56 protein-coding genes and 2 tRNA genes (2 of these 58 cut by a window edge) are annotated in these 57671 nt (G+C 41.7%); 14 read left to right on the top strand and 44 right to left on the bottom strand.

Annotated features, from left to right (window positions below; all coding sequences use genetic code 11):
* Positions 1 to 1133: the 3' portion of a dGTP triphosphohydrolase gene (dgt, locus tag AC13CS_RS14315; RefSeq protein ID WP_293166640.1), read on the top strand. Its footprint begins 226 nt before the window's first position; only the last 1133 of its 1359 coding nucleotides appear in the window; its start codon lies beyond the left edge, outside the window; it ends in the stop codon at positions 1131 to 1133.
* 8 nt (positions 1134 to 1141) lie between these two features.
* On the opposite strand, the gene AC13CS_RS14310 is transcribed toward dgt, so the two are convergent.
* Together AC13CS_RS14310 and AC13CS_RS14305 are read right to left on the bottom strand one after the other, a co-directional pair.
* Complete coding sequence (locus AC13CS_RS14310) at positions 1142 to 2200, bottom strand: DUF3078 domain-containing protein (protein ID WP_293166642.1); 1059 nt, start codon at positions 2198 to 2200, stop codon at positions 1142 to 1144.
* On the bottom strand, positions 2191 to 3969 hold the full coding sequence (locus AC13CS_RS14305) for a 1-deoxy-D-xylulose-5-phosphate synthase (protein WP_293166644.1): 1779 nt from the start codon (positions 3967 to 3969) through the stop codon (positions 2191 to 2193). The genes AC13CS_RS14310 and AC13CS_RS14305 overlap by 10 nt, the downstream gene beginning before the upstream one ends.
* 83 nt (positions 3970 to 4052) lie before the next feature.
* Between AC13CS_RS14305 and AC13CS_RS14300 the strand changes: the two genes are divergently transcribed.
* Complete coding sequence (locus AC13CS_RS14300) at positions 4053 to 4502, top strand: nucleoside deaminase (protein WP_293167264.1); 450 nt, start codon at positions 4053 to 4055, stop codon at positions 4500 to 4502.
* Positions 4503 to 4557: 55 nt separating this feature from the next.
* On the opposite strand, the gene AC13CS_RS14295 is transcribed toward AC13CS_RS14300, so the two are convergent.
* The 4 genes from AC13CS_RS14295 to aspS all read right to left on the bottom strand — a co-directional run bounded on the left by AC13CS_RS14295 (position 4558) and on the right by aspS (position 8689).
* Positions 4558 to 4752 carry a cold-shock protein gene (locus AC13CS_RS14295; RefSeq protein ID WP_163624136.1) on the bottom strand — a complete coding sequence of 65 codons (195 nt, stop codon included), beginning with the start codon at positions 4750 to 4752 and terminating at the stop codon, positions 4558 to 4560.
* 82 nt (positions 4753 to 4834) lie between these two features.
* On the bottom strand, positions 4835 to 5095 hold the full coding sequence (locus AC13CS_RS14290; protein ID WP_163624135.1) for a hypothetical protein: 261 nt from the start codon (positions 5093 to 5095) through the stop codon (positions 4835 to 4837).
* Positions 5092 to 6876 carry a chloride channel protein gene (locus AC13CS_RS14285; RefSeq protein ID WP_293166647.1) on the bottom strand — a complete coding sequence of 595 codons (1785 nt, stop codon included), beginning with the start codon at positions 6874 to 6876 and terminating at the stop codon, positions 5092 to 5094. Before AC13CS_RS14285 ends, AC13CS_RS14290 begins: the two co-directional genes overlap by 4 nt.
* A 64-nt stretch (positions 6877 to 6940) precedes the next feature.
* Positions 6941 to 8689: an aspartate--tRNA ligase gene (gene aspS / locus AC13CS_RS14280; RefSeq protein ID WP_293166649.1), complete on the bottom strand. Its 1749-nt coding sequence runs from the start codon at positions 8687 to 8689 to the stop codon at positions 6941 to 6943.
* A gap of 363 nt (positions 8690 to 9052) precedes the next feature.
* Here aspS and AC13CS_RS14275 point away from each other — a divergent pair, with 363 nt between their 5' ends.
* Positions 9053 to 9403: a toxin-antitoxin system YwqK family antitoxin gene (locus tag AC13CS_RS14275; RefSeq protein ID WP_293166651.1), complete on the top strand. Its 351-nt coding sequence runs from the start codon at positions 9053 to 9055 to the stop codon at positions 9401 to 9403.
* Between the two features lie 71 nt (positions 9404 to 9474).
* Here AC13CS_RS14275 and AC13CS_RS14270 read toward each other — a convergent pair whose 3' ends face one another.
* The 6 genes from AC13CS_RS14270 to AC13CS_RS14245 all read right to left on the bottom strand — a co-directional run bounded on the left by AC13CS_RS14270 (position 9475) and on the right by AC13CS_RS14245 (position 17313).
* Positions 9475 to 12969 carry an efflux RND transporter permease subunit gene (locus AC13CS_RS14270; RefSeq protein WP_293166653.1) on the bottom strand — a complete coding sequence of 1165 codons (3495 nt, stop codon included), beginning with the start codon at positions 12967 to 12969 and terminating at the stop codon, positions 9475 to 9477.
* A gap of 9 nt (positions 12970 to 12978) precedes the next feature.
* Complete coding sequence (locus AC13CS_RS14265) at positions 12979 to 14163, bottom strand: efflux RND transporter periplasmic adaptor subunit (RefSeq protein WP_293166655.1); 1185 nt, start codon at positions 14161 to 14163, stop codon at positions 12979 to 12981.
* A 24-nt stretch (positions 14164 to 14187) separates the two neighbouring features.
* Positions 14188 to 15519, bottom strand: a complete 1332-nt coding sequence (locus tag AC13CS_RS14260; RefSeq protein ID WP_293166657.1) for a TolC family protein — start codon at positions 15517 to 15519, stop codon at positions 14188 to 14190.
* Complete coding sequence (locus AC13CS_RS14255) at positions 15520 to 16125, bottom strand: TetR/AcrR family transcriptional regulator (RefSeq protein WP_293166659.1); 606 nt, start codon at positions 16123 to 16125, stop codon at positions 15520 to 15522.
* A gap of 218 nt (positions 16126 to 16343) precedes the next feature.
* Positions 16344 to 16775, bottom strand: coding sequence for a hypothetical protein (locus AC13CS_RS14250; protein WP_293166661.1), 432 nt, complete (start codon positions 16773 to 16775; stop codon positions 16344 to 16346).
* On the bottom strand, positions 16765 to 17313 hold the full coding sequence (locus AC13CS_RS14245) for an RNA polymerase sigma factor (RefSeq protein WP_293166663.1): 549 nt from the start codon (positions 17311 to 17313) through the stop codon (positions 16765 to 16767). The genes AC13CS_RS14250 and AC13CS_RS14245 overlap by 11 nt, the downstream gene beginning before the upstream one ends.
* A 173-nt stretch (positions 17314 to 17486) precedes the next feature.
* On the opposite strand from AC13CS_RS14245, the gene AC13CS_RS14240 reads away from it, so the two are divergent.
* Complete coding sequence (locus AC13CS_RS14240; protein WP_293166665.1) at positions 17487 to 18470, top strand: FPP/GGPP synthase family protein; 984 nt, start codon at positions 17487 to 17489, stop codon at positions 18468 to 18470.
* Here AC13CS_RS14240 and AC13CS_RS14235 read toward each other — a convergent pair.
* From AC13CS_RS14235 to AC13CS_RS14220, 4 genes are all read right to left on the bottom strand, one after another.
* Complete coding sequence (locus AC13CS_RS14235; protein ID WP_293166667.1) at positions 18467 to 19609, bottom strand: lycopene cyclase family protein; 1143 nt, start codon at positions 19607 to 19609, stop codon at positions 18467 to 18469. The genes AC13CS_RS14240 and AC13CS_RS14235 overlap by 4 nt on opposite strands.
* Before the next feature lie 49 nt (positions 19610 to 19658).
* Entirely contained in the window at positions 19659 to 20561 is a 903-nt protein-coding gene (locus AC13CS_RS14230) for a hypothetical protein (RefSeq protein WP_293166669.1), read from the bottom strand.
* A gap of 9 nt (positions 20562 to 20570) precedes the next feature.
* Entirely contained in the window at positions 20571 to 20861 is a 291-nt protein-coding gene (locus AC13CS_RS14225) for a nucleotidyltransferase family protein (RefSeq protein ID WP_293166671.1), read from the bottom strand.
* Positions 20862 to 20934: 73 nt separating this feature from the next.
* Positions 20935 to 23205 (bottom strand): TonB-dependent receptor, encoded by a 2271-nt coding sequence (locus tag AC13CS_RS14220; RefSeq protein WP_293166673.1) that lies wholly within the window; start codon positions 23203 to 23205, stop codon positions 20935 to 20937.
* 79 nt (positions 23206 to 23284) lie between these two features.
* On the opposite strand from AC13CS_RS14220, the gene AC13CS_RS14215 reads away from it, so the two are divergent.
* On the top strand, positions 23285 to 23941 hold the full coding sequence (locus AC13CS_RS14215) for a metal-dependent transcriptional regulator (protein ID WP_293166675.1): 657 nt from the start codon (positions 23285 to 23287) through the stop codon (positions 23939 to 23941).
* Positions 23941 to 24762: a ZIP family metal transporter gene (locus tag AC13CS_RS14210; protein WP_293166677.1), complete on the top strand. Its 822-nt coding sequence runs from the start codon at positions 23941 to 23943 to the stop codon at positions 24760 to 24762. The genes AC13CS_RS14215 and AC13CS_RS14210 overlap by 1 nt, the downstream gene beginning before the upstream one ends.
* Before the next feature lie 6 nt (positions 24763 to 24768).
* Here the strand turns inward: AC13CS_RS14210 and AC13CS_RS14205 are convergent, their stop codons facing one another.
* From AC13CS_RS14205 to AC13CS_RS14175, 7 genes are all read right to left on the bottom strand, one after another.
* Entirely contained in the window at positions 24769 to 25896 is a 1128-nt protein-coding gene (locus tag AC13CS_RS14205; RefSeq protein ID WP_293166679.1) for an efflux RND transporter periplasmic adaptor subunit, read from the bottom strand.
* Positions 25897 to 25898: 2 nt separating this feature from the next.
* Complete coding sequence (locus AC13CS_RS14200) at positions 25899 to 30245, bottom strand: CusA/CzcA family heavy metal efflux RND transporter (RefSeq protein WP_293166681.1); 4347 nt, start codon at positions 30243 to 30245, stop codon at positions 25899 to 25901.
* 77 nt (positions 30246 to 30322) lie between these two features.
* Positions 30323 to 30721 (bottom strand): hypothetical protein, encoded by a 399-nt coding sequence (locus tag AC13CS_RS14195; protein WP_293166683.1) that lies wholly within the window; start codon positions 30719 to 30721, stop codon positions 30323 to 30325.
* Between the two features lie 92 nt (positions 30722 to 30813).
* The gene (locus AC13CS_RS14190) at positions 30814 to 33930 is read right to left on the bottom strand and encodes a VPS10 domain-containing protein (RefSeq protein ID WP_293166685.1); all 3117 of its coding nucleotides are present in this window, start codon (positions 33928 to 33930) and stop codon (positions 30814 to 30816) included.
* 77 nt (positions 33931 to 34007) lie between these two features.
* Positions 34008 to 34499 (bottom strand): hypothetical protein, encoded by a 492-nt coding sequence (locus AC13CS_RS14185; RefSeq protein ID WP_293166687.1) that lies wholly within the window; start codon positions 34497 to 34499, stop codon positions 34008 to 34010.
* Between the two features lie 5 nt (positions 34500 to 34504).
* Positions 34505 to 34981 (bottom strand): hypothetical protein, encoded by a 477-nt coding sequence (locus AC13CS_RS14180; RefSeq protein ID WP_293166689.1) that lies wholly within the window; start codon positions 34979 to 34981, stop codon positions 34505 to 34507.
* Between the two features lie 6 nt (positions 34982 to 34987).
* Complete coding sequence (locus tag AC13CS_RS14175) at positions 34988 to 35743, bottom strand: SDR family oxidoreductase (RefSeq protein WP_293166691.1); 756 nt, start codon at positions 35741 to 35743, stop codon at positions 34988 to 34990.
* A gap of 106 nt (positions 35744 to 35849) precedes the next feature.
* On the opposite strand from AC13CS_RS14175, the gene AC13CS_RS14170 reads away from it, so the two are divergent.
* From AC13CS_RS14170 to AC13CS_RS14160, 3 genes are read left to right on the top strand one after another with little or no spacing between them, the layout of a single operon-like run.
* Positions 35850 to 36284, top strand: a complete 435-nt coding sequence (locus tag AC13CS_RS14170; protein ID WP_293166693.1) for a hypothetical protein — start codon at positions 35850 to 35852, stop codon at positions 36282 to 36284.
* Between the two features lie 24 nt (positions 36285 to 36308).
* On the top strand, positions 36309 to 36716 hold the full coding sequence (locus tag AC13CS_RS14165) for a DUF2141 domain-containing protein (RefSeq protein WP_293166695.1): 408 nt from the start codon (positions 36309 to 36311) through the stop codon (positions 36714 to 36716).
* A 10-nt stretch (positions 36717 to 36726) separates the two neighbouring features.
* Positions 36727 to 37119 (top strand): DUF423 domain-containing protein, encoded by a 393-nt coding sequence (locus AC13CS_RS14160; RefSeq protein WP_293166697.1) that lies wholly within the window; start codon positions 36727 to 36729, stop codon positions 37117 to 37119.
* A gap of 153 nt (positions 37120 to 37272) precedes the next feature.
* On the opposite strand, the gene feoB is transcribed toward AC13CS_RS14160, so the two are convergent.
* The 3 genes from feoB to AC13CS_RS14145 all read right to left on the bottom strand — a co-directional run bounded on the left by feoB (position 37273) and on the right by AC13CS_RS14145 (position 40492).
* Complete coding sequence (gene feoB / locus AC13CS_RS14155; RefSeq protein WP_293166699.1) at positions 37273 to 39489, bottom strand: ferrous iron transport protein B; 2217 nt, start codon at positions 39487 to 39489, stop codon at positions 37273 to 37275.
* Positions 39486 to 39728 carry a FeoA family protein gene (locus AC13CS_RS14150; protein WP_163624109.1) on the bottom strand — a complete coding sequence of 81 codons (243 nt, stop codon included), beginning with the start codon at positions 39726 to 39728 and terminating at the stop codon, positions 39486 to 39488. The genes feoB and AC13CS_RS14150 overlap by 4 nt, the downstream gene beginning before the upstream one ends.
* Positions 39729 to 39817: 89 nt before the next feature.
* Positions 39818 to 40492 (bottom strand): SCO family protein, encoded by a 675-nt coding sequence (locus tag AC13CS_RS14145; RefSeq protein WP_293166702.1) that lies wholly within the window; start codon positions 40490 to 40492, stop codon positions 39818 to 39820.
* 151 nt (positions 40493 to 40643) lie between these two features.
* Here AC13CS_RS14145 and rseP point away from each other — a divergent pair, with 151 nt between their 5' ends.
* Positions 40644 to 41999 (top strand): RIP metalloprotease RseP, encoded by a 1356-nt coding sequence (gene rseP, locus AC13CS_RS14140; protein WP_293166705.1) that lies wholly within the window; start codon positions 40644 to 40646, stop codon positions 41997 to 41999.
* 182 nt (positions 42000 to 42181) lie between these two features.
* Positions 42182 to 42255 (top strand) — tRNA-Asn (locus AC13CS_RS14135).
* Positions 42256 to 42428: 173 nt separating this feature from the next.
* On the opposite strand, the gene AC13CS_RS14130 is transcribed toward AC13CS_RS14135, so the two are convergent.
* The 5 genes from AC13CS_RS14130 to AC13CS_RS14110 all read right to left on the bottom strand — a co-directional run bounded on the left by AC13CS_RS14130 (position 42429) and on the right by AC13CS_RS14110 (position 45556).
* Positions 42429 to 42707 carry a hypothetical protein gene (locus AC13CS_RS14130; RefSeq protein ID WP_293166707.1) on the bottom strand — a complete coding sequence of 93 codons (279 nt, stop codon included), beginning with the start codon at positions 42705 to 42707 and terminating at the stop codon, positions 42429 to 42431.
* A 27-nt stretch (positions 42708 to 42734) separates the two neighbouring features.
* Positions 42735 to 43409 (bottom strand): hypothetical protein, encoded by a 675-nt coding sequence (locus AC13CS_RS14125; RefSeq protein WP_293166709.1) that lies wholly within the window; start codon positions 43407 to 43409, stop codon positions 42735 to 42737.
* Between the two features lie 76 nt (positions 43410 to 43485).
* Complete coding sequence (locus tag AC13CS_RS14120; protein ID WP_293166711.1) at positions 43486 to 44064, bottom strand: hypothetical protein; 579 nt, start codon at positions 44062 to 44064, stop codon at positions 43486 to 43488.
* Between the two features lie 11 nt (positions 44065 to 44075).
* Complete coding sequence (locus AC13CS_RS14115; RefSeq protein ID WP_293166713.1) at positions 44076 to 45341, bottom strand: D-Ala-D-Ala carboxypeptidase family metallohydrolase; 1266 nt, start codon at positions 45339 to 45341, stop codon at positions 44076 to 44078.
* A gap of 2 nt (positions 45342 to 45343) precedes the next feature.
* Positions 45344 to 45556, bottom strand: a complete 213-nt coding sequence (locus AC13CS_RS14110) for a hypothetical protein (protein WP_293166715.1) — start codon at positions 45554 to 45556, stop codon at positions 45344 to 45346.
* 139 nt (positions 45557 to 45695) lie between these two features.
* Between AC13CS_RS14110 and AC13CS_RS14105 the strand changes: the two genes are divergently transcribed.
* Both AC13CS_RS14105 and AC13CS_RS14100 read left to right on the top strand, forming a co-directional pair.
* On the top strand, positions 45696 to 46130 hold the full coding sequence (locus tag AC13CS_RS14105) for a hypothetical protein (RefSeq protein WP_293166717.1): 435 nt from the start codon (positions 45696 to 45698) through the stop codon (positions 46128 to 46130).
* Between the two features lie 39 nt (positions 46131 to 46169).
* Positions 46170 to 46319: a hypothetical protein gene (locus tag AC13CS_RS14100; protein WP_293166719.1), complete on the top strand. Its 150-nt coding sequence runs from the start codon at positions 46170 to 46172 to the stop codon at positions 46317 to 46319.
* Between the two features lie 261 nt (positions 46320 to 46580).
* Here AC13CS_RS14100 and AC13CS_RS14095 read toward each other — a convergent pair.
* From AC13CS_RS14095 to AC13CS_RS14035, 13 genes are all read right to left on the bottom strand, one after another.
* Positions 46581 to 46652, bottom strand: a tRNA-Arg gene (locus AC13CS_RS14095).
* A 102-nt stretch (positions 46653 to 46754) separates the two neighbouring features.
* Positions 46755 to 47159: a response regulator gene (locus AC13CS_RS14090; protein ID WP_293166721.1), complete on the bottom strand. Its 405-nt coding sequence runs from the start codon at positions 47157 to 47159 to the stop codon at positions 46755 to 46757.
* Positions 47160 to 47262: 103 nt separating this feature from the next.
* Complete coding sequence (locus tag AC13CS_RS14085) at positions 47263 to 47676, bottom strand: DUF6691 family protein (protein ID WP_293166723.1); 414 nt, start codon at positions 47674 to 47676, stop codon at positions 47263 to 47265.
* A complete protein-coding gene (locus tag AC13CS_RS14080; protein ID WP_293166725.1) occupies positions 47673 to 48230 on the bottom strand; it encodes a YeeE/YedE thiosulfate transporter family protein in 558 nt (185 codons plus the stop codon). The genes AC13CS_RS14085 and AC13CS_RS14080 overlap by 4 nt, the downstream gene beginning before the upstream one ends.
* Before the next feature lie 58 nt (positions 48231 to 48288).
* On the bottom strand, positions 48289 to 48492 hold the full coding sequence (locus AC13CS_RS14075; protein ID WP_293166727.1) for a YgaP family membrane protein: 204 nt from the start codon (positions 48490 to 48492) through the stop codon (positions 48289 to 48291).
* Positions 48493 to 48502: 10 nt separating this feature from the next.
* On the bottom strand, positions 48503 to 48808 hold the full coding sequence (locus AC13CS_RS14070; protein ID WP_014032911.1) for a hypothetical protein: 306 nt from the start codon (positions 48806 to 48808) through the stop codon (positions 48503 to 48505).
* 106 nt (positions 48809 to 48914) lie between these two features.
* A complete protein-coding gene (locus AC13CS_RS14065) occupies positions 48915 to 52109 on the bottom strand; it encodes an efflux RND transporter permease subunit (RefSeq protein WP_482888848.1) in 3195 nt (1064 codons plus the stop codon).
* 16 nt (positions 52110 to 52125) lie between these two features.
* Positions 52126 to 53217 (bottom strand): efflux RND transporter periplasmic adaptor subunit, encoded by a 1092-nt coding sequence (locus tag AC13CS_RS14060; protein ID WP_293166732.1) that lies wholly within the window; start codon positions 53215 to 53217, stop codon positions 52126 to 52128.
* Between the two features lie 7 nt (positions 53218 to 53224).
* The gene (locus AC13CS_RS14055) at positions 53225 to 54529 is read right to left on the bottom strand and encodes a TolC family protein (RefSeq protein ID WP_293166734.1); all 1305 of its coding nucleotides are present in this window, start codon (positions 54527 to 54529) and stop codon (positions 53225 to 53227) included.
* A gap of 164 nt (positions 54530 to 54693) precedes the next feature.
* On the bottom strand, positions 54694 to 54828 hold the full coding sequence (locus tag AC13CS_RS14050) for a hypothetical protein (RefSeq protein WP_293166736.1): 135 nt from the start codon (positions 54826 to 54828) through the stop codon (positions 54694 to 54696).
* 6 nt (positions 54829 to 54834) lie between these two features.
* Positions 54835 to 56292 carry an FAD-dependent oxidoreductase gene (locus AC13CS_RS14045; protein WP_293166738.1) on the bottom strand — a complete coding sequence of 486 codons (1458 nt, stop codon included), beginning with the start codon at positions 56290 to 56292 and terminating at the stop codon, positions 54835 to 54837.
* Between the two features lie 151 nt (positions 56293 to 56443).
* Positions 56444 to 56572: a hypothetical protein gene (locus tag AC13CS_RS14040; protein WP_293166740.1), complete on the bottom strand. Its 129-nt coding sequence runs from the start codon at positions 56570 to 56572 to the stop codon at positions 56444 to 56446.
* Between the two features lie 307 nt (positions 56573 to 56879).
* Entirely contained in the window at positions 56880 to 57086 is a 207-nt protein-coding gene (locus AC13CS_RS14035; protein ID WP_293166742.1) for a YgaP family membrane protein, read from the bottom strand.
* Between the two features lie 205 nt (positions 57087 to 57291).
* Between AC13CS_RS14035 and AC13CS_RS14030 the strand changes: the two genes are divergently transcribed.
* Positions 57292 to 57671, top strand: the 5' portion of a protein-coding gene (locus tag AC13CS_RS14030; protein ID WP_293166744.1) for a sterol desaturase family protein. The gene runs 499 nt beyond the window's last position; the window shows 380 of its 879 coding nt (coding positions 1–380); it begins with the start codon at positions 57292 to 57294; the stop codon falls past the right edge of the window.

The raw sequence follows: 57671 nt of genomic DNA, 5'->3' as shown, positions 1-57671 counted from the left end.
TATCGGTGGTAGGAAGAAGCCTGGGACGTATTGCAGGACAGCAAATTTTGACCAAATACCCGTTTTTGTCCGAAGTGCACGGTCACCATTTTAATGATTTTGGTGCTATAGTTGCCGCTGCTGCATTGGCCCACGATATTGGCAATCCTCCATTTGGGCATAGTGGGGAAAAGGCCATTGGAAATTATTTTAAACAAGGCAAAGGAAAGCAATACGAGGATATGCTTACCGCAGAGGAATACCAAGACCTTATCGATTTTGAAGGCAATGCCAATGGTTTTAAACTTTTGACCGAGTCTCGCGAAGGCGTTCCGGGAGGCCTCCGATTGAGTTATGCCACTTTGGGCGCATTTATAAAATATCCGAAAGCCTCCTTGCCCAAAAGGCCATCTAGAAGCATCGTGGATAAAAAGTTCGGGTTTTTTCAATCGGAGAGATCATTTTTTAATGGGCTAGTGGAAGAAATTGGCCTGTTGCCCAACCCCGACCATCCCGAAACAGGTTTTTTGAGACACCCGCTTACCTATTTGGTCGAGGCTGCCGACGATATCTGTTACACCATCATCGATTTTGAGGACGGAATCAACCTGGGGCTCATTCCAGAAGAATATGCGTTGGAGTATTTGATCAACTTGGTGAAGGATAACATCAACACCAAAAAATATAATGCCATGACCACCTCAAGCGACCGGTTGAGTTATTTGAGGGCACTTGCCATTAGCACCTTGATCGGGGATGCTGTGGATGTTTTTGTGAAGAACGAGGATAAAATCCTTAATGGAGCGTTTGATGTTTCTCTGTTGGACAAGGGGAAATACAGGGCTCAGGTAGAGGACATCATTAAGTTGAGCGTAGAAAAAATCTATCAATCTACCGAAGTGGTCGATAAAGAACTGGCAGGTTACCGTATAATTTCGGACCTGTTGGACATGTACACTACGGCACTGATCAATGTAAAAAAGGGGGAGGGCACCAATTATGACCGATTGCTAATCAAAAGTTTACCCAAAAACTATCAGAATACAAATACTTCGATGTATAAAATATTGTTGGATACCAGTTGTTTTGTGGCTAGCTTATCCGATAGTGCAGCGGTACACATTCATGATAAATTAACGGGGCGAAAAATCTAAAACAGGTTCTAAAACGAATAGAGCAATCCCACGCCCAGTAACTGTTTAAACTGTATACGGGCTATACCAGGGTTTATAACCGTGCCATCCTCGGCAATCTCCTCATCAAATTTTGTGTCATCATCAAAGATGAGATGGGTACCTATATTGGCATTGAGATACTCGTTCACCTTAAGGTTAAAATTCAATTCCCAGTCTACATCAATGTTTCCAAAACTACTTATATAATCGGTATACAGATTGATCCGGTGGTTCATCAATACATTTCTTGCGATTTCGGTTTCCCACGAATTGGTGATCAAAAAACCAAGTTCCAAAAAAACATTTTTGCCCTCTTCAACACCAAATGCACCTTGATTGGAAAGCACTTCGTCCAGAACAAAAGTGGATTTCATGGTAGCAGGTGAAATATATAGGTTGAAGTTGTCTTTAGTGGGGATATAGGATGTACCGACACCGACAAACAGATATCCAGGGGCCATAAACCTGGAAATCGGGTTTTCTCTATCGGGATATTTATAACCGTTGGAAAACTGGGTCCGTAAATTTGCCTTAACGGAATAGTACCAGTTTGTGATGGTATCTTTTCTAAAACTTAGGGTGGTGGACAATCGAATCTGGTCGTCCGTTTTTCTTAGTTTCCTCCCTTCTTGTGCATTGAGGCCGTATCTAAGTTGAACCTCGTTGTCCCAGTTTAAATATCGGAACTTATAATTTCTGGCAAAATCTGCACTTGCAAGTGCCGAAACAGAGTTGTCGCCCCCTGCATTCCAGTTCACAAAAGCTACTTCGCTAATATTAAGTCCAAATTTGTTCACTTTTTTCCAGAATGATGTGGGCTTAAAACGGTTGTACCAAATACTCAAAGGTTTTACACGGTTAAGAACAGTACGTGGGTCGGTGAGCTTGGCACTTCTTGTAAGATATTTTAGTTTAACATCTTTGATGCGAACAATTTTAAAACCGGCATCGGTACTGTCGGGTTCAAAAACCTTTAAACGGGTTATCTGTGCATTGGCAGACAGGAAAACAGTAAGGAATAGAATCAAAAAACAATTTATTCGCATTGGTCTAAGGTTGATTGTATGTATGAATGTATCGTATCAAAATCTATACCAGCCAATTGATGGGTCTCGGGTATGGTGCCATGCTCAACAAATTGATCGGGAACTCCAAATATTTTAACAGGTTTTGACAATCCCTCCTCATTGGCGAATTCCAAAACAGCAGAACCAAAACCACCTATTTTGGTACCATCCTCTACAGTAATAATGTACTTGTATTTGGTAAAAATAGTGCGTAGTGCATTCTTGTCCAAGGGTTTTACGAAACGCATATCGTAATGGCCAACTTTTTCGGAACCATCTAAATTTTTAATGAGGCCGGCGATAGTGTTACCTATATGACCTATGGTAAGTACCGCAATTTCGGAACCTTCTTTCAAACACCGGGACTTACCAATTTCAATAGGCTCAAAATCATTCCTCCAATCAATGTTCGTTCCCCGACCTCTAGGGTATCGTATGGCAATGGGATTATTTAGCCCCAATTGTGCGGTGTACATTATATTTCGGAGTTCCATTTCGTTCATTGGAGCAAAAACGATGAAGTTTGGGATGCAACGCAAATAGGCCATATCAAAAACACCGTGATGGGTCGGGCCGTCCTGTCCTACAAGTCCTGCACGGTCCAAACAAAAAATAACCGGAAGCTTTTGTAGGGCCACATCATGTATCACCTGGTCATAGGCCCGTTGTAAAAAAGTGGAATAAATATTACAAAAAGGCACTAAACCTTGTGTGGCCATTCCTGCAGCCAAGGTAACGGCATGTTGCTCGGCTATCCCTACGTCAAAGGCACGGTCGGGCATTTGGTTCATCATAAATTTTAGCGAGCTGCCACTGGGCATGGCAGGGGTGATTCCAACAATATTTTTATTTTTTTTGGCCAATTCCACTATGCTGTGTCCAAAAACATCTTGATATTTTGGAGGTTCATTCTGCCCAGATTTTTTCAGACGTTCCCCGGTAAGCTTGTCAAACTTTCCAGGAGCATGGTACACCACTTGATCTTCCTCAGCCTGTTTCAGCCCTTTCCCCTTTGTAGTGATGATATGAAGCAACTTTGGTCCCTCCACATGTTTTAGGCGTTCCAGTTCCTTGACCAAGGCTTTTATATCATGTCCATCAATAGGACCCGAATAGTTGAGGTTAAGACATTCAAAAATATTTTCGTCTTTGGCGGTACCTGCCTTTACGTTGGTGAGATATTTTTTTAGGGCCCCAACGCTGGGATCGATTCCAATGGCATTGTCATTGAGCACGATTAATGCGTTTACATGGGTCACTCCGAGATGGTTCAATCCTTCAAAGGCCATTCCGCTGGCAATAGAGGCGTCGCCCACCACGGCAATATGCTGTTTGGTATAATCGCCTTTTAATTTGGATGCCATTGCCATTCCCAATATGGCCGATATGGCGGTGGAACTATGTCCCGTTCCAAAATCGTCGTATTCGCTTTCGGTTCTTTTTGGAAAACCACTAATTCCGCCCAACTGTCGATTGGTTTCAAAGATTTCCTTTCGTCCGGTCAAAATTTTATGCCCGTAGGCTTGGTGGCCCACATCCCAGATAAGTTTGTCGTTGGGAGTATTGAACACATAATGCAGGGCAATGGTAAGTTCCACCGCCCCTAAACTTGCGCCTAAATGTCCTTCTTTGGTGGAAACAATATCAATAATAAACTCCCTTAATTCTTGGGCGAGTTTGGGCAGCTCATATAAAGGTATTTTTTTGAGGTCTTCGGGGGATTCGATATGTGGTAACAGCCTTTTCAATGGATAAAAAACAAAAGTATTGATTCTCCCCAAGATTATTTTATGTGTAGCTTAGCAATCTCTTGAAAAATGACATAAAAATCGTGGAGAACCCGTTTGATGACAACTATTTTATGAAGAAAGCCATGCAAGAGGCAGAAATTGCCTTTGAAAATGGCGAAGTTCCCGTTGGAGCGGTTATCGTAACAAACAATCGAATCATTGGGAGGGCCCATAACCTTACGGAACGATTAAAGGATGTTACGGCCCATGCCGAGATGCAGGCGATTACCGCTGCTTCCAATTTTTTGGGCGGAAAATACCTTCAGGGCTGTACGTTGTACGTTACTTTGGAACCCTGTCAAATGTGTGCGGGCGGCTTGTATTGGAGCCAAATTTCGAGAGTGGTCTATGGAGCTTCGGACCTAGAGCGCGGGTTTAGCGTTATGGGAGGGCATTTGCATCCGAAGACAGAAGTTGTTGGTGGAGTAATGGAAAAGGAAGCTTCCGAGCTGTTAAAGCGATTCTTCATTCAAAGAAGAAACCTGAATTAAACAAAAAACCCCGGCATCGCCAGGGTTTTTAAATCAAAATCAAAATAAAATATTGTTATCCGATTACTTGCACTTGTGCAGCAACCACTCCTTTTCTTCCTTCTTCTTCAATGTATTCTACTTTGTCGCCTTCGTTCAATTCCACACCGTTCAATGCCGTAACATGAACAAAAATGTCTTTTCCTGTGTCGTCGTTTGTAATAAATCCATAACCTTTGGATTCATTGAAAAATTTTACTGTACCAGTCATTAAAAAATAAATAAATGTTAAATTACGAATGTAACTTTTTTTGTGGCTGATTGGATGAAAAGAAGTTTAAATCTTAAGAAAATTATTGATTTTTTGACTTTTTATGCTCTTTTTCTTGCATTTTCTTAATATTTTCCTTAGTCAGCATATAATCTTTCATGTTTTTGCCCTGGCTCTCTTTCCATAGAAAAAGAGGCATGGCTACCAAAAAGAGGCCTACGGTACCTCCTCCAATATATTTTTGGGCCTCCGGATGGTCTTCATCCAGGGAAAGACCATAGAAGATTGAAGCAAAAGAAGCTATCATGATAAGGAAAATGATATGTTTTAGTTTGATTTTCATTGGGAATAATTAATCAGTTTTCTCCGATAGGCCGTCAACATTTTGGATTTGGATATAAAGCCTTCGTATTTGCCATTTTTGATAACGGGCAAATTCCAAGCCCCGCTATCTTGAAATTTTTTCATCACCTGTTTCATATTGTCCGTCTCGTAAAAGATAACCTCTGGGGGGGCATGCATCAAATTTTTAACAAAAACGGTGTCGTACATTTCGGTATCGAACATCATGGGTCTAATATCGTCCAGAACAATTATTCCAATCAGTTTTTTTTCATCATCCAAAACCGGAAAAAGGTTTCTTTTGGATTTGGAAACGGATTGGTGCAGCATTTCACCCAAGGACATTTGGGGGTGTACAGGCCGAAAATTCTTTTCAATAACATCGTCCATTTCCATAAGCCCAAGTACCATTTGGTCCTTGTTGTGGGACAAAAGTGCCCCTATTTTGGCCAGCTCTTTGGTATAAATGGTGTAATCGAGCGCGTTTTTGGTGATTAAGTAGGAGATGGCGGCAGTAATCATTAAAGGTACAAAGAGTTGATAGCCTCCCGTTATTTCTGCAATCAAGAATATGGCGGTCAAGGGTGCGTGGATCACCCCGGCAATCAAACCGGACATACCGATCAAGGTGAAATTGCTTTCGGAAACAGAGAACCCGAATCCTAGGTTGTTGATTACCTTGGCCACCACATTGCCCAATGCACTTCCCATAACCATGGTGGGGATAAATACTCCACCAGCACCCCCGGCACCAATGGTGGTCGTCATGGCAATAGCTTTAAAAATGGTGATTCCGAACAAGAGGGCGATGACCACCCAAATATTATGTGTATAATCATCAAAAGGAGTGGTGCCGAGCGCTTTTAGATGATTACCATCCAATAGATTGTTTATGAATCCAAAACCTTCACCATAAAGAGGTGGAATGGCATATAACATTACCCCAATGGCAATACCGCCGACCAAAAGTTTATACTTTGGACTTTTAAGCTTTTTAAAAAGGGACAATATGGCGAAATACATTTTGGTAAAATAGATGGAGGCAAACCCTGTACCGACACCTAATAAAATGTAAAAGGGGGTGTCTTCCAATTTAAATCCTTCGGATAGGGAAAAGCTGAACAATACTTCGTTTCCCAAAAAGAAATAGGATGTCAGCACCCCGGAAATGGATGCTAAAAGCAGGGGCAGCATGGACATCATGGTCAGATCTAGGGTAAAAATCTCAACGGCAAAAATAATGGCCGCAATGGGGGACTGAAAAATGGAGGCAATTGCCCCGGCCGATGCGCATGCCACCAAAAGTGTCCTGGTCTTGGCATCTATATGGAACAATCGGCTCAAATTTGAACTTACTGCGGATCCCGATTTTACGGCTGGCCCCAACAATCCTACCGAACCACCAAAACCTACGGTAAGAGGAGCGGTGATCAAAGGGGTGTAAATATCTTTTAGTTTGAGTAGTCCTCTTTTTTTGGAAAGCGAGAAGATGATGGATGAAATCGCATGCTGCAAAGGTTCTTTATGCACAAATTTTACATAAAGATATACCAACGTTAGCCCAATGGTCGGGAGTATAAAGTACAGTTGATTCTCTGAAAAAACAATGCCTTTTTTTAAAAGTGACTCGATAAAATAGGTGGAGTTTTTTACGGTAACGGCAACCAATCCTGCCAAAAAACCCACAATAAGGCTCATTATTTGAATAAAGGTCCTGTTGGAGATATTTCTATATCGCCATTTTAGAAATCGGGTGAGCAGTTTTTTGTTGCTGTAAGGCATCGAGGTGTATAATACTATTAAAAGTATTAAAAAATCCCGCTAACAAAGCGGGATTTACTTTATATCACAAGTCCAATTTTAAATGGAGCTCTTTCAACTGTTCTTCGTCAATGTTTGCTGGGGCATCGATCATAACATCGCGTCCGCTATTGTTTTTGGGGAACGCAATGTAATCCCGAATGGTTTCCTGTCCGCCCAAAATGGCCACCAATCTATCCAAGCCAAAAGCAATCCCACCGTGAGGAGGGGCGCCATATTGGAAAGCATCCATTAAAAAGCCAAACTGGGCCTTCGCTTCTTCGTGAGTGAAGCCCAAATGTTTGAACATGGTTGCTTGAGTCTCCTTGTCATAGATTCTTATGGAACCGCCACCGATCTCGTTTCCATTGAGCACCAAATCGTAGGCATTGGCCTTTACCTCCCCCGGTTTTGTGTCCAGCAATTCCAATTGACCTGGTTTTGGGGAAGTGAAGGGGTGGTGCATGGCATGGTATTTCCCCGTTTCCTCATCCAATTCCAATAAAGGGAAGTCCACTACCCACAATGGAGCAAACTCATCTGGATTTCTAAGTCCCAAACGGGTTGCCAATTCCATGCGTAATGCGCTCAATTGTGCACGGGTTTCGTTGGTGTTTCCGGATAGTACACAGATGAGGTCGCCTGGTTTGGCCCCGGTTACCTCAGCCCATTTGGCCAAGTCTTCTTGGTCGTAAAATTTGTCCACGGAAGATTTATAGGAGCCATCTTCGTTGCACTTAACATAGACCATTCCTTTTGCGCCAACTTGTGGGCGTTTTACCCAGTCTACCAGTTTGTCTATTTCTTTTCTGGTATACGAAGCTGCTCCCGGAACAGCGATTCCCACCACCAATTCGGCGGAGTTGAAGACGTTAAAATCTTTGTGCTGGGCCACATGGTTGAGCTCGCCGAACTGCATGCCAAATCGAATGTCGGGTTTGTCGTTCCCGTACAGGCGCATGGCATCATCATAAGTCATTCTCGGGAACTCATCTATTTCCACACCTTTGATTTCTTTCAAAAGATGCTTGGTCAAACCTTCAAAAGTGTTCAAAATGTCCTCTTGTTCCACAAAGGCCATTTCGCAGTCAATTTGAGTAAACTCCGGTTGGCGGTCGGCACGGAGGTCTTCATCCCTAAAACATTTCACTATTTGAAAATATTTGTCCATTCCTCCGACCATCAACAATTGTTTAAAGGTTTGTGGGGACTGGGGCAGGGCGTAGAACTGACCTTCGTTCATTCGGCTGGGCACCAAAAAGTCCCTAGCTCCTTCAGGAGTGGATTTTATCAAATATGGAGTTTCAATATCGATAAAGCCTTGGTCGGATAGATATTTCCTAACCTCCATGGTTACTTTATGCCTAAAGATGAGTTTGTTCTTTACTGGATTTCTACGGATATCCAAATAGCGGTACTTCATTCGGATGTCTTCCCCGCCATCGGTCTCATCCTCTATGGTAAATGGAGGAAGCAGGGACTTGTTCAAGATGGTGAGTTCGGTTACGAGCACCTCAATTTCTCCTGTGGGAATATTTGGATTTTTGGAAGTACGTTCAATAACCTCGCCTTTGGCTTGGATAACGGTTTCGCGACCAAGTTCCCTAGCCTGTTCAAGCAATTCTTGGGAAGTGCGTTCCTGGTCAAAAACCAATTGGGTAATACCGTAGCGGTCACGGAGGTCTACCCAAACTACAAAACCTTTGTCGCGGAGTTTGTGCACCCATCCACTTAAAATAACTTCTGAACCTATATCCGATGCCCTTAATGCACCACAAGTATTGCTTCTGTACATGATGTTTGTTATGAGAGCGCAAATTTAATAGGAATGTGGCTATTTTTTAGGAGATATGTCCATTTTCTGTTTGTTGTTCTTTTTTTAAGGGAGAAGTGATTGCATATTCGAGACCTGCTTAACGTTAAATTAACATTGAAAGTGATTTATCAACCAGTATTGAACGATTATGAGTAAAAATATTCGCTAAAAGCACAGATTAGTAATATTTGTACAAAGTTTAACTATTTGAATAACAATAAATTAAAATTTTAAAGTTAATTTAATGTAAACTAAAAGTTATGTAAATGTGTGATTAACGTAAAATTTAAGTAAATTTGATACGTTATCATTAGGAATAAACAATATTAAATCCCATAAAGAATGAAAAAAGCAATATTATTTTTGGCGGTGATATTTGCGGTTAGTGTATCTGCTCAAGATATGAAGCCGACCTTTGAAAAAATGGGAAAAATGGTGAAAGCCACCTATTTTCATGACAATGGTGAAATTGCCCAAACAGGTTATATTTTGAACGGAAAATTACATGGTGATTGGGTAATGTTCAATGTTGAAGGTAAAAAAATTGCCACTGGCCAATACGAAAATGGAGAAAGAACCGGTAAATGGTTTTTTTGGAAGAATGATGGATTACGCGAAGTGGACTTTACGGACAACCGCATAGTGCAAGTAAAAAATTGGAACGAAGGCGATGCCGTTACGATAAACCAATAAGATAAATCAGTGTTTAAGAAAAAGCCCCGGCCAATTTGGCCGGGCTTTTCTATTTTTTGGGGAAGTAACTTTTATTCCTCTATCGCCTTTGGCTCCACTTTTTTGGCCTTCAATGTTTGAATCCATATTTTAAGCCTGTAACTGATATTGAACAGTACCGGCACAATGATCAATGTTAAGAATGTGGCGACAATCAAACCAAAAATAACCGTCCAGGCCAACGGCCCCCAAAATATAACATTGTCACCCCCCATGTAAACCTGTGCATCAAAATCGGAAAACAGGCTAACAAAGTTAATGTTTAATCCTATGGCCAATGGAATCAATCCTAAAACGGTTGTAATGGCTGTTAGTATAACTGGACGTAAACGAGCTTTACCTCCTTTGATTATGGCATCCGTAACATCTTCACGATTCAGCAGTTCATCATCGGAAATTCCTAGCTCCACTTTTTTTCGATCAATAAGGATTTGGGTATAATCAAGTAATACCACACCATTATTTACCACAATCCCTGCCAAGGAAATAATTCCCATCATGGTCATCATAATAACAAATGGCCACCCTGTTATGATCAATCCTCCAAACACTCCTATAAAACTTAGGAATATGGCCATCATGATTATAGCGGGCTTGGAGATGCCACCAAATTGGAAAATTAAAAGAAGCATGATCAATCCCAGTCCCAAAAAGAATGCGCTTACCAAAAAGGACATTTGCTTTTCTTGTTCCTCAATTTGACCGGTAAAATCAATTTTAACCCCCTCAGGGAGTGCTTTGAACTCCTGCATTTCTTCCTGGATCTCCGCAACAATGGCACCGGCATCCGTAAATCCGGGTTTTAAAGCGGAGTATACCGTAACCACCCGTTTGGTATCGACGTGCTTAATGGCACTGAACGATGAAGTGTTTTCTTGGTTTGCCACGGCAGAAATGGGAATTTCCTTTATTTGACCGTTGGAGGGATCCCTGAAAATGATTTTTTGGTCGAATAAGGCACTGGTATTGTAACGAAGATCTTGGTTAAAACGAACATTGATATCGTAGTCTTCACCGTCTTTTTTGTAAATCCCAGCTTTATCACCAAAAATAGATCTACGTAATTGTTGCCCAACTTGAGCTACAGAAACACCAAGTTCTCCTGCTTTGGCTCTGTTCACTGTAACCTGTATGCCGGGCTTACCTTTATTTACATCTATTTTAAGCTCTTCGATACCTGCAATGTTCTTACTGTTGATAAAGTTGCGCATGCGTTCGGCGGTGCTTATCAAGGTATCATAATTTTGGCCTTCGATCTCTATATTGATGGGATAACCGGCAGGAGGGCCAACAGCATCTTTTTCTACGGAAATGGTTACACCTGGGTACACACCGGACAACGTATCTTGAATTTGTTGGCGAAGCTCTTCGGTATCCAGCCCGTTCCTGTATTTAAACTCGCGCATGGAGAGCGTAATTTTACCGCGATGGGGCATTTCTGCAGCAGAACCACCCTCGGTAAATGGGTTTTCGGCTCCCTTACCTACTTGGGATACGCTGGATTGAACCAGATAATTGAAGTCCCCTTTGTTGTATTTGTTCCTACCGGTTACACCATAGACCCTTTCCTCAATTTTTTTTGTGATGGCATTGGTCTTTTCTATATCGGTTCCCTGTGGATACTCGATGTACACATAAATTTCGTTGGGCGTATTGTCTGGAAAAAACTCCACTTTTGTACGTTGTGTTTGCAACGACATCCCGAAGAAAACAAATGATAAAATCAAGAGAAGGGAGGTAAGTCCAAAGTACCAATACACATTTTTGCCCTTAAGTGCTTTTTTTAATTGGCGTTCGTAAAAGTTCTCCAATTTCACCAAACTCTTGGTCTGGAAATTTCGGGCCCACGGCTTCAGGAAGTATTTGTATATCCAGAACATGATGCCGACGACTATCATTAATGTGCCAAGGCCGCGTACGGGACCTCCCACAATAAAGATAAATAGTCCAAAGCCTCCTAAAATCAAACTAAGTCGTATCAATTGCTTTTTTGTGAGCTCTTTTTCACCGATCTGCATAAACTGCGAGACCAACATGGAGTTCATGAATATGGCCACGAACAATGAAGAACCTAGTACTACGGACAATGTAATGGGGAAGAAAATCATGAATTCGCCCATAATGCCCGGCCACATTCCCAAGGGAACAAAAGCTGCAACAGTGGTTGCTGTGGATATGATGATAGGTATGGCAATTTCACCAATACCTTTTTTGGCAGCTTCTTTGCGGGACATGCCTTCTTGCTCCATGAGTCGATATACGTTCTCGACCACAACAACCCCATTGTCAACCAACATACCAAGTCCCATGATCAATCCAAAGAGGATCATGGTATTCAGCGTATAACCCAAGGCCGTAAGAATCATGAAAGACATGAACATGGACATGGGTATGGCAAAACCAACAAAAAGGGCGTTTCTAAAGCCTAAGAAAAACATTAATACGGTTACAACGAGTATAATCCCGAATATGATGTTGTTTACCAAATCATCCACTTGGTTCAGGGTCCTGCTGGAGGAATCGTTGGCAATGGTAACGGTTAGGTCTTTTGGAAAGTAATTTTCCTTGGCCTCATCCACCAAATCTCGTATAAGTTCAGATGCTTCAATAGTATTTTTTCCGGACCTTTTTTTAATGTCCAACATGACCACTGGCTTACCATGTTCCCTGGCGTAAGTGGTCTTGTCTTCCTCGGTAAACGATACAGTGGCAATATCACGCAGATAAATGGCCCCGTTTTCGGATTTGACCACAAAGTTTTCCAGTTCTGAAGGTTTTTCGACTTCGCCCAAAATGCGTATGGTCCTACGTTGGCCACTGGTGATCATGTTACCGGCGGACATGGTCATGTTTCCGTTGGATATGGCCTGGATCACATCATCAAAACTAACCCTGGAAGCCATCATTTTATAAACATCTACCGCTATTTCAACCTCTTTTTCCTGCGCACCTCTTATATCTACCTCTTTTATTAGGGGGAGGTCTTCAATTTCATCTTCCAAATACTCGGCAAACTCTTTTAGCTTTTCCACAGGATAATCTCCCGTGAGGTTCACGTTCATTATCGGAAAGGATTCCGCCAAGTTCAGGTCAAAAACATTGGGCTCTACCTTTGCCCCGTTGAAAATGGGCCAGTCTTCACCGGCTTTTTCGGTATCAACTTCGTCTTTTACTTCTTGTTTTGCGTTTTCGACCGAAATTTCTTCATCAAACTCAACAATGATCATGGAGTAGTCTTCTTGTGAAGTTGATGTGATCTCCACCACGTTGCTCACATTTTTGAGCACATCTTCGAGAGGGTCGGTGATCAAACGCTCCATATCCTCAGCCGTATTGCCGGGATACACGGTACTTACATATATTTTGGTTTCTTCCACTTCAGGGAAATCTTCCCTGGGCATGGAAAAATAGGAGGATAAACCTATGATAAAGAACAACCCGATCATTACATAGATCACAGACGGATTGCCTATGGCCCACGATGAAAGGCGGAATTCCTTGTTTGCGTTCTTTTTAGCTTTTTCCATTTTGGTGAATTAGTTTTTTGCAGTTGTGGTTGTGTCCAGTACTTTAACAGTTTGCCCATCCCTTATGCTGCGGGCGCCTTCAACTATTACTTGGTTTCCAGCCGAAATACCTTCAAGAACTTCTAGATAATCGCCTTGTTTTTTACCTGGTTTGATAATTAATTTTTTGGCGGTAAACTCACCATTATCTTCGGTGATAGCATATACATATTGTTCACCCTCTGCATTTTCCGAAACTATACTTTGTGGTATAAGGATGGCATTTTCATTGGTATAATCGTTGATCCTTACCTGTGCCGTTAGATTCGGTTTTATATGGCCATTCTTGTTGGGTACGGGTATTTCTGCAATAAAGGAGCGGTTGCTGGGATTGATGAAATTTCCAGTTTGGCGTACTTTGGTAGTAATGGTTTCTCCCAAAACGGGGAAAGAGGCGTCTACGAGTTTACCAGGGGTTACATTGGGCAAATGGGCTTCTGGCACCTCCACATCAATGTACATGTCCGACAGGTTCACTATTCTAAAAACCTCGGAACCTGGCCCTGGGCTTACCACCGTTCCTTGATCTTTGATCACATCGTCCACAATGCCCGAAAATGGTGCCCGGATGGAAGATTTTTCAACTTGGCTTTCCAATTGTTTTACCGCATTTTGTTGGGCCTCGTAATTGGTTTTGGCCTGTAGGTATTGGATCTCGGAACCGATATTTTGCTCCCAAAGCCTTTTTTGGCGTTCAAAAGTGGTTTTGCTCAATTCCGCTTGGGTTTTTAATTGAGCCAACTGGCTTGAGAGTCCGCCGTCATCAATCGAAGCCAATAACTGGCCTTTGGACACCCGTTGTCCCTCTTTAACGTACACACGATAAAGTGTGCCCGCCATTTCTGGATAAACCAGTACATTTTGGTCTGTTTTAACATCGCCCTGTAATTCTAAAAAGTGCTGGAATTTTTCAGGATTTACGGTAATTGTAGATACCAATGGCAGTTTTGAATTGTCGTCCAGTTCTGCAATGGCTTCGTCCAACTTCTTAACTTGATCCTCCAGTGTTTTAAGTTCTTCGGTAACGGAATTTCGTTTTGCTCGAATGGCTTCCACATCCTTACTGGCAATTACTTCGTCCAAAGAATTGCTGCCGCTGCCTCCGCATGAAGCAAGAACTGCTGCTATTAGTGATATATATATTGCTTTTTTCATGATGGAATGGTTTTCTCCTTTAGATTATTGATTTAAAATGTTTTCCAGTGCTATTTTCTTGTTGATCACATCGACCATGGATTGTAAATATTCTTGTTGACTGGTATATAATTGGGTCTGGGCCTGTCTCAATTCAAAACTGGTCGCCAAACCTTCGGAATATTTGATTTGATTCTTTTTTTCGATGCGCTCCGCCAGTTCCAAATTGTCCTTGGACGTGCCGTATTGTTCTATGGCAAGGATGTAATCGCTCTTGGCGCTTTCCAACTGAAGGCGGATTTGTTCCTGTGCCTCGGTGAACTGGGTTTTTGCCTTTTCCAGGGCAATCTTGGCACGTTGCGTACTGGCACTTCTTTTTAAAGAGCTGAAAATTGGAATGTTGAGGTCGACCCCCAAAATGGAGGAACCGAACCATTGTTGCCCACTGTCCAAAAAGTTGAAATTGTTACTGAAGGAATTTCCCCCGTAATTGATAAAGGCATTAAGTGTTGGCAAAGCGCGGCTTTTGGCCAGTTTTAATTCAAAGTAACGCTGCTCGTTGAGGTTGGCTGCCAACTTGTAATCCACATTGTTCTCTATATTGAACTCGGTATCGATCAATCCCAAATCAATTTGGCTTTGGGAAAGGTCGTCCAAATTCTCGGTCAAAACGGTAGGTGTTTCAATGGGGAGCCCTAACATCAAGTTCAACATTTGCAGGGTTATCTTCTCCATACGACGTGCATTTTTAAGTTGGTTGTCCACCGTGGAGAGCGTAATCTGCAACTGGTCCACACTTTCCTCATCACCGAGGCCGTTTTCGTAAATACGCTTGGTCTCGTAAAGGTTTTCTTCCAGGGTCGCTTTGTTTTTTTCGGAAATCTTTACACTTTCCTGTGCCAAAAGCACATTGCCGTAGGCTTCCACCACCGATTTTCGCACATCCAATTCGGTTTTTTCCTTATTGTTCTGGCTATAGTCCAAAAAGGTTTTGGTGGCCTGTACGCCCACAATGTAAGATCCGTCAAATATTTGCTGGGTCAAAGTAGCCGTGGCCGACATGGACTGTGCCTGTCCGAATACCACTTCTTGGTATGTTCCGGGTTCCCCGCCAAAAAATTCGGCAGGAATTTGTGAAACAGGTTGCTTTAACTGGTTTTGGTAACTTATGGCCCCATTGATCTGGGGAAGTCCCGATGCAATGGTTTCCCATTTTTGTTTTTGGGCGTCCACAATATCCCTCTCTGCATTTTGAGCATTGTAATTGTGTTCCAAAGCATACATTATGGCCTGATCCAAGCTAAAACTGGGTATGGTGTCTTGTGCCGATGCCAACCAAGGCAGTATGAGTAGTAGACTGATTAACGTTTTTCGCATTTATTCTTGATTTGAATTGATGATTGAGTTGAGTACATTTCGTCCCTTGGGCGTTACAATCCCCCTAAGGTGATATTCCAAATAATAGTCCAATAATTCAGGTTTGCTGAATATTTCTGTTGGGAACAAATTATTGTCCTTGATGCTGGTAACACCGGTAAAGTATATTCTGGATACAAATTCAACATTTAGGTTGTCTCTGTAAATGCCCAGTTCCATGCCTCTTTTCACGTTTTCGGCAATACAACGATGGGTGCATTCAAATTGTATTTCTTTAAGTGAGGTATAGATTTTTGGATAATACTTTTGCAATTGGTACAATGGGGATGATTTTTCGTCCTTTAAGTGTACCATTATAAATTTTTTGATTTCGTATAGTTCTTCAATTGGGTTTTTCTTGAACGCAACAATATCGTCTATGCCGCAGGTGATAGTATCCGACATTGTTATAGCGGTCTGTTCCACCAATTCCGTTTTATTCTTAAAATGGGAGTAAATCGTTTTTTTGGATATTCCCATCTCCTGTGCCAAATCGTCCATGGTAACGCTCTTAAACCCTAGGTTTAAGAACATTTCAGTTGCCTTTTGTATAATATTTTCCCTCATAATCAGGGAGCAAATGTAGGTATGGAAACTTTAAAAACAAAAAAAGTTTCCATGGTTTTACAATTTTTTAACGAAGGTTCAATGTCTATTTTTAATTGGACTCTGTACTATCGCTGAACAATGGGGAAATTTGGTGGTCGTTGTTGCCATGTTCGGTACGAATGTTTCCCAACCGCCAAAAAAAGGGACTGAACTGAAGTAAATACTTCTTCTTTGGATTATTCTTCTTTTGATTTATCATGATTTTCGTTTTTGATTTTTTCTATATATGCTTTAAATGCTTCTTCGCCTTCTTCTTTCCAAAATTGATCATAGTGTTTCCACTCATCAAAATCCCTTCTCCAAGAACCACACTTGTTGGACGATTTAATCTTCTTTTTGTGACTTGAACCTCCTTTGCCCTTACCGCCGCCGCCAAAGCCAAATAGAAGCTTTGCCAATACAAAAATGCCCAGGGCCTGCCAGTAGGTAACCGTTCCCACGCCGAAAAGGTCGGGCATGAGCCAGTTCCATAAGCGCATCAATAAATAATTGGCCAATAGGAAAATCAGGATTCCCAAAATGACCATGGCAACAATTTTAACCACTTTTTTTACGGTGCTTTTCACCTTTTTTTCCACGGCTTTTTCGAATTCTTTTTTATGTTCCATAACTCAGTTCTTTAATATTCTCTAACTTTTTTGATAGTTCCGACATGGCACGGTGCCTTCTCGACATTAACGTACCTGCCGGTATTCCGGTTCTTTCTGCTATTTGTTTATAATTGTATCCTTCAAAATCTATGGCGATTACAATATCGCGATATGCGGGCTTCAAATCTTCGACCGCTTTTTTTAGGGCTTGTTCCATCTCTGGTGAATAGCTGTTATCTGCATCACCATAAAAGAAATCCGCAAACTCCCGCCATTGTTGGTCAATATCCTCGCTGGGCAATTTTCTCTCTTTTTTACCACGCATAATATCAATGATTCTATTGCGAATGGCATTGTACACAAATCCACCAACATTGGTTATGGGCATGGCATCATCCGATCTGGAAAACATCCGCAGGGCCACATCCTGCACAATATCCTCGGCATCCCGTTCCGATGTATCCTGAATCCTCGACTGCACATAAGAGCGCAACGAGCCATACTCCTCATTAAAGAAGTCGGTCAGGTTATTTCGATTATCGGTTTTGGCTGCCATTCAGATGGTACGGGTTGCTTTTCATCTATAGAGACGAAGAAATTATTTTCTATTGCAATTTCTCCACAATTTTTTTTGAAAGGATGTCTTTTTGTGGATTTGGATGCTTTGTAATCCTCTTTTAAAACAATACGCCAACCTTAAATTAAATATTTGCACGTATTTTTGACTCCATGTCAGATATCGATATCATTGGTCAGTATAGGGAGCAGTTTGTTACGCACTTACAAACAAGGACTAAGTTGGGGGAACCCAAGAATTTGTACGAACCTGTTCACTATATTTTAGGATTGGGAGGCAAACGGATGCGTCCCATACTTACTTTGATGACGGCCAAGGCCTTTGGCGTAAAAGCGGAGGATGCCCTGGATGCAGCATTGGCAGTGGAAATGTTCCACAATTTTTCGTTGGTGCATGATGATATTATGGATGATGCCCCGCTTCGACGCGGAAAAACAACGGTGCATGAAAGATGGGATGTTAATACAGGAATCCTTTCTGGTGACGCCATGTTGATTCTGTCCTATCAATTTTTTGAAAGCTACCCAGCGGAAACATACAAAGAACTCACAAAGTTGTTCAGTAAAACCGCATTGGAAGTATGCGAAGGCCAACAATACGATGTGGATTTTGAGACCCGGGACGATGTTACCATTCCGGAATATCTTAAAATGATAGAGTACAAGACTTCTGTGTTGGTCGCCGCTGCAATGAAGATGGGAGCCATTGTGGCCCAAGCCTCCAAAAAAGATGCTAACGCCATTTACGAGTTTGGTCGAAACCTCGGCATTGCCTTTCAGTTGCAAGATGATTATTTGGATGCCTTTGGCGACCCCAAAACCTTTGGCAAACAGGTTGGTGGGGATATTATGGAGAACAAAAAAACCTATTTGTTCCTAAAATCCTTGGAAAAAGCCTCGAAAGATGATCAAGATGGCTTGTTGCACCTGTATTCCATAAAACCTGAAGACTCCACAGCCAAAGTGGAGGCGGTGAAAACCATCTTTAAGGAAAGCGGGGCAGTGGAGGAAACCAAAAAAGCCATCCAAGAGTTTACCCAAAAAGCATTTGATGCTTTGGCTGAAACAAATCTTCCCGATAAAAACAAAGCCTTGCTAAAGCAATTTGGCGAAAGTTTGATGGAGCGAACCGTTTAAAACAGTCGTTTGAAAAATGCTCTTATAAAAGGCATCGGTCTTGGTGCGGTCACAATTTTTAGCTCTTCCCACAGATTGGTTTCGTTCTCAAGGAATTTCAAAATCAAGGAAGCCTTTCTTCTTTTGAACATTGACTCGAAGATTTCGTGTCCTAGATGATTACTCTCATATAAAATGTCCAGCAAAAGCATATCGTAGAACAAAAACCTGCTTTTTTGATGGAACTCGGACAACGGTTTCCCGGCTTTCAGATGACTTACCAATTTGGGCACTTGCTGGCTCGTGTTGTAAAACGTATATCCCGTGCTTGGTTTCGCCCAACCCCCTGCAATCCCGATGTGGAAAACAGCATCCGTATTGTGTTGATGAAACGGATAGCAGGTCATGGGAATGCTGCCAAACTCGGTTTCCTGAATGGTGTATTGGGTGTCGTTGTATTTTTCTTTGATGTAATTTTTGATGGCCTCTTCGTACTCCGTCTTCTCCAATAGATGTTCCGAAAACAAGGTGTATTCCACCAAAGCTTCTGTTTCTGAAATTGGAAGCACATACATAAAACGTGTGTTGCCCTTTTGCGGTACGGAGAAGTCCATAAAAGTAGCTTCGCCCGGATTAAAAATAGACTGGTCGGTTTTTATTTGCCACCCCAAGAAATGTTGTTGCAATACGGGAAATTCCTTTTGTTTTTCTGGGATTGATGCATCGTACAAGCTGGAAAACACCTTTTTGCCCGTGTGGGTCTGTGATGGAGTGGTCACCAAAACCTCGTTTGCTTGCTCTTCAATATGGGTTACCTCTTCCTGAACCCAAGTAATGTTTGGATAGTCTTTTACCTTTGGTAAAAAGTGATTGTAGAAGTCAATACCGCGAAGCATTTTATAAGTGTAGGGCGCAATGGGAGTGGATTTTTGAAGCTGCTGTCCGCCCACATAAATGTTGTCCCAAGTTTTGTGGATCAAATCATCAAATGGACCATTTCCCCGTTCCCAAAAACACCAAGTTCGGTCGTTTTTGGACTTGTCGTCCTTGTCCAGCACCAAAATGGATTTGGAGGCAAAAAATTTGTCCTTGCCCAAGGCATCGGCCAACAAAAGGCCAGCAGCTCCCGCTCCTATAATGATGTAATCGTAGTTGGGCATAAATAGTTTTAAAAATAGGTAATTGAAGCTTGGAACGCCCTTTTTCTTTTTATTTCAGTGTTTTTTCTACAATCCTTTGCGGATAAATTTGGGCTATTTGAGTTTTTTGTTCTTTGTTCAGAGCCTTGTATTCTGAATTGAATTTTTCCAAGGAGAGCTCATTTCTTAATGCTGTTATTTCCTGAATAATGACATCTCCAATGCCCTGGTAAAACCCATAAGTTAAATCTGGATGGGATTTGAGGAGGATTGTCGATTCTGATTTGTTATTGGACAAATAGGTTTTAACAAGTTTTTTCAGTTCTTCTACGGAAACAATTTGGTTGTTTACTAAGATTTCCTTGTTTTCGGTCAAACTAATATTCAAGGTATTTGTTGGGTCATAATCTTTTACTACCTGAGCGTTTTCAGCAATGCCGGCTTCAGTATCAATGTAACTGAACATCATAAAAGTGTATAATTTATATAGGTCAAGTTCAAAATCTTTGTCGGATAAAACACTTAAGACTTCTTTCGCTATAATTGATGCACGTGGATTATTTGAATAGCTGGTTTTTAGAATGGTAGAATCAAAAGCTTTCAATTTTGAAGAGGAATACATTGCAGAATCACTTAAGATTTGTTCTCTACAATTTTCAAGTTTTTTTTCGTTGCGTTTTTCAAGCTTTTGAAACTCTACATAAAAGTATTTTGAGGGAATTTTGTCAAATCCGTTGCTATCGGCAAACTTTTTAAAAATATCACGATAACTTTTAGCTGAGCCATCTGCCAATATTTTTTCATCTATAAGAAGCGTTTGATAATTTGAAATCAGCTGTTTAAGAGCTAAACCATGATCGGAATAAGATTGATAGGCACACTCCATTAACTTTTCTTCAATCCTTTCTGATTGTCCTGAGCATGATATTTGGAGAAATAGGATTACAAGAATTGATTGGATGTGAACTTTCATAGACCGCTTTTAAACATAGATCAAGTCGGATAGAATGGTGTTAAGGTATTGCTCTTTGATGCCTTTTTTAGATACCAAATCTACTTTAAGCCCCAATGCTTTTTCAAGGTCATTGGCCAAATCAATGAATTTGATGCCTATTTTCCCATCAAATTCTACCATAATATCAACGTCACTGGTATCTGTTTGCTCATTACGAGCGTAGGAACCAAACAAAGCCATAGAGGATATGGGGTAGCGCTCTTTTAAACGTACCTTAAGCTTTGAAAGTTTGTTTGCTATATTTTGGGTTGTTTCCACACTCAAAGTTAACAATTCCCTCTAAAAATATTCTTTTTTGGAGTATTCCAGAGCAGATTAAATCATTTTGGTATTAAAAAACCGTATACCGCAATCCAAAAAACCCACGAATGCCTTGGTTGGGGCCGTACACATAAGCGGGGTCAAAGGTAAGGGCGTAGGGATTGTTCGGTGTAGCGAAGGCATTGCCATTGCTGTCAAAAGTCACTTCTTTGTCAAAAGGGTCGTTCGCGCGGGCAATGATAAAGGGATTACCCTGGTTCGGAGTCCAGTCCAGCAGGTTTTTGATACCTCCGTACACTTCAAAATTATTTAACCCTTTGTAGGTAAACTGGATATTCTGAATGCTCCACGTAGGCGAATATTCCTGTCTCGGGTCCAGGTCACCCAAAAGCGGCAATCGCATCGGACCGTATAAATTTCCCGTGTAGTCCGCTGTCAATTTTAACGAGTGAAAGGTGTACGACAAATTCCACGTGGCGGTAATACTTTCGGTTAGAATCTGTTGTTGGGTAACTCCATTTTCAGTGCTGCTCACATCTTGCCAAGTGGCACCCACCATAATCTTAAAACTGCTCGGGAATGCAACATCCAAATTGGCACTTACCCCTTGCGAAACCGATTTCCCATCCAGATTATCATAAATGATTTGATTGGGATTGGTCTCGTAATCAGGCAAGATTACGTTGGAAAAACGGGTGTAAAACACAGAAGCGTCTAGACCGATGAAGGTGCCGTTGTCGCTGTAAATTTTCTTCAAATAGTTGAGATTGACGTTCACGGAGCGTTCGGGTTTTAACTCTTCAGCGATAATCACTTCCCGCGAACCTGTGAGGGCCGCATGTTCCTCAGTAAACAAGTTGACTACGCGAAACCCCGTTCCTGCATTCGCCCGAAAAATATCGTTATCGGAAATTTTCCATTTGTAAGCAGCTCGGGGTGTGAAAATATTGCCGTGTCTTTGGTCATAATCATATCGAAGCCCGCCCAAAAAGGAATGTTTGGGCGCAAAACTGTATTCATCCTGCGCAAAAAGACTCGGAATCCAAATGTTATCGGCCTCAGTGGTCGCGGGTGTATTGTCGTCATAATAATTGTACCGAATCGCACTTCCGAAAAGTAAATCGTGATTCCCGGCAGTCTTGTCCCAGGTCAATTGGGCAAAACCAATACGCTGATCCGCCAAATACTCCGTGTCGCCGTAAACCGAATTCTGGTTATGGTCATTGTAGGAAAAAGAGAGGAGAAACTTTTCCTTAACCGGCAACTGATACTTTCCGAGCACTTCCCATCTTCGGGTGTAGATGCTTTCGCCATAAATTTCATCGCCACCACGAAACTCCGGCGTCCATTGCATTTCGCCACCCCAACGGTCCTCATAAAAAAAGCGTCCCGCCAAAGAGAACAAACGGTTGTCGTTTCGCTCAAAATCCCACTTTTGAAAAATAGATATACGATCTTGTAGCGTCAAATCGGTAAAATTATCGCCGTTGTTGTCCACTGGGACGTCATAATTAAAATAGTTGACGCCCAAAAGAAGGTCTGTTTTGTCTCCAACCGAGATTTTGCTTCCCACATCCAAATTGTATTCGCCCCAACCCGTGGCAAAGCCATCGGCAAAAAATTCTGGTGCGCTCAAAGCATTTTTTGTGATGATGTTGATTAAACCGCCCACAGCTTCACTACCATAAAGTGAGGATGCAGGACCTTTTACAATTTCAATCTGTTCGATCAGAGAGTTAGGAATCCCTGTGAGGCCATAGACTGTACCCAAACCACTAACAATCGGCATCCCGTCGATAAGCACCAAAGTGTATGGTCCCTCTAATCCGTTGATGTGAATATCTCCCGTGTTGCACACATTGCAATTGATTTGCGGACGCACCCCGTTCACATTCTGGAGCGCATCAAAAACACTCGCCGTAGGATTCTTTTTTAGAAAAGTGGGGGAGTAGACTTCCACGGGAACCGGACTTTCCAATCGGCTCACGGGTTTTAGGGTGCCCGTGACCACGGTTTCATCCAAACTTTGTGCAGAGGGTTCCAGTTGTATGTTGATGGTTTTGGATTCATTGGCGCTTAAGCTGATTTTGGTTTGATACGATTGATATCCCAAAGAGGTTACCAATACTACATAGTCGCCTGGCTCAACGTTTGCCAACTCAAATAGACCATCAATATCCGTAGCAGCTCCTATTTTGGTTCCTTTCAAGACCACATTTGTCAAGGGTATTGGTTCTCCGTTGTCCGTCACCTTGCCGCTTACCGAAGCTGTTTGCCCAAAAGAACAGATGCTTATAAAACCAAGCAACAAAAAGACGATATGCCTACAAATTATTTTCAATGGATATAAAATTAAATTTAGACAAAGCTAAAAATAGGTTTTGATAAATAAAAATGTATTTTTGAAAAAATATTTTTTAATGACCCGATCAGAAGAAAACTATTTGAAGACAATCTTCCATTTGGGTGGTGGCGATACCAAGTCCATAACCACCAATGCCATTGCGGAGCAAATGGAGACAAAACCTTCTTCCGTAACCGATATGGCCAAGAAATTATCGGAAAAAGGATTGGTGGATTATGTCCGGTACCAAGGAGTCTCGTTAACCGATTTTGGAACAAAAACAGCATTGTCCATCATCAGAAAACACCGTTTATGGGAAGTTTTTTTGGTGGAGAAATTGGATTTTACTTGGGACGAGGTGCACGAGGTGGCCGAGCAACTGGAGCACATCAAAAGTGAAAAGTTGATTGACAAAATTGACGAACTCTTGGAATTTCCCAAATATGACCCACACGGCGATCCCATTCCCACCAAGGACGGAAAGTTCCAAGAGCGTGATGAAAAATTACTCAGTGAAATGCCCATCAATTCCAAAGGCATATGTGTGGGGGTAAAGGATTCCTCCGTACCCTTTCTTAAGTTTTTGGACAAGAACAAAATAGCCTTGGGAAACACCATCAAAATTATGGACAAGGAAGATTTTGACAATTCCCTTCGCATTCAAATGGAGGGCAAGGAAATGCGCATATCACACCAAATAGCATCTAATTTGTATGTAAAAAAGAACGATTGATGAAAGAAGTAATACACTATTTTCAGGAAATAGACCCGGTATTGGCAGCGTTGTACGCGACGCTTTTTACATGGGGACTGACTGCTGCCGGGGCAGGCCTTGTATTTTTGTTCAAAAGTCCAAAGAGAGCTTTGATGGATGGAATGTTGGGCTTTACTGGAGGTGTTATGGTCGCTGCCAGTTTTTGGAGTCTTTTGGCACCAGGTATTGAGATGAGCGAGGGGGAAGGCTTTGTAAAAGTGATTCCCGCAGCCGTTGGTTTTTTGCTTGGAGCGGGTTTTATTTTTGGTTTGGATAAAATTTTACCCCATTTGCACATCAATTTTAAAATGGACGAAGCAGAAGGGGTAAAGACGCCCTGGCACCGCACCACGCTACTGGTCTTGGCCATTACCTTGCACAATATTCCCGAAGGATTGGCGGTAGGTGTCCTATTTGGAGGTGTTGCTTCTGGCTTTGAGGGTGCAACCATTGGGGGTGCTGTGGCTTTGGCCTTGGGTATCGGTTTGCAAAATTTCCCAGAAGGTTTTGCCGTTGCCGTACCAATGCGCAGGCATGGTCTCAGTCGAAGAAAAAGTTGGATGTACGGTCAGGCCTCGGCCTTGGTAGAACCCATTGCAGGTGTATTGGGGGCTTGGGCCGTCCTCACTTTTGAGCCCATTCTTCCCTACGCACTTTCGTTTGCCGCGGGTGCCATGATTTTTGTGGTGGTGGAGGAGGTAATCCCCGAAACGCAACAAGACAAATACACCGATATCGCCACTATGGGCTTTATCGGTGGATTTATAATTATGATGACCTTGGATGTTGGGCTGGGATAGATTTATTTATCCCCCGATCAAATCAAAAACACCCTTGGTCAAGAACTGATCGGTTTCGGTTAGTCCTGTTGAGATGATTTCGGTATAACCATCATAGGTATTACCTTGTTTAACGGCGATACGTTCAAAAGTATAGCCTGCACCTTGTTTATTTACCAATTTCAACACGTAGGAAGTCCCCTCGGACTCAATTACTGCTTCTTCCGGCAAAGAGAGGGTTTTGATGGTGTCCGTCATAATCTTGGCATCCACGAACATACCGGGCAGGAAGTTCGCCTCTTCCTCATGTTCCAGATGCCCGTGTACTTTAATAGATCTTTTGGCACCGTCAATGGAGGTACCCACCAAATAAACTTCTGCATAAAAAGCTTCTTCTGAAGCTTCTGGAATCCTGAACTGGATTTTTTGGTCTTTTTTCACTTTTAAGATGTCTTTCTCAAAAACCGTGAGCTCCAAATGTACGTGGTCGTTGTCCACAATCTCCAAAATCTCCGTGGCAGGAGAAACATAGCTTCCCTTGGCCACATTCATTTTGGTAACGCTTCCCGAGATAGGGGCATAAATGGCCGCTTGCGACGAAATATTCCCTTGTTCCACCTTGCTAGGGGAAATGTTAAGCATTTGCAATTGCTCCCGCAAGCCTTGGTAACGGGCCTTGGCTGTTTCATAATTGCTTTTGGCTTGAAGAAAGTTCTTTTGCGAGGCGATTTTTTCTTCAAAAAGGGTTTGGTTTCTTTCAAACTCGGCTTTTAAATAATCCAACTGATTGAAAACCTCCATATATTCTTGCTGCATCTTCAAAAACTCCTGATTTTCCAAAACCACCAAAAGCTGTCCTTTTTTTACTGTGTCACCGACCAATAGCGACGTCTTTTTTACGAATCCGCCCATAAAGGCCATTACACTAGCCCGGTTTTCGGGCGGTACATCTATCATCCCAGAAGTCTCCACCATTTTTGGGAAGGTTCTTTTCTCCATCGGACCAATAGTGAGGTCATTGGTGTCGAATTGATCTTGTGTGACCACGATTCCTGTTTCTTCTTCTTGCCCTTCAGAGGCTGATTCTTTGTTGTTTTTATTGCCACAGCCCATCAATAGAAGGAAAACAGCGGCTATTTGAATTATATTTTTCATTGTTATAATGTTATTGTCAAGTAATTAATGGCGATTACAGTTTGATTGTATTGGTTGAGCACATCCAGATAATTGAGTTGGATCTCGTACGCATTTTCCAAACTTTGAATGTATTGGAAAAAGTCGATTTCCCCATTTTGAAAGTTTCCAGAGGCCGCTTTCAAAATCTGATCGGAAAGATGACCGCCTTCGTCTTCGTAATAGGAGAGTTCCTTGGCCTGTTGTTCCAATTGCCCCAGAAGGGTTTTGTAACGTTGGTTCATTGCAACGGTGATTTCGGTATTTTCCATCTCCGTGATCTTGGTCTGTATTTTGGATGACTTCACTTTGCTACTGTGTCCAAAGAAGAAAATGGGAATACGAACACCCAGCTGAATACCGTAGAGCGATGTTCCCAAGCCCTTGTTGGTCCCTTGAAAATACTCTAGGTTCAGGTCGGGCAGCAATCTATTTTCCTCCAGACTCTTTTGGGCATTGCTCAGTTCTTGGCGGTTGTCCAAAAATGAAGCTTCCGTTTCCAACATTCCTTGCATATTCAACACACTAAGTTTTTGTGGTTCTTCATCCACAATTTCCAAGGTGTCCCCACTTTGTACCAAGCTTACAATCTGATTATAAGTGGTGAGTAGTTGCTGTTGTATCTTGGAATAGGTGTTGGCAATTTGCCGTTGTTTGGCAGTGGCTGTTACCTTTTCCAGATAATTGGTCTCCCCGAGTTCAAAACGTCGGTTGGCAGCGTGCGCAAATTTGCTGTAAATACTATCCAGTGAAGCGTAAAGCTTTGCTTTTTGGTTCAAGGTCTGGTATTGGTAGTATGCAATACTCAGGTTTTGGTACAGTTGCTTCTTTTTTATTTCAAACGACGATTTTTGAAGCTCATAGTTCGATTTTTGGAGCCTGTTCTTGGCACCATACACCGTAGGAAACTCAAACTGCTGCTGTGCCCCAAAAACTTTAAGGGGCTCCCCGTTGAACGCAAGGTTGTTTTCATCGTACTGGTAGTAAATATCGGTTTTGTCAATCTCAAAAGCAGTTCCTTTAAGGGTTTCTGCCTGATTTACCAGTAAGGATTCTGCTCGGATTCCCTTATTGTTTTCAAGGGCAAGCGCCATTAAATCTTCGAGATTCAATTTAGTTTGCGAAAACCCTGAAACTGAAATCAACAGCAACATAATGGTCAAAGCACTCTTTTTCGCTTTACGGTCTTTTCTTCTTTTTCTCATCCCACGAAACTTAATATTGTGTGAATACGCATATAAAACGGGCAAAACCACCAAGGTGAGTAGGGTTGCCGTTACCAATCCACCGATGACCACAGTGGCAAGGGGTCGCTGTACTTCGGCACCAGCATTGGTGGAAACCGCCATGGGCAAGAAACCTAAAGCTGCAGCTGAGGCGGTTAAAAGCACGGCGCGGAGCCTATCTTTGGTCCCCTGTTTGATGAGATCTTCCATAGAATTGAAATCACTGCCCTTCAGTTCCTTAAAATGTTCAATGAGCACAATGCCGTTCAGTACGGCGATACCAAAAAGGGCAATGAAACCGACCCCAGCAGAAATACTAAAAGGCATATCCCTTAACCAAAGTAATAGAACCCCTCCAACGGCAGATAATGGAATGGCCGAGAAAATAAGCAAGGCTTCCTTAACAGAGCCGAAAGCAAAATAGAGCATGATAAAGATGAGCAACAAGGCAATGGGTACGGCAACCATTAATCTGGCTTTGGCATTTTGAAGATTTTCAAACTGACCACCATAGGTGATGGTGTAGCCCGGAGGTAATGTGATGTTTTCGTTGACCAAGAGTTGTACATCGTCCACCACAGATTGAAGGTCTCGGTTCCTTACATTGATACCGACAACGATTCTTCTTTTTGTATCGTCACGGGAGATTTTTGCCGCACCTTTTTGGTAGGTGATATCAGCCAGCTCGCTCATGGGAATTTTTCCACCGTTGGGAATATCAACATAAAGGTTTTTTAAGTTGGAAATATCTTGACGGTTCTCGGAATCCAAACGAACGGCCAGATCAAACTGTCGCTCGCCCTCGAATACACTGCCAACCACTTTTCCTGCGAATCCCATCGAAATCATTTCGTTGAGGTCTGCTATGTTGAGTCCGTGGCGTGCAATTTTGGCCCTGTCAAAGGAAACGTTCATTTGCGGAAGACCTTCCACTTTTTCCACAACAATATCGGAGGCTCCCTCCACATTTTGGATAAGGTCTTTGATTTCGTTGGCCTTCCGATTTAATGTTTCCAGATTTTCACCAAAAATCTTGATAGCAATATCTGCCCGGACCCCGGTGATCAATTCATTGAAACGCATTTCAATAGGCTGGGTAAACTCAAGTTCCATCCCTGGAATTACAGCAAGGGCTTCTTTGAACTTATCTGCCAATTCATCCTTGGTTTTGGCCGAAACCCATTCATCTTTAGGTTTTAGAGTGATAATTACATCACTTTCTTCCATGGACATGGGGTCGGTGGGTACCTCTGCGGCACCTATGCGGCTTACCACTTGTTTTACCTCGGGGAACCGATCTAAAAGGATTTGTTCCATTTTGGTCGTGGTTTCCACGGTTTTGGTCAAAGTGGTACCTGTTTTTAGCACAGGTTGAATCACAAAATCCCCTTCGTCCAAGGTGGGCACAAATTCACCTCCCATAGAGGAGAACAACAAAATGGCTCCTATTAATAGAGCGGCAGCTACTGAAAGCACGAGTTTTTTACTTTTCAGGGCCCATTCGATAACTGGTTCGTATTGTTTGTTGATCCAGTTGACCAAACGTGTGGAGATACTTTTTGCTGATTCCTTGGATGGTTTTAGGAACATGGCCGATGCAACGGGCACATAAGTAAAGCACAAAAGGATTGCCCCCAATAAGGCAAAGCTAAACGTTAGAGCCATGGGCTTGAACATTTTACCTTCTACACCGCTTAACGATAAAATTGGAATGAACACGATCAAGATGATAAGCTGCCCGAAAACTGCGGAGTTCATCATTTTTGCGGCACCTTTTAGGGTGATGTCATCTTTGATGGATTGTGTTTCGTTCTTGCCCAGATTGGCAATCTCTGCTTTCTTTTGGGTGATTTGGAAAGCAATATATTCCACAATGATCACGGCTCCGTCTATAATAATTCCAAAATCAATCGCGCCAAGGCTCAACAAGTTGGCATCCACCCCAAAAATATTCATCAGGGTGAGTGCAAACAGCAGACATAGCGGAATAACTGATGCCACTACAAGACCCGAACGCCAGTTGCCCAAGAGCAAAACCACTACAAAAATGACAATCAAACAACCCAAGACCAAGTTTTCGGTCACCGTGAAGGTTGTCCTCCCGATTAATTCACTACGGTCCAAAAACGGATTAATGTAAACGCCTTCGGGCAAGGATTTGGAAATGGTAGCAACTCGTTCCTTAACGGCTTCGATTACCCGTTTGGAATCTGCATCCTTCAGCATCATAATTTGCCCAAGGACTTTCTCGCCCTCACCGTTGCCGGTTATTGCACCAAAGCGTGGTGCACTGCCAAAACCAACTTTAGCTATGTCCTTAATGTAAATAGGGATGCTATTTCGGGTCGTTACCACTATATTTTCAATATCTGAGAGATTGCTTACCAACCCTTCACCACGAATAAAATAGGCTTGGTTCACTTTTTCAATATAGCCGCCACCGGTAACGCTATTGTTTTTTTCCAAAGCGGTGAACACTTCTTTGGCGGTAATGTTGAAGGCGTTCAATTTTTGGGTTTGAATGGCCACTTCATATTGTTTTAGGTGACCTCCCCAGGTATTGACCTCCACTACACCTGGGATTCCAGAAAGCTGACGTTTTACGATCCAATCTTGAATGGTCCTGAGCTCCGTGGAATTGTACTGATCCTTGTACTCAGGCTCCACATCCAAAATATATTGATATATCTCGCCCAAGCCAGTGGTGATGGGTCCCATTTCTGGGGAGCCAAACCCTTCGGGTATACGGCTAGATGCAGACTTGATTTTTTCGGCAATAAGTTGTCTGGGCAAATAGGTGCCCATATCATCTTCGAAGACGATGGTGACCACCGACAACCCAAACTTGGAAACCGAACGGATTTCCTTAACACCGGGGAGGTTTGCCATTTCCAACTCTATGGGGTAAGTGACAAACTTCTCCATATCCTGTGTGGAGAGACTATTGGAAGTGGTCAGTACCTGAACCTGGTTGTTGGTAATATCGGGTACGGCGCCGATGGGTATTTGTGACAGGGAGTATAACCCCACAAGGGCTATAGCTGCCGTAAATAGAAGAACAATAAACTTGTTCTTTATACTAAAGTTGATGATTTTTGAAAACATGATTCATAGAAATAATAGCATTATTAAAGTGGAATAAGGCTTGCGAAAAGTGTCCAGCAAAGCTGAAATACTATGAATTATGCGTGTTTGGGCGGCTGGAAGAGGTTGTCTCCCCAAATGTGGGAGTAAGACATTTGATAGTGGAAATTGCCTTTGGTGGTGACAGGAATTTCGGAGCGAGAATAGATAAAGTCATCGGCTCCGAGAACAAAAACCAAGGGCTGTGCACATTGCGATTGATGCTGAAAGGGCAGTTTTTCATGCTCCTTTTGTTCCTCTTGGTGTTTTTCGCTGTGATCGGCTTTGAGTTCCCCGTAGTGCTTGGAAACAAAAATCATAAAGTCATCACCATATTCCTCGTTGTGGAATTGGTAGTGCTCAACAAGCTGCTCAAGTTCCACCAAATCCTTAAAATGGATGTTGGCCCCTTGGAGCAGAATGAGCAAGGATATCCCTATGGTGATAATTTTATTCATCCTAACAACGTAAAATTACGAAGAATACGTTATTGGGTATATGGTTGACTGTTAATTTAGAATGAGTCTGATTCTTAAAAAACCATGAGGCCCTATTGGGCCTCGATGGTTGAAATTCCGTTGTCTTTTAAAATAGCATTTATTTTTGGAAGCTCTTTGTCCAATGTGTTGTTCAGCTTGGCCATGTGGCCGTCCAACTCTGCTGTAAGCTCATCAAATACCACATAAGCGGCATCCGTGGGTCTGGCATCTCCGTTTTCAATGCTTCTTTGCAGGGCATTGAACCTGTTGTTCAATTTGATGGGAAAGTTCAATGGATCTTGCCCCGATTGGTTTTTGGTTTGATAAAGGTCTTCCTCAATCTCTGTGAGGGTTCCCATAAAATCTTTGGAAAGCTTCGTAAACTTTCTACTGGAAACGCCTTTGCCCAAACTATCCAATTGTTTGCAGATGCTTCTGATTTGAATCACAGCTTCGTTGGCAATGGTAGCTTTGTCGGTTATTTTGGAAGCCAATTCAAACTGTTTTTGAAGGTCTTCAGCAGTGATTCCTTTCAAGTTCGGGTCCATTTCAATTTTAAATGGATAGCTTTTAATGACTTCGTCGCCCACTTTCATTTGTACAGTATAGGAGCCAAGAGGTGCTTTTGGACCAGTTGTGGCCGAGGCGCCCCAAATAATGATTCCATCAAAAGTGGTTGGCCCAGGATATCTTAGGTTCCAAGTAAAGGTATTGATATCTTTTGCCGTAGTGGGCTTGGTACTGTTCCCTCGACTCCACCAAGATGCATTGTCGTCCTTTTCATATTTAGGTTGGTTGCCACCAAAAGATTCGATAAGCTTATTGTCTGCATCAAAAATTGAAAAAGTGACTGTATCCACCTCTTCTTCCAAATAGTATTGGAAGTTAGTGTTGTAAATGCCTCTAATCGCATCCGTCGGTTTAAAAAGCACATTTTTTTCACTTTTTAGGTCTTCGGAATATTCCCTAAAGGGTTGGATGTCGTCCAAAATCCAGAATCCTCTACCGTGAGAGCCTAAAACAACATCGTTGTCCTTGATCACCAGATCACGGATTGGGGTATCGGGCAAGTTCAATTGAAGGGATTGCCATACTGCTCCATCATTAATGGAGAAATAAACCCCGTGTTCTGTAGCCAGGAATAAAAGGCCTTCTCTCTTGTGGTCTTCGCGGATAGCTCTGGCAAAGTGTCCGTCCTCTATTCCTGTAATTATTTTGGTCCAAGTTTTCCCATAATCATGAGTTTTAAAAACGTAGGGAGCCCTGTCATCTACTTGGTATCTGTTGGCAGCAACATACAAGGTGCCTGGATTGTGGATAGATTCTTCAATAATGCTCACCCTTGAATATTTAGGAAGCTCTTCGGGGGTAATATCTTTCCAGTTTTCACCACCATCTCTTGTGATGTGGATTTTTCCATCATCAGAACCGGCCCAAATGGTATTGATATCGTGATTGGAAGGAGCCAAAGCAAACACAGTTGCATAAATCTCTGGACCGTTCATGTCCATGGTAATCACACCTCCTGTCTTGCCCAAGGTTTCTGGGTCGGCATAGGTAAGGTCTGGACTTATTTTTTCCCAGGTCTGTCCGTCGTTTGTTGTTTTCCATACGTGTTGGGAACAGGTGTACATTACATTCGGGTCTTTTGGTGCGAACATGATGGGGAAGGTCCATTGCCAACGGTCTGGTAGTGCACTTGCTGGTTCGCCTGAGAAAAAACGTGGATACACTTGAATATCCCTGACCTGACCGTTGCTGCGGTCGTAACGTGTTAAAAGAGCTCCTTGGCTTCCTGCATAAAAAATATCGGGGTTGGTCGGGCTTTGGGTAATCCAACCGCTTTCACCACCACCTACGGCATAATACCAGCCATGATTGGGTCCGCGAGCTTGTTTAAAATCCCACCCATCGCTGGGCATGGCCAGGGTAGAGTTATCTTGCTGGGCACCCACTACATGATATGGGACATCACTAGTGGCCATTACATGGTAAAACTGTGACGTTGGATAATCTTGCTCGGTCCACGTTTTACCTCCGTTGATACTTACTACGCCACCGCCGTCATTCGAATTTATCATTCTGTTCGGATTGTTGGGGTCTATCCACAGGTCGTGGTTGTCGCTATGGGGAGTGTTTATTTTTTCATCAAAAGTTTTTCCTCCATCGGTAGATTTAAAGAATCCTACATTTAGTCCATACACCACATCTTTGTCTTTGGGGTCGGCATAAATTCTGGAGTAGTAAAAAGCACGTTGTCTCAGTTTACGTTCGTTGTTGGTCAATTCCCAAGTCTTGCCTGCATCATCAGAACGGAAAACACCCCCTTCGTTGGCCTCTACAATGGCCCAAACACGGTTGGAATCCGCAGGGGAAACGGTTACCCCAATTTTGCCAATGGGTCCTTTGGGCATTCCCGGGTTTTCGGTAAGATCCGTCCACGTTTCGCCACCATCGGTAGATTTCCAAAGCTTACTATCTGGGCCACCGCCCCACATTTTCCATGCTTTACGGTACACTTGCCATGTGCTTGCGTACAATACATCGGGATTGTTTCGGTCTATGATCAAATCGGCTGCACCAGCCTTATCACTTACATAGAGTACCTTTTTCCACGTTTCGCCACCATCTACAGATTTAAAGACACCGCGTTCTTCATTTTCGCCATACGGGTGACCCAATGCGGCAACGTAGACAATGTCTTCATTGGTCGGGTCTACTCGAACTCTGGATATGGCTTGGGTCTCTTCCAACCCTAGGTGTGTCCAAGTTTCTCCGCCGTCCGTTGTTTTGTAAACACCATCACCTTGTGTAATGCTACCGCGAAGCTGGGTCTCGCCCATCCCGATATAGACCACATCCGGATTGGTTTCGGCTACGGCCACAGCTCCCACGGAAGAGCTTGTTATTTGTCCATCGGTAACACATTTCCATGTATTTCCACCGTCTTTTGTTTTCCATAGGCCTCCTCCTGTGGCTCCAAAATAATATTCGTTGGGTCTGGATGGGCTTCCGGCGCACCCTAAGGTTCTTCCGCCACGGTCAGGGCCAATATTCCTCCATGTAAAACCGCTGTAAAAACTGGTGTCAACGGTAATAGGGGATGCATTTTGTGAGTAAATAAATAGTGTTGAGAGGAACATGGAAAGTAGCATCCACGTTTTTAATGAGGTTGTTAGTATTCTCATGATGTCAAGGTTGGTTATGAGTAGTTAGAATAAAGCTTCAATTTACTCAAACTTTTTGAATTGGATGCGTATTCCAATTATAGTTCTGGATCATCGTAATTGATTCCGGGTGGATTAAAGAGTCCCCAACGATCCAGTGAATAGTTCCAAGGGTCGAAAGTTTGAACCCATTCTGCAAACAAGATCCTGAATTCCTCAATTTCTTTTCGTAACAATTCAAGATACTCGGTATGTTTAAAACCCCACATTTCCAATCCTGAACAACCAGTCTGGACTTCGCGGGCTGCTTTTCTGATGATAGTGGCGTTTTCCATACGGATTGCATAAAGGTCGCCTCCTTCGGCACCTGCTATTTTTGGACATATAAGCATGGCATCGTTACGCAGTTGTTCGGCATGGTGACGCAACAGGCCCAGTTCTGTTTCTTCGAGAGATGCATACTCCTCTTCATCATTTACCAAGGAAGCGATTTTATCTGCCAGGTCAAAAATGAGCCACCCTTTTTTGTAAATGGGCATTTTTTCAAATTCTTCTCGGCTTTTGCCAGGTTCATCGTCGTCTTCGAACATGGTTTTTAATGGTTTAGCTGTTGTAAAATTAGTCCGTAATCGTGTTGCAAATCATCATGAAGTAACGGAATTTTTTTGTTGATGTACTCCAACTGTCTATTATATAGGTTTTTAAGGGTTGTGTTCCTGTTGATAGATGGCCGGAAAGATTTCAGTTTCTCACAGAAGTACAGCAACAGTTCCACCTCAGTGGCTTTATTTCCCGAATAGCGGATATACTTTTTAATGGTCCGAAGTATTTTTCGAACACTTTTTTTAATGTAGAAATAGCTGTTCACATTGATTTCGAAGAACATTTCATCCACCTCTTCTTTTACGGTTTCTATGTATCCTTCCTCATTATCAGATTCAAAAAGCAAATAGGTAAGGAGTTCCTTGTTTTCTTTTTTGAATCGGGCCAATCGCAAACAAAGTTGCATTGTTTCTTCTTGCGATTTAAATTTCAGTTCTTTTTTTAGTTGTGCAACGGTGGCAGCCTTCATAATTAATTATCTTAAATAAGAGGCCCCGTTTACATCAATTATGGTCCCAGAAGAATAGGCTGCCCCAGGTGATGCCAAAAATAAAATGGTATGGGCCACTTCTTCGGGTTGGGCCATTCGTTTAAACGGGGATTCACGGAGCAGATTTTCGCGCTCGACGGGGGTAAGTGTTTCTTTGGCCATTTCGGTTTCGGTAAACCCGGGTGCAACAACTCCAACATAAATGTTGTGTGGCGCTAGTTTTTTGGCCAAGGATTGACTCATGGAATTCAACGCGGCTTTACTGGCCCCGTAAGCTGGTTTTGTGGGCTCCCCGCGAAAAGCACCACGGGAGGAAACGCTTACAATATGCCCGCCCCCGGTTTTCATCATGGCCTTGGCTCCCCAATAACACAAATTGGCAACGGCAAACAGATTGGTCTCAAAGGTTTTTTCCCATGCGTTGGTCCAATGGTCAAAATCCACTTTGTCTATTTCGTGAAAAATGGAAATGCCGGCATTGTTCACCAATACATCAAGTTGACCAAATTCTTTTACAAAATCATTAATCAAGGCTTCGGTTTCTGTCTTTTGTGAAATGTCCCTTTTAAATAGTTGATGCCCTTCACCCGGCAATGCTGCCAAGGTTTGTTGGGCAACTTCATCATTGCTTCTGTAGTTGATGCCTACTTTGGCGCCTTTTTTTGCAAACGCCATAGCGGTTGCTTTTCCGATGCCTCGGGAGGCACCTGTTATCAATACATTTTTTCCTGAGAAATCCATAAAATGATTCTTAATGCTTCAAATATACTAGGATCATAGCTTCTTGACCCTTAAAAAGAATTGAACTACCTTTAAATCTTATCAAATAGCACCTGATTGTAAGAAGATGAGCAAAAGAAAAAGACATTGGTTGTGGAACGTTTTGATAGTGCTTACCATAGTACTTTGTGTTCTCGCTTTTGTGGAACACTATAAAAACTGGCACAAGATCGAAGAGGGCAATCTAAAAATCTTCTCTGGTATCTATTATCAAAAAATACCCTTGACCGAATTGGACAGTGTATTGTTGGTGGACAAGTTACCCGAAATGGAACGCTCCAGCGGGTTTTCCTGGATGGAAAGGGAAAAAGGGGTTTTTAACGACTCCATTACAAATACCAAAGTATATGTTTTTGTGGATGATCTGTATCAACAAAAAATAAAGGTGGTGCACCACGATTCCCTTAAAATGTACCTGAATCTTAGGGATAGTCTGGAAACCCAAAAATTATATGCTATTTTGCAGCGTAATTTGTTGGGTGAAACTGAGTCGCCCAAATAACTCCCTAAATAGTCCTGATTTACTATGAGAATACTCTTTGTTGGTCTATTTCTAGCGCCTTGGTCTATATTTTCACAAAATAACATTTCGGTTCATGTGCACAATGTGCAATCCAACAAGGGGCATATAAATGTGGCCGTCTACAATTCAGATGACACTTTTTTGTCTTTTGATAGAGTATTTAAAGCTGGTAGGGAAGCTGCTCACGAGGGGATTGTACAATTGATGATTGAAGATTTACCTGTGGGTAAATATGCATTGGCGGTTTTCCACGATGAGAACGGAAACGGTAAATTGGATACGAATTGGTTGGGCGTACCCAAAGAAAAAGTAGCTTTTTCCAAAGGGAAAATGAAAACCTTTGGGCCGCCGAAATATAATGAGTGTGCATTCCAAATCCATTCCGATTACGAAATCGACGTAAAACTTTAAAAGATAAAAAATGGGAACAATTTTTATGGCCCAGCTTATGGGAGCCTTGTACGGATTTTTGGCTGTGATAATTGGGGCATTTGGTGCCCATGCCCTTAAAAAGAAATTGACCCCCGAACTGCTGCAAAGTTTTGAAACAGGGGTTAAATATCAGATGTACCACGCCATCGTGTTATTGGTCTTGGGCTTTAATCTCAGTTTTGACAAGCCCTTGGATTCTTGGATAGTAAACTGTTTTATTTTTGGAACCTTATTGTTTTCCTTTAGTATTTATGCACTTTGCTTGGGTGCTGCAAAAGGAAACAAACCTCGTTTTTTGGGACCGGTTACCCCGCTGGGAGGTTTGCTTTTGGTCGTGGGCTGGGCCTTGTTGCTTTATTCCTTTGTCTCTAATTTAATTTGATGTTAACTACAACCACAGTTGTCTTGGCCACAGGAATTGGAATTGTTGTTTCCTTTACTGAAGATTGATTTGGGAAGCAAGAATTTCCAAACCAAATAGCCTACTGCAATGAGTAAAGTTCCGTATGCCAATATTTGTTGAATCATCTTTGTTTTAAATTAGGATTTGGTAGGCTATCAATGCTACAATATAAGCAAAAGCACTCATAAAGCCCAATTGGATCATAGGCCATTTCCAAGAATTGGTCTCTCTTTTTACAATGGCGAGGGTACTCATACATTGCATGGCGAATGCATAAAACAGCATTAAAGAAATACCCGAGGCCAAATTGAACAAGGGTTTGCCATCTTCGTCCAGCTCTGCTGCCATTCGATTTTTAATGGTTTCCTCTTCATCACTGCCCACACTGTAAATGGTGGCCAAAGTTCCCACGAATACTTCGCGAGCTGCAAAGGAGGTCAAAACTGCGATGCCAATCTTCCAGTCGTAACCCAAGGGTTTTACCAGGGGTTCAAAAGCCTTTCCTGCTTGTCCAATATAGGAGTGCTCCAACTTATAACTGGCTATTTCCTGGGCTATGGCCCTTTCGGAAAGCTCTGCGGCGAGCACCTGAACGGAATCTTGCAGGGCATTGGGAGACAATCCTTTTGCTTCGGCAGATTGCCGATAAGATTCTATATTGTTCTGGACATAGTTTTTACTGTAGGTGCTCAACCCTTCGTTTTTTATTCGTTCCGTAACAATACGGTCGGCATCCTGAAAATCATCAGAATAACCGTTGGATCCCAAAAACCATAACACAATGGAGATGGCCAAAATAATTTTACCTGCCCCCAGTACAAAACTCTTGGTCTTTTCAATTACGGTATACACCACATTTTTAAGCAATGGTAGACGGTAGGTGGGCATCTCCACCATAAAAACAGACCTGCTTTTTATTTTAAGGATCTTGTTCAAGGCCATTGCGGATAACAGGGCGGTTCCAAATCCGATCAAATAGAGCAGCATTAAAGTCAAAGCTTGATAACTGAGTCCCAGAATACTGCCTTCGGGGATTACCAGGGCGATTAAAATTAAATATACGGGCAATCTGGCGGAGCAGGTGGTAAATGGTGTTACCAAAATGGTAATGAGCCGTTCTTTCCAGTTCTCTATGGTTCGGGTGGCCATAATGGCGGGAATGGCACATGCGTTTCCAGAAATTAAGGGCACTACACTTTTTCCGCTCAACCCAAAAGGACGCATCAACCGGTCCATTAAAAATACCACGCGGCTCATATATCCCGATTCTTCCAGCAGGGAGATAAAGAGGAACAAAAAGGCAATCTGTGGTATAAAAATGACAATGCCGCCAATACCGGCCACAATACCCTCGGCAAGCAAATCTGTAAAAACACCGGGGGGCAATGTGTTTTTGATCCATTCTGCAGCCATTGCAAATTGTTCGTCAATAAAGTCCATGGGGTAGGAACTCCATTCGAAAATGGCCTGGAAAATGAGCAACAAAATGGCGAAGAAAATTAGGTAACCGAAGACTTTATGCGTAAGAATTTTGTCCAAAGAGGCACGTAAGCCTTTGGCCACCATAAAATCGACCTTATAGGTCTCTTTTAAAATATTGTTGATGAGCTGGTATCGTAGTACGGTTTCCTTATGCTGTAATTTTTTTAGTTCATCCTTGGATTTGGTAGAGAAATCCGTGGCATCTTGAATCCGTTTTTTCTCTATGGGCATGAAGTTCACGTCCTGTGTGATGACCAGCCATAGTTTGTAAAGGTCTTCCTGTGGAAATGTTATTTTAAGACGTTCAAAGTATTCAGGGGAGATTCTGGTCGGGTCCAAAATAGGTTTGGAAGAAATACTCTTGTAGTCGGCAATGAGTTCCTTGATTTTTTCAATGCCCGTATTTTTTCGCGTACTTACCAAAGCAATTTTGGTATCCAACTTTTTTTCCATGGCCTCAACATCCAGCGATATTCCTTTGCGGGACATCCGGTCTGCCATGTTTATGACCAAAATGGTCGGAATCTTAAGGTCTTTTATCTGAGTGAAAAGAAGAAGGTTCCGTTTGAGGTTTTCCACGTCGCTGATAACAACGGCCACATCGGGGTAATCCTTGTCATTCTTGTTGAGCAAAAGCTCCACCACGAGACTTTCATCCAAAGAAGTGGTGTTTAGGCTGTAGGTTCCGGGCAAATCCAAAATATGTGCTTTGACCCCTCTTGGGAGTTTACAGATACCTTCTTTCTTCTCTACGGTGATGCCCGGGTAGTTCCCGACTTTTTGTTTGAGTCCTGTAAGTTGATTAAAAACTGAGGTTTTTCCCGTATTTGGGTTCCCGATAAGGGCTACGTTGATGTTTTTGCTCATTTGGCCTGCGTTTCTTCAATAATATCCAGCTCTATAAGTGCTGCCAAAGACCTTCTTATTGCCAAATGACTTCCGCTGAGGTTAATGTAAATAGGGTCGTTTAAGGGGGCAATTTGTAAAAGCTCCACACTATTTCCTGGAAGACAGCCCAACTCCATTAGTTTTATAGGGAGGATATGTTCGGTAAAATCCTTGATTATGCCCTTTTGTCCATATCGTAAATCTGCTACGGTCGCCACAGTTCTTATTTAGAATAAATTTAATTAAGGGCAAAAATAAGTAAAAAAGGTAAATTACAAGGTGTATTCATGGATAAAGGTGCAAAGGGCTACTCTTTGTAGCTGGCTTCGAGTATTTTGATGTCCTCAAGGAGCTTGTCAATATCCTCACGATTGGTGCCGTCATAAAAGCCACGAATCCGTTTTTCCTTGTCCACCAGAATAAAGTTTTCGGTATGGATCATATCAAAAGCCCCCCCATCACCATCATTTTTAACAGCCAGGTACGATTTCCGCGCCAACTCATAGATTTGTTTTTTATCCCCTGTCACCAAGTTCCATTTGCTATCTACCACACCTTTTTCCAATGCATATCTTTTTAATTGGGCAACATTGTCTATTTCTGGTGTCACGGAGTGGGAGAGGAGCATTATGTTAGGATTGTCCATCACTGCATCCTGTATTTCGGTCATGTTTTTGGTCATGATCGGGCAAATGGTAAGGCATGTGGTAAAAAAGAAGTCGGCCACATAGATCTTGTCCTTGTAATTCTTTTGGGTTATGGTATCGCCGTTTTGATTCACCAAAGAAAAATCGGCCACTTTATGGTATTTTTTGGTGTAGTGCAAGGTGCTGTCAACCAAAGATTTATCGACCATAGAGGGTTGGTACACGGGAAGCATTTTTTTAGGTTGTAGCGCATTATAGAATAGATAAACGATAACTGCCGAGAGTGCCAACATTACCATTCCGAACAGCTTGTACTTTGCGAAAAATGATCCCATGGTTGCAAAATTACGGCCCAAATGGCTATTCCTCAAGTATAAAGCCACTAATTGTTGCTAAATCTTTCTTAAATCGTATGGGGATGAAAATTGAGGTTTTTTTATCAATACCTAAAAGGTTACTTTTGTGCGTTTTAACAAAAGACGACGAATGACCCCTATATTGATCAAGACCATACAATTCTTTCTGAGCTTATCGCTTTTGATCGTGCTTCACGAGCTGGGACACTTTATCCCGGCAAAGCTTTTTAAGACCAGGGTGGAGAAGTTTTATCTCTTTTTTGATGTTAAATTTTCCCTTTTTAAAAAGAAAATAGGGGAAACCGTTTACGGTATTGGCTGGTTGCCCTTGGGCGGATATGTGAAGATCTCCGGGATGATCGATGAGAGCATGGACAAGGAGCAGATGCAACAAGAGCCAAAACCATGGGAGTTCCGCAGTAAGCCGACATGGCAGCGTTTGATCATAATGCTGGGCGGGGTAACGGTGAATTTTATTTTGGCTGTTGTAATTTACATTGGGATGGCCTATTCTTATGGCGACCAATATATACCCATGGATAGTTTAAAAGATGGGGTTTGGGTAATAGAAAAGGAAATTGGGGATGAAGTAGGTATACAGACCGGGGATAAGATTATTGCTGTTGATGGAGAGGAGTTAAAAACCTTTAATAGTGTATTTGTTGAGTTAATCAATGGAAACAATATCACTATAGAGAGGGATGGCCAGCGTATAGAAAAAGAAATCCCCATTGATTTTATCTCTACTTTGATTGAAGACGAGGATAAGGTTCGTTTCCTAAGCTTTAGGGTTCCGTTCCAAGTAAATAAGATTCCAAAAACATCGCATAATAAAACTGCGGGATTCCAATCCAAAGATAAATTCTTGACCATTAACGGTTCCGAAGCTATTTACAGAGATCAAGTGATGGATATACTGGAAAAGAACAAGGACAAGGACATCAACATTGAAGTAGAACGTGCCGATGGAACACTCTCCAATATTGTAGCCCACGTTAATGGGGAAGGTAAGTTAGGTTTGGAGATTGGGGGATATACGATGGATGATTTGCAAGAAGAAGGGTATTTAAAGGTAGAAACTGAAAAATATACCTTTTTGGAAGCCATTCCAGCAGGAATTGGCAAAGGTGTTTCCACTCTATCCAGTTACGTAAAGCAATTAAAAAAGATTTTTAACCCTGAAACCGGAGCTTATAAAGGTGTGGGAGGTTTTGCCGCTATTGGCGGTATGTTCCCCGATACATGGAACTGGCCTGCATTTTGGGCCACAACGGCATTTATATCCATTATTTTGGCCTTTATGAACATTTTGCCTATCCCTGCATTGGATGGTGGTCACGTAATGTTCTTGCTTTACGAGATGATTACAGGGCGCAAGCCAAGCGATAAATTTTTGGAGTATGCGCAGATGATCGGTTTCTTTCTGTTGATTGCTTTGTTGCTGTTTGCCAATGGTAACGATTTGTATAAATGGCTTTTTAAATAGAAAAGCGATTTTTTTGTTTGTGGTGTAAAAAAGATTCTATTATATTTGCACCCGCTTAAGGTAAAATATTCCTCCTTACCTGCCTGCCGGCAGGCAGGGCTCAGAACTGAGCTACTTTTTTGATCGGCAAGCAGTGTAAAGAGAAACAGAATATAAATCAAAGATTATCTTAAACGTAACATTCCTCCTTAGCTCAGTTGGTTAGAGCATCTGACTGTTAATCAGAGGGTCCTTGGTTCGAGCCCAAGAGGAGGAGCAGAGATAGCAAGGCTTCAGAGAAATTCAACCTCTGAAGCCTTTTTCATTTGCACACAATTTGAAGAAAATTTAATTCTGACTTTAACATTTGAGAGTAATATTGGAGTCCAAAATGGTTCCTGCCGTTTCAGTGTGCCTTCCGCCCGCTATTTTTAATATCTTTCCCATGGCCTAGAATAAATTTACCTTGCTCGATGTATTGTTCTTCACATCTTCCTTGCTCTGGAAATCGATATTGCCATTGGTACTGTTCCTTGTTATCTCCCCTGCGTGGTTTTCCATACTATCCGTTTCCGTTGTAAAACTCTCACTGGCCTGCTCGCTAATGTTCCTGGCCAAAAGGTTCAGGTTTTCGCCTGCTGTTACGGTGGTGCTCTTGCCAGCACCCACGGTAATATCCTCCCCGGCATTTATGCCAATGCCCTCGCTGGCGGAGCCCCTTGCCTTCAAACATAGAAATTTTACAGTATTCAACTATCATTCGCAAACCTCTTTCAATTTGGATACTATCTCTGGAGTATGGAATTTATAGTTTAACAAGGAAAAGTTTTTTATGAAATTTCTTTTTTCTGAAATAGCGACCATATCAAAAAAAATGGGAATACTTTCTTTATTATAATTACACTTTGGATGAATTGATTCAATTGATATTGGCATGTTGAATCCCAAAACAACAATATTTTCTTTGTTACAATAAAATTTTAATATCCTTTTATCGCCACCATCAAGAAGATAGGTGCTTTCTGTAATGTATATTAACTTTTTTGTCAATGAATCATCCAAATCGTTGCTTAATAGATGGCAAAGTTTGAAATGTACAATAACAGCTTCTTTATTTTTTAAAAGGTACATAGATGATATTCTTGAATTGAAATCATCCATTTTGATATAATATTTGTCAAAAGATGTTCTGTTCTTAATAGAACCGAAATAAGGCTTTAATACTTGGTTTTCAAAATATATGGAATCATTAATGCTATATATTTTGAATGAGAAAAGGTTGTCCAACAGATCTAAAGTTTTAGAATTATTTATTGTATCACCAATAATATTGGATTCCTCAAAATTTGTTTTTTTAGCATTGCTTTCTTGCCTTGGTTCACAATTTAAATTGATCAACAAAATACATAAGGGGAAATATAGTTTTACCATTGTACATGAATATGATTTGCAAGAGAACAATCCTCATCTATAAAAGTTCCAGGTTCACCATTGTTAAGATGTGTTATCAAAATTTATTTGTTGATTTTAAGTCAAATAAAATTGAATTTGATTTACTAGCTATCTCAAAATATTTTTGGCTTTCGTATATTCTTATTTGTTCTATTATATAGGTGCTTTTGTTAAAATTTGGACAAGAATTTATGTTGTTTTTTATATAATCTACTATAATTATATAATTGTTCAATTCATAATAGGAATTTTTAATTAACAAGGCTTCTTCAAACCAATTATTGGTTTTTAAATGTTTGAATTTCTTATTTAGCTCAATGGTATCTTTGAGTTCTGTACACTCTTTAAACTTTAATAAAATCTTACTTTCAGTGTCAAGAGAGTGGGCTTTAAAATGATATTTATTGAATAAAATTAGAGAATCATTGTTTCTCCCATCTACTGGAACAACATCATCTTTAAAGATTTTACTCATTAAAATGCTATCGTTATTAAAATTATTATTCTCAACCACCTCTTTTGATGATTCAGATATAGGCTCAGGTTTTATTTCTATGTCGTTTTTTGCTTGATTTTTACAGTTATAAAAATTAAAAACAACAAGAAAGAAAGGTATATATAGTCTATTTTTCATAATTTATACATTTACCAAGCTACGTGAATATGACTTATGTTTGGATTACTGCAAGATACTTGTCTTGGCCCTATTTCGCATATTGCATTGACTCCCTGTATTCTGGTAGCGGCATCTCTTAAAAAATTCCATTTTTGAGTCGTTCTCATCCCCAAAATGGAAATATCCATTGCGTGACCAATTGTATGATTACTATTAATTAAGACACTCCCAACAGCTCTGTTTCTTTGAGGGTTTCTATAAGCACTATTTACCTGAAGTCCATCATTAGCTATGTTGTTATTGGCACAAAAAGTATTGTAATTTGTTAAAATATTATCCCAAATCTCTTGAAATCTATTATTTCCACTAGCTGCTAAATAGTCATAATTTCCAGTATTCCAATCTCCAGTATCAAGAAAAACTTCATCTCTTGTAGGTATCCACACAGTATTATAATCAACATATTCTTGCCTTAAAATATCTTTAGAATCTTGCGTGAGTTGTATTTCTTTTTTTAGACCTATTATATTACAAGATATTTTATAGCTTATTGCTTCATTTGGGTTTCTTGAACCAGTTGTTGGCCTATTAATTGGACGAGGGGAAAATATATGGAGTGTGTTGTCATCATTCTCACGGATTTCGACCGTGCCATCATTTTCTGTTATTCCCTCTGTTTTCCAAACAATATCAGAAAATCCAAAACCATCTTTGGACAAATCTGAGGTATCATGCTCCCTGAACTGTATCCTTATTTCATCGGTTGAAACAAACGTAGTCGATAACAAATTATCTCCATCATCTTCAATTTCGTGGCATTCTTCATCCACTCTTTTCAACTCAAAGTCAAAATCGAGTTTATTGAAATAAACAGTAGTGTTCAATGATTTAATTTCTATTTCTTTATTATATACACCACCACTTTTAGTATTCACTTCTATATTAAAACACCCTGTTTCTTGAATTAACCCCAATAGGTTCTTTTGATTATTATTCACTCCGGTTCCAAAACCATTGTTGGTTGAATTGTTTGAGGTTAAACTGAAACTTTCTACATCATCGTAAATATCTATATACAATACATCAAGTCCTTCCTCTTGATCAGACAAATCATCATTAACATTTGTTGCTTGTCGCTCCAACTCCTCATACGCTCCAAAAACCAAATTCTCCTTGGCACTGTAAACAATATCTTTGGCAGAATTTAGTACAACATCGCCATGGGTGGTGTTTATGAGATAGGTCTCTGCGGTTTTGCTAATGTTCTTGGCAACTATCAATAATTTTCCCGACATGACTAGTGCAATTTTACAGTATTACCCGTGTTACTTTTTATCTCCTTGGCACTGTTTATTTTAATATCTCCCTTGGTAGTGCTTTTTTGTGAAGTCTCACTATGTTCTTCCATCCCCTTTGATACTGCCTCAAAATTCTCGCTGGCCTGTATACTTACATCCTTGGAAATTATATTTAGATTGGTATTGGCTGTAATGGTAGTGCCCTTGCCCAAAATTGTAATATCTTTCTTAGAGATGCTTTTACGGCATTATAAATTATTTATTCCCAAGCAAACATGATTGTTTTATTAAATTCCGAGGAGTCTAAAACGATTCTCTTGAAACATTTTTGTCCACAGTTCAATTTTTTTAATGAATTTGTTACTGATGTTAATTTTTTCAACTTGCAAAAAATCGGCAAAACATGAAACTAAAGCCGATAGATTGCCAAAAGACACAATTCCAACAAAAAATTGTGTAAAGCTCAAAGAACTCTCAATTTTTTACAAAAAAATTGAGAGTTCATGTAAAACCCTCGACAATGAGGTCTATTATCTTTTTTCAAAAGAACTCCAAGAACATTACAAGCAAGGTTTTTGCGAATTAATTAACGATGCAATAGAAAATGTTGATGGAGAAATAGGATATAGTATGTCTGAGGATTGTACAGGGACAATAAATATAATTTCGGTCGAAAATATTGTAGATGAAGATGGAGAAGAATTTAGGAATGAATATGCCACATTTCTTTATGTAAAAAAAGAAAAGGGAGAATTGAAAATATACAGTATTGGTGGAGCTGGTTAGATTCTTTTGTAATGGGAAAAGTAAAAATAAGGAGATACAGTGACCATCAAGGTAAGCACCCGAAATTATATAGGGGAAATACTGGACTTTGAGGTTTGGGAAGACAAAAAGCAGGACAACCACACAGACGGGTACAGTACCTATGACACTTGGGACGACGAAAAATTCCCTGAGACCATACAAGTATAGATAGACAGTAACCTATAGATTTGACCTCATAATTGTCTTCTTTTTGTTAAACGTTGACGAAGACGAAAGTCAAATCAAATCGAGTATATCAACTAAATTACTGAATTTTAATCACTTATCTTAAAACAGCAACCTGAAAAATGTTGACGATTTGTGAACTCTAAAAGCCAAAATCAAAGGAATTCAATTAAAATCAAAAAATATTAAATATCTGATTTTCATCTATTTAATAATTAATTGAATCATTCAGAAGTCAAAAAGTAGCCCCGGCAAGAATCGAACTTGCATCTAAAGTTTAGGAAACTTCTATTCTATCCATTGAACTACGGGGCCATCTGTAAAAATGGACTGCAAAAATAGGTTTTTTTAAAAACTTTATGCAACCGTAGGGGTCAATTTAGGGTGATTTCCCTTTAAACCAATGGAGCGGTATGGCTAAGTCCGTTTTTTCTCTTCTTCTTTTAGTATTTTTTCCAAATAAGAACGTGACAAGGGCTTGTCCACGTAACCAGATATCATCCCATTCTTTTTGGCTATGGCTCGATCCTTGGCATTGGTAAAGGCTGAAAGTACATATACGCTTGGAAGTTCGTGCTCTACGAACAAATTTTTTAGGTTTTGCAAAAAATCCCATCCGTTCATACCATCCATAACAAGATCTAAAAAGATAATGTCTGGTAATCTGTCGTGCTCCTCAATGGAACTGAAACAGGCTTGTATGCCCTCCTCACCGCTGGAACAAGTAACAATATCAAAATCGCCGTGGGATTGTTGTATGCAGTATCGGGTCGCAAATTGCGACACCAAATCATCGTCTATAATAAACGTAGTTAGCTTCATGTAGGGACTATTACGTAAGTTTTGGGACAGACAAAGCTATATGCTGGAGACCAACAAACCATTCATGATCGTTGTTTTATCCAAATATCCCGTTAAGTCACTCTTAGTGTGGCAATTTACTCCTTAAAACACCATACGCAAAGGCTCCAAGTAATGCTCCGACCAAAACAATGACTATGGGCCAATACCCTGCTCCCACCAAAATATAGATAGGCCCGGGACAAGCACCGGCCAAGGCCCACCCCAATCCAAAGAGTGCTCCGCCCAAAATATACCTAGCGATAGATTTTTCTTTGTCCAGTATAGCAATTGTTTCTCCCGAAAAGGATTTTACTTTCGATTTTTTGATCCATTGCACCAAAACAATGCCCACTGCCAATGCCGAGCCAATGATTCCGTACATGTGGAAGGAATCGAACTGGAACATCTCATAGATCCTGAACCACGAAGCCGCTTCCGATTTATACAAAACAATTCCCAAAAAGGTACCCAATATGATGTATACTATATTCTTCATACGGCAAAAATTAAGGGAAACAACAGGTGAACCATAATCAGTCCGCCGATAAAGAAACCGACAACTGCAATCAAAGAAGGTCGCTGTAAGTTGCTCAAACCAGAAATAGCGTGCCCAGAGGTGCAACCTCCGGCATATCTTGTACCAAAACCCACCAAAAAGCCAGCTACCAAAAGGATGATCCACACTTTAGGGTCGGTAAGGGATTCCATACTAAAAAGTTCTGTGGGCAAATAGGCTGTACCAGCACTATCAAACCCAAGTTCCTGCAGTTTTGAAACGGATTTATCCGATATGTTCACAGCCGGATTTTGAGAGAGCCAATGCGCGCCCAAGAATCCCCCAATAACAGAACCAAGGACGACCAAAAGGTTCCACCGTTTGGATTTTACATCTGTTTTGAAGTAATCCGAAAACTTTCCTGCACCACCAATGGAACAAAAAGTTTCCAAGTTGGAGGACATTCCAAAACGTTTGCCCATAAGAATCAATAAAGCCATAATCAGGGCAATGAGCGGGCCTGATACATACCAAGGCCAAGGTTGATAAAGCATTTCCGTGAGTTTTTGACAAAGATCACGAAAATGCCTTAAATATCAAACCTATGGAATATCAACAACAGCTCTTATCGGAATCTTGTACTCCGAATTTCTTCAAAATATCTTCCAGCAAACACCATTTGGTCAAGGATGACTGAAGCAAGTTGGCCCCGACAAAAGCGGTAAACCAAAGCCAATTTTGACTTACATAAATGGCCAAAACCAGACTTATCAATATAAACGTTCCCGCTACGCCTCTTACAATTCTATTTTTCATAATGTTATTTTTATACAGTTCTTTCAATAGGTACTTCGACCGCCCGAATGGGGTTTGTGGTCTCACTTTTTTGGTTGAATTCTTCCAACAATTTGAAAAATTCGGTGACTTTTTCTTCCTCGGTGAAGGAAAAAAACAAGTTGGATGCTGCGCCCCCCTTTTCACTGGGGAACCAACTATTGGTGTAGAACATCGGAGGGGTGTTTTTGTACCCATCTATGTCCGACCCGCTAAAATTTTCTATACCGGCCTTTTTGAAGAGTTTAAATACTTCCTTTTCATACTCTTCTACCGTGGTAACAATAATCATTTTCATGTGCTAATTTTTTATAGTTTTTTCAATGGTCACATGGAACCTTTTACGACTAAAAGAATCGTTGTACTCTGTGTCCAAAAATTATTTTAGTGTTGTTGGTTTCATCTTATTTGTAATTTTTTCGTTCTATCAAGTAATACACCAATGGCACTACCAACAGCGTCAAAACTGTAGATACTATGGTTCCTCCCATCAGTGAAATGGCCAATCCCTGGAAAATGGGGTCGAACAGAATCACAAAGGCTCCAATAACAACGGTCCCTGCGGTCAATAAAATTGGTGTGGTACGAACGGCACCGGCTTCTATAACGGCTTGTTTCAAGGGAACCCCGTCATCCAATCTCAAATTGACGAAGTCAATCAGTAACACCGAGTTCCGCACCATGATCCCCGCAAGGGCAATCATACCAATAAAGGAGGTTGCTGTAAAGAATGCACCGAGCAACCAGTGTCCGAGCACAATACCGATCAATGAAAGCGGTATGGCCACCATCATCACCATAGGTGCCTTAAAGTTTTGGAACCACCCTACGATCAGCATGTAAATGATCACGATAACACCCAGGAATGCGATTCCCAAATCGCGGAACACCTCAAGGGTTATCTGCCATTCCCCATCCCATTTTACGGTGTAATCATCTTCAAACTGGGGTTGTTCCATATAGAGTTCGTTGATGGAGTATCCCTGCGGAAGTTCTAATTGGTTCAACTTGTCCGTCATACCCAAAATGGCGTACACGGGGCTTTCGAGCTCTCCTGCCATATCGGACATCACATACACGACCCTTTTTTGGTTTTTCCGGTAGATGCTCTTGGCCTTGATGCCTTCTTTTACCTGAACCAAATCACCAACGGAAACCATATTGCCCTGCTGGGATGCTATTTTTAACTGTTTGATCTCCTCCAAGCTGGATTTATCCTTCTCGCTAATGGAAAGCACAATCCCAATTTGATCAAAGGCATCTTCACGGTAGATATGCGATACGGGCTGTTCACGAAAAGCCATGCCCATCACCTGTACAATTTGTTGCGGAGTAATGCCATAAAGCATCGCTTTTTCCTTATCGATTACAAAATCATACTCGACTTGATCATCCTCGACCATCCAATCCACATCCACAACATCGGTGGTATTGTTCAAAATACCTTTTACCTTATCGGCCAATGCAATCTGTTTATCATAATCGGGGCCGTACACTTCGGCCACAATGGTGGAGAGCACAGGAGGTCCAGGCGGCACCTCAACAATTTTGATGTTCGCATCGTATTTTTTGCCCAATTCCTGAATTCTTGGTCTGAGCAATTTGGCAATATCGTGGCTCTGTTCGCTTCTATCATGTTTATCAACAAGATTCACCTGAATATCGGCCATATTGCTACCACCACGAAGGTCGTAATGCCTTACCAAACCATTAAATGTAATTGGGGCAGATGTCCCCACGTAGGTTTGATAGTTGACCACTTCGGGACGAGTGGACAGATATGCTCCAATTTCCTTGGTTACAGCTGACGTTCTTTCCAAGGTGGTCCCTTCGGGAAGATCTATCACTACTTGGAACTCGTTCTTGTTATCAAAAGGAAGCATTTTTACGGCTACCGATTTGGTAAAGAACATTCCAATGGAGGCAAGCAGCAAGAAGAAGGTAATCCCCAAGAACAGCCATCTTTTTTTCCTGCTCTCTATCAAAGGGCTTTCAAAGCGCGAATAGGCTTTGTAAATGAAGGTGTCCTGTATTTCAACGGGGGCTTTTCCCTTTTTCTTCTTTTTGTCTTTTTCTCTTAAGAAGATGTAGCCCAAATAGGGAGTGATGGTCAACGCCACGAACAATGATAGCAACATCGCAATGGAAGCTCCAATGGGCATGGGCGACATATAAGGCCCCATCAACCCAGATACAAAGGCCATGGGCAACACGGATGCAATTACCGTAAACGTGGCCAAAATGGTCGGGTTCCCTACCTCATTGATGGCATAGATCGCAGCATCCTTGAACGGCAACCGTTTCATTTTAAAGTGACGGTGCATGTTCTCCGCAATAATAATGGAGTCGTCCACCACAATACCTGTTACAAACACCAAGGCAAACAAAGTAATTCGGTTTAGGGTGTAATCCAGCATGTAATAGCTGAGCAAAGTCAATGCGAAGGTAATGGGCACCGATAGGAACACCACAAGTCCACCTCGCCATCCCATGGCCAACATGACCACAAAGGTCACGGCAATGATGGCACCGATCAAGTGCATCAACAATTCCGATACTTTTTGCGAAGCTGTTTGCCCGTAGTTTCGGGTCACCTCAACCTTTACCTCATCTGGAATCAAGGTTGTTTTTAAATGATCCACTTTCTCCAACACCACATCGGCAATCTTCATCGCATCTGCACCTTTGCGCTTGGCAATGGATAGGGTTACCGCTGGATATTCGGATTTATAGGTCTCTGCTTTTTCACTAGCGGCTCCAAATCCAAGGGAAACATAGTTTTTAGGCAGTTCTGGGCCATCCAATACCTTTGATATCTGCTTTAGATAGATAGGTTGACCTTGTTTGGTGCCTACAATCAGGTTTTCAAGGTCTTCCTTGGTTTTTAAAAAGTTTCCTGTACTGATGTGGAACTCGGTATCGTTGGCAAGGAAGTTTCCGGCATCCATTTGCTGGTTGTTGGCCTTTATCATTTGGGCAACGGCCAACATATCAATTCCTGATTCGGCCATTTTATCCTTGTCCACCACCACACGAAGCTGGGGACTGCGTCCTCCTATCTTTTTGGTGATGGAAACGCCATTTACTTTTTCAATTTCGTTGATAAGCTCTCCTGAGATCTGCCTTAGCTGAAAATCATCGTACTCCTCGCTCCAAAGTGTAAGGGCCAGCATAGGCACATCATCAATGGCGCGGGTTTTTACCAATGGCATGGTAACCCCGGCGGGCATTTGGTCCATGTGCTTGTTGATCTCGTCGTACAAGCGTACCAAAGACCTTTCGATATCTTCTCCCACGTAGAACTGTACAATGGCCATTCCCTGCTCTTGCATGGAAGTGGTATACACATATTCTACGCCTTTAATGTTCGATATAATTTTTTCCAGCGGTTTTGTGATCCTGGATTCCACCTCGGTGGGACTGGCCCCGGGATATCCCACAAAAATATCTGCCATGGGCACGTCAATCTGGGGCTCCTCTTCCCTTGGGATAAGGAAGGAACTGTACACCCCAATGACCATAAATACAATCATTAAGAGCACCGTTAGCTTAGAGCTGATAAACCCTTTGGCAATTCTACCTGCAAGTCCGTCTTTCATTGTTAGCGTTTTTGGGTTATTGAATGCTTACTTTGGCTCCGTTGTACAACTTTCCTTCGGCCGAGACGATATATTGATCTCCTTTGGACAAGCCCGACAACACTTCCACTTCATCACCGTAGGTGTCGCCCAGTCGCAACCAGCGCAATAAGGCCACATTATCCTGACCCAAGGTGTACACGCCTGTCAACTGTCCTTTATGCACCAAGGCTTTGGACGGAACCGTAACAACTGTTTTTCCGTTGCTCTCATTTTCCGCTTCCAGCCTAACGGTTGCATACATACCTGACAAAATCTTGGCTTCCGTTTTGTCAATTAAAACCTTCATCAAATATTGCCCTCCCGTATTTTGGGCCGATGCACTTAACTCGGACACTTTACCTGTAAGCGTAGTATCCAAAGTTTTCACAAGTATTTGAGCATTGGTTCCCACTTTTATACCGGAAATATTATTCTCTGAAACCTTCGCAACTACTTCAAAACCTCCTCCAGCTGATTCAATGGATACCAACGGAACACCTGGATTGGCCATATCGCCCTCATCAATGTAAGTATTGGTAACCACTCCGCTGAAGGGTGCTCGAATGTTGGCGTAGGCGAACTGAGAGTTCACTTCGTTCTTCATTTGGTTCGCAGCCTCCAATCTGGCCTTGGCCATTTCGTAGCGTGCGGTCATATCATCCAGTTCTTTTTGTGAAGCACTGTTTTCACGAAAAAGGTTCTGGAACCTTTCGTAATCTTTTTTGGCATTGTTGAACGCAACGGTTGCTTCTGTAATGGATGCTTCCACTTGTGCTTTTTTAGCTCTTAGATCCCCATTATTGATGGAAATAAGAAGGTCTCCCTTGTTTACTTTTTGGCCTATTTTCACAGGAAGGGATTCCACATGGCCCATCATTCGGGTGCTCAAGGTGGCGCTGTTCACCGCTTGTATTTGACCACTTCCGGCCAAAATGGTAGAACTATCGCCCATATCTACCTCGGCAACGGTTACCGGAACCGCTTCCGTGTTGTCCATAGTCTGTTTTTCGTCACTTCCACACCCCATTAGAAGAAATCCCAAGGAGACGGTCAGTATAAAGCTTTTATATATCGTAGTGTTTTTCATCTTACAATTATTCTTTGGTTAAAAATGTTAATAAGGATTGTGCTTGATTGTATTCAAAAATGGTTTGATAATAGACCAATTGTTTTTCGGCATAGTTGGCTTCGGCCATCAATAGATCTGTTGTTTTTTCCAAACCTTCCTTGAATCTGTTGGTACGAATCCTTAAGGATTCTTCGGATTGCTCCATAGCCAATTTTGAGGTCTGGAGCCTGCTCGCGGCATCCTCGACCATCCGCTTGGTGCGTTGTAGCTCCATAGTACTTTTGGCGACGTACTGCTCGTATTCCTGTTTCGCTTTTTCATAACTTGTTTTGCTCTTTCCTGCTTTGGCAAAGCGTTGGGACCCTTTAAACACATCCCAGCTCAAACTTGCACCAATAATGTATCCTTTGGCATCGGCCTGAAAAATTTGGTCGTCGTACATTTCGTAGCTGGCAAAGGCGTTCAGCCTAGGCAAAAAGGTCATGTTATCCGCTTTCATGTTTGCTTTGTAGGCTTCGGACACCAAATCCATGGCTTTTACATCGGCTCTGTTTTCCAGTGAAACGTCCACTGATTCGCCCAAATTATCAAGTACCAATTCTTCGGAGGGTTCATAGACCACATCTCCTTGTTCGTTCATTAAAAAGGCTAAATAGTCCGATGCATTTTTCACATTGCTTTTGGATGTCTTCAATTGATCGGAGACCTCGGTAACCCGTACCTTCACTTCCAACAAATCTGCTTTTTGAAGCAAGCCTTGATCATAGCTGTTCTGTGCCATGTTCAAGTTTGCATTTGCTGCATCGTAAGCTTTTTGAAGTACAGCCACAGCCCTATGCGCCAATTGCAATTGGCCGTAGGCCTTTTGGGCTTCAAAATCAAGGTAATCGCGGGTACGCATGGCTTGAAGCTCTTTAGCCTCCATGGTAGTTTTTGCTGCTTTACGTTGATAAAACCCATCCAAATTGATCAAGGGTTGTTCCACCGAAACTACGGTGGCGTAGTTCTCGATCTGATCGGGATCGTTCAACAAGGCAGGGTTAAAATCTGCCTGGGTCAAAATCTCTTGGTTGAGTTTGGAACCGAAAGCCATCAAAGGATTTGTGGTCGCCATTCCTGTATGCGACACAGCTATCTGTGGCAAAAAGATGGAATTGGAGAACCTATAATCGTATTTTGCCATTTTGGCCTCCTGTTCGGACACCTTGATGCTGGCATTGGACTCTTGCACCTTTGTCAATACTTCTTCCATAGAAATCTTGACAGGGTCTTGGGCAAATAGTTGTCCCTGGATCCAAATGAGTATTGTGAATGTAATTATTCGTTTCATGTATTTAACTAATTTGAAGCAAAATTAAATTTGGCAATTCGCCTGCACAGTAACCTTGGTTACCGAGAAAAATGTCCTGTTTCCCTAAAAAAATGAACCTCAACATGCCCCTGTCACCAAAGAAATGGGTCATATTGAGGCAAGTTCAATAAGTAGGAGGGGGTTTATGCGTTCCGGGTTCCCCCGTGCCCTCCAGCCACCACAATCAAAACTTTAATGCTCAAATAGATGAACTTAAAGAACTGGATTATGGGGTTCATCATAACAAATCGTTTGTATTTGGATATTCTTCGTGTCATAACTGTCTATTCTGGAATTAACCACCAAAAGGGTTTCATTTTTGCTTTGTAAAGGAAGGCGTGGTGAAGGGCCAACTTCAGCCAATGTCCTGCAAGGCCAATGGTACCAAAAGTTTTGCCCAATTTTCTGCCGTGTGTTTCTGGATATTTCTTAAAATCCGGTACAATGGGATAGGTGGTTATGCTTATGCCACTGCCCTTCGTCATCCCGAATCCTGCCGATGCTATGCATGCAGCTCCCATATTCCCCATGGATCCTTTATGGTGCAACTCATTGTCTGAATGCTTGATCATTTCGATGATGTTGTCGGCCACCAATTTTGCGGTGATACCCGATGGCATTCCCGTTCTTGGAGGGGCTGGTGAAATATCGGTGCCGTTTTTACTCTTTCTGGGTTTGGAAATACTGTGCGGTGGTGCAAAGGCAATTCCGGGCGCGAAAATATTGGGATAGGAAGGGTTTTGGTAGGTTTCGGGCCAATCCTGTACACTCCACTCTTCATAGGGTTTGGGTGTGTAGTCGGCATCCACGATCATGAATCCCCTAAAGAGTTTGTCCGTGATATCGTCCCCCGTTTTGTTGTAAGCCTTAAACCCATGACCTGAAAAAGAGGGAATCAACATGGCAAAATCAAAAGATGCCTGTTTTTGCTCCCCTTCAAGGTTTTCATAATGGGCTACCCCATCTTCCACTTTATGGACGCCGGCCCCCAAGATCCATGATATTCCACGATCTTCAAAAACCATTTCCACCATTTCACTGGATTTCATAATATTGCTGCCATAACTCAGCAGCATACCGTCCATGCCAAAATCCCCGAGATTATATTCATTGGCAATCCAGGTAATCTCAGCCATATCCCTAACCTTGTACCGACGCAGTTCTTGTTCCACGTTCAGGATGTATTCGAAAGCGGCACCCTGACAGGTTGATTTCGCATGCCCGGTCCCGATCAATATTTTGGCCCTTTTTCCCTGTTTCATTTGTTGGATAAGGTCATTCAGCGCAGTCCATGCTTCATCGGCATGGGTATAGGTACAGACGGAATGGGCTTTGTTCTTGCCGGGCGATAGCCCTTCGGTGGCCTCGAAGTTGAGTTTTGGCCCAGTGGCATTGATCAGGTAATCGTAGGTCACTTTTTCCGTAGTCCCTTTTTCGTTCCCTGAAACATATTCTGCCAGCACATAGGGTTTTGCCTCTTGCTGGTCGCCTTCGGGATGAAAACTGACGGCCTTGGCCTGTTTATAATCAATATGTTTTTTGGCATACAAAGGAGCCAATGGGAACAGGATGTCCTTCGGTTTCATTCTCCCGATTCCCACCCAGATATTGGAAGGGATCCATTGGTAGTTGCTATTGGGTGATACCACCACTACTTCGTGCTCTTTGGAGAGCTTTCTTCTGAGATGGGATGCGGCCACATGACCAGCTATACCAGCTCCAAGGACGACTATTTTGGCCATTTTATATCATTTTACCCAAAGTTACCTTTAGGTTTTCAGATATAAAGTGACCTAGGTCACATTACAAAAAAGTGGTGGAAGTCTAATCTAACTATCTCATCAACAAACAAAAGCTCGTTTGTTATGATGTCAAAAGAGATGTGGAAAAATCTTATTTTTTATCGCTGTTCATCATAGCCAAGACTGCAATTACCAGAACAACGACCACAACAGCGAACACACCTATCATCCAGATGCCGTTCTCCCATGATACCAGTGGAATACTAATGAGTGTTTTCACAACGTATTGGTTTTAAGTTTAAATCAAAATTAAATACTGTGCTGTAACCAAAACATGATAATCCTCATAAAGCCCTTAACCAACTTTCGGGTTTTTAATGCGTAAAACACAAATTCCTGCATTTTAAACACAAAAAAGAGGGTTATCTAAAAGTTCGTTATCTGTCAGTTCGAGCGTCCCGAAAACTTTCCGGAAGAACCTGAATTGTGTTGGTAATCAATGGGTTTCGACTGCGCTCAACCTGACACATTCAAACTTTTGTTGTTTTTTAGAAGGTAGCCTCTTCCTTTTCAACCATCAAAAAAATCTAATTCTTGACCTTGCATGTACTGATTCCAAAAAGGGTGTACAAAGGACAAAAACTAACAAAGCTTGTTAAGACAAATATGGCTGCAAAAGCTAGCAGCACATATGCCAATGTTCCTGTTATCGCATTAAAATAATATAGTGCCCCTACACCAAGCGCCAAGATAATCCGAATCGTGCGGTCTGCCCCGCCCATGTTTTTTTTCATAATTGATAGTTTATGATTCTTACTATACAATTTACCAAAAATTGGATCAGTTTGTACAGCTTTGTTTTGATTTTCAATGAATTGGGTTGAAAAAGTTGAGTTTCATTGCAAACCGCGTAGTAAACTTGGTTGCACAGAAGCATTATTTTTAAAGTATTTTTGTTTTTGAATCAGTTTTTAGCTTTTTTAACGACTCAATACAAGTATGCTGGATTATTTTGATGCTTTTATCAACGGTTTTTTGGGAACGGTCAGGTGGACTTGGAAGTCAATCATTTTTGAAGTCCCCTGGTACACCAACTATTTCTGGGGCCTGATCCTAATTTCAGTTTTGGTTTGGGTTTTGGAGATTTTGTTTCCTTGGCGCAAGGAACAATCCATTTTTAGAAAGGATTTTTGGTTGGACACATTTTACATGTTTTTCAACTTTTTCATTTTTGCCATTGTAATAAATGGGGTTTACAAAGTACTCGGTGTATTTTTTGCCGATGTGGGAATTACTTCAAAAACATTGACCATTGTAGATATTGCACATTGGTCACAATGGGTTCAATTGCTAGTCTTTTTTGTGGTTCTCGATTTTGT

This window comes from Flagellimonas sp. B-3 (assembly GCF_056857835.1).
The sequence above is the reverse complement of the archived record's forward strand: the minus strand, read 5'-3'. Positions and strand labels throughout refer to the sequence as shown.

What these genes read in the sequence shown, in the direction of transcription:
- AC13CS_RS14310 (WP_293166642.1), bottom strand. Translation starts at nt 2,200, where the DNA reads ATGCGAATAAATTGTTTTTTGATTCTATTCCTTACTGTTTTCCTGTCT.
- AC13CS_RS14295 (WP_163624136.1), bottom strand. Translation starts at nt 4,752, where the DNA reads ATGACTGGTACAGTAAAATTTTTCAATGAATCCAAAGGTTATGGATTT.
- AC13CS_RS14290 (WP_163624135.1), bottom strand. Translation starts at nt 5,095, where the DNA reads ATGAAAATCAAACTAAAACATATCATTTTCCTTATCATGATAGCTTCT.
- AC13CS_RS14285 (WP_293166647.1), bottom strand. Translation starts at nt 6,876, where the DNA reads ATGCCTTACAGCAACAAAAAACTGCTCACCCGATTTCTAAAATGGCGA.
- aspS (WP_293166649.1), bottom strand. Translation starts at nt 8,689, where the DNA reads ATGTACAGAAGCAATACTTGTGGTGCATTAAGGGCATCGGATATAGGT.
- AC13CS_RS14275 (WP_293166651.1), top strand. Translation starts at nt 9,053, where the DNA reads ATGAAAAAAGCAATATTATTTTTGGCGGTGATATTTGCGGTTAGTGTA.
- AC13CS_RS14270 (WP_293166653.1), bottom strand. Translation starts at nt 12,969, where the DNA reads ATGGAAAAAGCTAAAAAGAACGCAAACAAGGAATTCCGCCTTTCATCG.
- AC13CS_RS14265 (WP_293166655.1), bottom strand. Translation starts at nt 14,163, where the DNA reads ATGAAAAAAGCAATATATATATCACTAATAGCAGCAGTTCTTGCTTCA.
- AC13CS_RS14260 (WP_293166657.1), bottom strand. Translation starts at nt 15,519, where the DNA reads ATGCGAAAAACGTTAATCAGTCTACTACTCATACTGCCTTGGTTGGCA.
- AC13CS_RS14255 (WP_293166659.1), bottom strand. Translation starts at nt 16,125, where the DNA reads ATGAGGGAAAATATTATACAAAAGGCAACTGAAATGTTCTTAAACCTA.
- AC13CS_RS14250 (WP_293166661.1), bottom strand. Translation starts at nt 16,775, where the DNA reads ATGGAACATAAAAAAGAATTCGAAAAAGCCGTGGAAAAAAAGGTGAAA.
- AC13CS_RS14245 (WP_293166663.1), bottom strand. Translation starts at nt 17,313, where the DNA reads ATGGCAGCCAAAACCGATAATCGAAATAACCTGACCGACTTCTTTAAT.
- AC13CS_RS14240 (WP_293166665.1), top strand. Translation starts at nt 17,487, where the DNA reads ATGTCAGATATCGATATCATTGGTCAGTATAGGGAGCAGTTTGTTACG.
- AC13CS_RS14235 (WP_293166667.1), bottom strand. Translation starts at nt 19,609, where the DNA reads ATGCCCAACTACGATTACATCATTATAGGAGCGGGAGCTGCTGGCCTT.
- AC13CS_RS14230 (WP_293166669.1), bottom strand. Translation starts at nt 20,561, where the DNA reads ATGAAAGTTCACATCCAATCAATTCTTGTAATCCTATTTCTCCAAATA.
- AC13CS_RS14215 (WP_293166675.1), top strand. Translation starts at nt 23,285, where the DNA reads ATGACCCGATCAGAAGAAAACTATTTGAAGACAATCTTCCATTTGGGT.
- AC13CS_RS14210 (WP_293166677.1), top strand. Translation starts at nt 23,941, where the DNA reads ATGAAAGAAGTAATACACTATTTTCAGGAAATAGACCCGGTATTGGCA.
- AC13CS_RS14205 (WP_293166679.1), bottom strand. Translation starts at nt 25,896, where the DNA reads ATGAAAAATATAATTCAAATAGCCGCTGTTTTCCTTCTATTGATGGGC.
- AC13CS_RS14200 (WP_293166681.1), bottom strand. Translation starts at nt 30,245, where the DNA reads ATGTTTTCAAAAATCATCAACTTTAGTATAAAGAACAAGTTTATTGTT.
- AC13CS_RS14195 (WP_293166683.1), bottom strand. Translation starts at nt 30,721, where the DNA reads ATGAATAAAATTATCACCATAGGGATATCCTTGCTCATTCTGCTCCAA.
- AC13CS_RS14190 (WP_293166685.1), bottom strand. Translation starts at nt 33,930, where the DNA reads ATGAGAATACTAACAACCTCATTAAAAACGTGGATGCTACTTTCCATG.
- AC13CS_RS14185 (WP_293166687.1), bottom strand. Translation starts at nt 34,499, where the DNA reads ATGTTCGAAGACGACGATGAACCTGGCAAAAGCCGAGAAGAATTTGAA.
- AC13CS_RS14180 (WP_293166689.1), bottom strand. Translation starts at nt 34,981, where the DNA reads ATGAAGGCTGCCACCGTTGCACAACTAAAAAAAGAACTGAAATTTAAA.
- AC13CS_RS14175 (WP_293166691.1), bottom strand. Translation starts at nt 35,743, where the DNA reads ATGGATTTCTCAGGAAAAAATGTATTGATAACAGGTGCCTCCCGAGGC.
- AC13CS_RS14170 (WP_293166693.1), top strand. Translation starts at nt 35,850, where the DNA reads ATGAGCAAAAGAAAAAGACATTGGTTGTGGAACGTTTTGATAGTGCTT.
- AC13CS_RS14165 (WP_293166695.1), top strand. Translation starts at nt 36,309, where the DNA reads ATGAGAATACTCTTTGTTGGTCTATTTCTAGCGCCTTGGTCTATATTT.
- AC13CS_RS14160 (WP_293166697.1), top strand. Translation starts at nt 36,727, where the DNA reads ATGGGAACAATTTTTATGGCCCAGCTTATGGGAGCCTTGTACGGATTT.
- feoB (WP_293166699.1), bottom strand. Translation starts at nt 39,489, where the DNA reads ATGAGCAAAAACATCAACGTAGCCCTTATCGGGAACCCAAATACGGGA.
- AC13CS_RS14145 (WP_293166702.1), bottom strand. Translation starts at nt 40,492, where the DNA reads ATGGGATCATTTTTCGCAAAGTACAAGCTGTTCGGAATGGTAATGTTG.
- rseP (WP_293166705.1), top strand. Translation starts at nt 40,644, where the DNA reads ATGACCCCTATATTGATCAAGACCATACAATTCTTTCTGAGCTTATCG.
- AC13CS_RS14125 (WP_293166709.1), bottom strand. Translation starts at nt 43,409, where the DNA reads ATGGTAAAACTATATTTCCCCTTATGTATTTTGTTGATCAATTTAAAT.
- AC13CS_RS14120 (WP_293166711.1), bottom strand. Translation starts at nt 44,064, where the DNA reads ATGAAAAATAGACTATATATACCTTTCTTTCTTGTTGTTTTTAATTTT.
- AC13CS_RS14115 (WP_293166713.1), bottom strand. Translation starts at nt 45,341, where the DNA reads ATGTCGGGAAAATTATTGATAGTTGCCAAGAACATTAGCAAAACCGCA.
- AC13CS_RS14105 (WP_293166717.1), top strand. Translation starts at nt 45,696, where the DNA reads ATGAATTTGTTACTGATGTTAATTTTTTCAACTTGCAAAAAATCGGCA.
- AC13CS_RS14090 (WP_293166721.1), bottom strand. Translation starts at nt 47,159, where the DNA reads ATGAAGCTAACTACGTTTATTATAGACGATGATTTGGTGTCGCAATTT.
- AC13CS_RS14085 (WP_293166723.1), bottom strand. Translation starts at nt 47,676, where the DNA reads ATGAAGAATATAGTATACATCATATTGGGTACCTTTTTGGGAATTGTT.
- AC13CS_RS14080 (WP_293166725.1), bottom strand. Translation starts at nt 48,230, where the DNA reads ATGCTTTATCAACCTTGGCCTTGGTATGTATCAGGCCCGCTCATTGCC.
- AC13CS_RS14075 (WP_293166727.1), bottom strand. Translation starts at nt 48,492, where the DNA reads ATGAAAAATAGAATTGTAAGAGGCGTAGCGGGAACGTTTATATTGATA.
- AC13CS_RS14070 (WP_014032911.1), bottom strand. Translation starts at nt 48,808, where the DNA reads ATGAAAATGATTATTGTTACCACGGTAGAAGAGTATGAAAAGGAAGTA.
- AC13CS_RS14065 (WP_482888848.1), bottom strand. Translation starts at nt 52,109, where the DNA reads ATGAAAGACGGACTTGCAGGTAGAATTGCCAAAGGGTTTATCAGCTCT.
- AC13CS_RS14060 (WP_293166732.1), bottom strand. Translation starts at nt 53,217, where the DNA reads ATGAAAAACACTACGATATATAAAAGCTTTATACTGACCGTCTCCTTG.
- AC13CS_RS14055 (WP_293166734.1), bottom strand. Translation starts at nt 54,529, where the DNA reads ATGAAACGAATAATTACATTCACAATACTCATTTGGATCCAGGGACAA.
- AC13CS_RS14050 (WP_293166736.1), bottom strand. Translation starts at nt 54,828, where the DNA reads ATGACACGAAGAATATCCAAATACAAACGATTTGTTATGATGAACCCC.
- AC13CS_RS14045 (WP_293166738.1), bottom strand. Translation starts at nt 56,292, where the DNA reads ATGGCCAAAATAGTCGTCCTTGGAGCTGGTATAGCTGGTCATGTGGCC.
- AC13CS_RS14035 (WP_293166742.1), bottom strand. Translation starts at nt 57,086, where the DNA reads ATGAAAAAAAACATGGGCGGGGCAGACCGCACGATTCGGATTATCTTG.